The following is a 54,266-nucleotide window of genomic DNA, read 5'->3' on the forward strand; positions in this document are numbered from 1 at the left end:
TCGGAGCCCGGGTGGAGACTCTGCCGGACGACTACCGGGAGGCGTGGGACCAGATCGTCGCCCACCTCTTCCCCTACGGGGACTTCACCGGCCGCAACCTGACACCGATCCTCGACTCCGCGCTGGGGCTGCTCGAAGTGTCGGCAGCGGACGGGCAGAGCGTCCACGAGGTGCTCGGCGACGACATCCAGGGTTTCTGCACGGCGCTGGCCGGCGGAGCAGGGGCCCGGACTCATCGCGACCGGTGGCGCGAGCAGTTGAACAGGAACGTCGCACGGAAATTGAGCCGGCTGGGAGGCTGACATGAGCATCCAGGACATCATCGAAGGCAAGAAACAGTGGTGGGCACACGCTGCCCGGGTCAAGGCACTCCCGCCGGACTACCAGATCGTCTACAGGGAGATGCAGAAGTACCTGTTCAAGGTCGGACCGCTCAGTCTGTCCGACGGGCCCCTCCTCCCTGGAATCGTCGACTTCTTCGAGGAGGGAGTAGCCGAGGGTAAGGGAGTTGTGGAACTCATCGGCACCGACGTCGCCGCGTTCTGCGACGACCTGATCAAGGACTCTCCCACCTACGCGGATGCCTACCAGGAATCCATTGGCGGGGGACCTGGCGCGGCCAGGACGTGACAGTGGCCGACCGGTTCGCCGCGCAACCGAACGCGACGAGGGAGCCGCGGGCGGCGGCTGGGTCAAGGAGACCTGGCCCCAGGTGGAGGGCCGTGGCGGCGCTGGGGGCATGGCTGTGCTTCGAAAGACGAGGCAGGCTTCTAGATGACGCCGCCTGCCGCCCGCCGCGCGGACCTGGCCGGAGCGGACGCCCAACCGCACATCAACCCATGCTGATCAGCAAGTTCGGGGACCCGGGGTGCCACCTTCGCCGCGCGGCCCCATTGCATCGGCATCAGTACATGTCCATCTCTGGTACATCATCTGGGCGTCCATCACACCGGTGACCCTCCGGCTCACCCGCAACCGGCCGCGACGCCCGGTGCTGCCACCAGCCACACGGGCTCTGTCGGGCGCCACGTGATGATCGCCGTCAGTCACGCCATCGCCGCACACAGTCCGTGATCAGCACAGGGCGGCAACCACTCCTCAGCGGCGGGACATGTAGAGAGCAAGGGCCTTGTGCAGGACCTTGTTGAGCGGGTAATCCCATTCGCCGAGGTACTCGACGGCCTGACCACCGGTGCCGACCTTGAAGCGGAGCAGCCCGAGCAGATGGTTGTCCTCTTCCAGCGCGTCGGTGATGCCCCGGAAGTCGTAGACACCCGCTCCGAGTTCGTAGGCGTCGGACATCATCCGCCACTGGATGGCGTTGTTCGGCTGGACCTCCCGTTTACGGCTGGTGGATGCGCCGTAGGAGTACCAGACGTGCTCTCCGACGGTCAGCATCGTGGCAGCCGCGAGGACCTCCCCTTCGTGGTGGGCGAGGTAGAGACGCATACGGTCTGGGTCTTCGGCCCGCAGCGCGGTCCACATGCCCTGGAAGTAGGACAGCGGGCGCGGGATGAACCGGTCCCGCTCGGCGGTCTCGACGTAGATCTCGTGGAAGGCAGGCAAGTCCTCGTAACCGCCTCGGACCACCTTGACGCCTGCCTTCTCCGCCTTCTTGATGTTGCGACGCCACTGCTGGTTCAGGCCCTGCTGAATATCTTCCAGAGACCGGCCGGCGAACGGCACTTGGAATACATAGCGGGGCTGGCCCGCGGCGAAACCGCCTTCGTCGCGGGGCTCGGTCCGCTGCCAGCCCATGCGGCGCAGCCGATCGGCCACGTCGAAGGCACGCGGCTCGTCCACCGTGGCCTCGACGTCCCGCAGCTGACGGGCCCGCGGGTCGGCAATGGCGGCCTTGACCGCCTCGGCGCTCCACCGGCGAGCCACCACGGGCGGCCCCATCTTCACCGAGAACGCGCCCAACTCCTTCAGGTGGGCCAGCATCGGCTCAAGCCACTGCCCCAGATCCGGCGCGGCCCAGTCGATCACAGGGCCCTCGGGCAGGTAGGCGAGGTATCGCTTCAGCTTCGGCAACGGCCTCAGCAGCACCAGCCCTACTCCGACAAGGCGATCACCCTCGTCGAACCAGCCCACACTCTCCGGCCGCCAGTCCGGCTTCACATCCCCCCACGAGGGAACCTGCATGTGACTCACCGAGGGCTGAGACGCCACGAAAGCCAGATGTTGCCTGCGGGTGATCGCCTCCAGGCGATAGCTCATGCGCGGTACCCCTTTCCGATGCGCAAGCCTACTGAGGCGTAAAGCACCAGCGGTGGAACCTCGCCCCGGCGCGGGGTGCCGGTCAGCGGCCAAGGGCTGCAGCAAGTGACCTGCTGGATGGGGCGAGGCGGGGCGACAGGCGCAGCACGAACAACGTCTCGTTCGTCACTCGCGCGGCCGAGGTCAAGGGGTACGCGCTGCCGCTGTCACCACGGCGATGGCGTCCACGGCCGTACGCGCGGTCTTCCGGAAGCTTCAGGCCCAGGCGTGCCGCCGACGGATCGTCATGGCTCGACCGTCAGGCGCTCCATGGCCTCGCGTGCTCCATCACCTCCCGGGCGTCGCACTCGGCCTCAACACGACGCACTGCACGCCGCGCCGCCCGCCGACCTCGTTCCGCGCCGCGACGTCGCTTCCTACCCGACCGACGTCGCCGTCATGCCCCGCAGCGACCTCGAAGCCATCACCATCCGCGGCGAACAGCACTGTGTCCTCAGCCGATCCGGATGATCCCCCGCTCCAGAGCCGCGGTGACAGCGGACGTGCGGTCGGCGACGCCGAGTTTGGTGTAGATGTGCAGCAGGTGGGTCTTGACCGTGGCCTCCGACAGACGCAGGGCGCGGCCGATCTGTTTGTTGCTCTGTCCTCGGGAGACCGCGGAGAGGACTTCGACCTCACGGCCGGAGAGGCTGGCCCCTCTGTCGCCGCGCATGTGGGCGAGCACCTTGGCGGCCACGGAGGGGGACAAGGCTGCCTCTCCCCGCGCCACGGCGCGGACGGCCGTGCAGAGCTCTTCTCGTCCGGTGTCCTTGAGCAGGTAGCCGGCCGCGCCGGCGTCGACGGCGGCGGTGATGTCGGCGTTGGTGTCGTAGGTGGTCAGGACGAGGACCCGCACCTCGGGATGCGCGGTGCGGATGGCGGCGGTGGCGGCGGCGCCACCGATGCCGGGCATCTGCAGGTCCATGATGACGACGTCCGGCCTGAGTACGGCGGTCTGCCGCAGGGCTTCGGCGCCCGTGCCGGCCTCGCCGACCACGCTGAAGTCCGGCTGGGTCGCCAGGAGGGCGGTCAGCCCGTCGCGCACGACGGGGTGGTCGTCGACGACCAGGATGCGGATAGGGGGCGTGGTCATGGCACCGACACCGCTCGTGTGATGCGGCCGGCGTCATCCGGCAGGCCGTACGTCGGCGTGTCCGCCGGGAAGTCCACGGAGTCGCTTGACGGTGCGCCGGTTGGTGACACGGCCGGAAGCGGCAGGGTGACGGTGACGGTGGTCCCCTCTCCGGGCGCGCTCTCCACCGCGAGCGCCCCGCCCACGGAGGCGACACGTTCCCGCATCGTGGTCATCCCGACGCCCGGATGCCGGGTCGCCGGTGTGAAGCCGGTGCCGTCGTCCTGTATGTCGATGGCCAGTACGTCATCGAGGTAGGACAGCGTCACGGACACGCTCGCCGCCTGGGCGTGACGTCGTGCGTTGGTCAACGCTTCCTGCACCACCCGCAGCAGCTCGCCCTCGGTGCAGGCGGGCAGTGCGACCGGTTGGCCGGTGACCGTTGTGAACGCCTCGATGCCGGTCTCCTCGGCCAGCCGGCCGATGAGCTCGCGGACCGCGTCCGTCAGAGGCGTACCGTCCAGCGGTGCCGGGCGCAGCGCGTGCACGAGACGACGGCTCTCGGCGAGGTTGTCCCTGGCGGTGCGCATGGCCTGCTCGACGCGGCGGGCCGCGGGGGCGCCGGGCGCGAGTTCGTCGCGTACGGAGTCCAGCAGCATGGAGATCGACGCGAAGCCCTGCGTCAGCGTGTCGTGGACCTCGCGGGCCAGGCGCTGGCGTTCGGCCAGGACACCTGCCGAGTGCTCGGCGGCCGCTCGTTCGGCCTGGGTGGCGGTGAGTTCGTCCAGGAGCCGCTGGCGCTTGTGACCCTCTCGCTCGAGGGTGGCGATGTAACCGACGATGGTGACCGCGGCCGCCATGCCGAGAGCGCACCCCAGGAACTCCCGCACATCGACATAGCCGTCCGTGGCGAAGCGCTGCCCCAACCAGATGGCCCCCACCACCAGTACTCCTGCGGCCGACCATCCGGCGCGCCGCAGGCAGTACGGCGCCAGTACGGCCAGCCCCACCGGAAGCAGTGCGGGGTCCACCGCGGCCATGACCGCCCACCCGACCGCCGCCCCGATCAGATAGGGCATCGGCGGACGATCGGCTCCGCCGCGCAGCACGATCCAGTACGTGTACCAGGCGATGAACCCCACGGCCAGCCCGAGCTGCGGCAGTGCGGCCCTGGTTGTCATGTCCGTTCCGGCCAGAGTGCCCAGCACGGACAGGGCGAGCACGGTGAGGAAGAAGGCATGTTGCAAGGCGGCCTGCCACCGCTCCCGAGCTAACTGCTGTGCCATGTCCACCAGCGTAGGCGCACCACACGGTCGCCTGAATCGGGTGATCGGTGCGGCTGGGGTCAACCGGTTGGCTGGTGGGAGAGGCACCGGCCGGTTGATGTGCGGCCGGAGGCTGGGCGCGAGGATCGGCGGTGACCGACACGACGGAACCGTCCGCGTACAACCGCGTCACACGGCGACCGCGTCCCGCAGCGAGCCGGGCAACGTACCCGAGCCGTGCCGTCCCGCACACCACAACCCGTGAGGAACGACCAGTGAGTCTGGCCTTCATCCCCAGCCCGTCGACCAGCGAGCTTCAGCTGGGCCCGCTGCCGCTGCGCGGATATTCGTTGCTGATCATCCTCGGCATCGCGGCAGCGATCTGGCTGGGGACCCGTCGCTGGACAGCACGGGGAGGAGAGAAGTCCACCGTGGCGGACATCGCGCTGTGGGCTGTCCCGTTCGGCATCGTCGGAGCCCGCCTCTACCACGTGATCACCACCAGCGAGCCGTACTTCGGCGACGGCGGCGACCCGGTCAAGGTCCTGTACGTCTGGGAGGGGGGTATCAGTATCTGGGGAGCCGTTGCCGGTGGGGCGGTCGGTGCCTGGATCGGCTGCCGTCGCCACGGCGTTGCCCTGTCCGCGTTCGCCGATGCCGTCGCCCCCGGCATCGCGCTAGGCCAGGCCATCGGCCGGTGGGGCAACTGGTTCAACCAGGAGCTGTACGGCAGGGCGACGACTCTGCCCTGGGGACTGGAGATCGACGTCGAGCACCGTCCCGAGGGCATGCGGGACGTGGCCTCCTACCATCCGACGTTCCTGTACGAGTCCTTGTGGAACCTCGGCGTGGTCGCTCTGGTCATCTGGGCCGACCGTCGTTTCCGTCTCGACCGGGGCCGAGCGTTCGCGCTGTACGCCGCCGCCTACACCGCGGGCCGCTTCTGGATCGAGTACCTGCGGGTGGACGAGAGCCACGAAGTCCTCGGTCTGCGCCTGAACGACTGGACGTCACTGCTGGTCTTCGCGGCCGCCGTCACCTTTCTCGCGGTCACGAGGCGGCGTCCGGCCGGGGACCCTGCCGCCGGCGGCGACCCCGGCTCGCTGGCGGGGCAGCAGGCGGTCGGCAGCGGGCGAACCGGAAAGTGAGCGCCGGGTTGTGGGTGTCACAGGCCGGGTGCCTCCAGGTCAACACGGTGATTCCCGGGCGTCGCGGACAACGGGCACGAGATCTTCAAGAACCCCGAGTCCGGGAGCAGATGTCCCAGCTTTCGGCGTTCAAGCGTGTCGGCGAACCGGAAGAGGTTGCCAACGCGATCGCCTTCCTCGCACCGACGAAGCACGATGAATCACCGGCGCCCAGCTCGACGCCAGCGGTGGCAGTCTCCTCGGCTAGTGCGGTAACTGCGCGGGTGCGCCGGTTCGTTCAGGCCGAGGCACCAAGGGGGACGTCCGCCCCCGCTGACTCCGTTCTGCCCCGATGCCCCGATGCCCCGATGCCCCGATGCCCCGATGCCCCGATGCCCCGATGCCCCGATGCGGCGTGTGGACTGGCGCACCGCTCACCCTCCCGGCAGCACCCACCGTCCCCGTCTGCCTGTCTCGGAGTGTTCGGGGCTCCGGCGAGAGAACGACTCACGGCATGCGGAAAGCGCGCTTACCGCCATCATGTGCCAACGCTCCTTTGCCGAAGCGGCAGTACGCCCAGTACGCCACGTTCTCGGATCGCGCCAGGCGCGCGGAGTACTGGCGGTTCTCGGTCTTGTACGTGGGCGCCGCCGGCATGCTCGTCGGGAATCAGCCTCGCGATCGAGGTCCTGCTGCTGAGCGTCCTCTTGCTGCCGTTCATCGTGCCCATGCTGAGCGCCTCCGTCCGTCGGCTGCACGACACTGGCACGTCCCGCTGGAGAATGCTCATCGCCCTGGTACCGGGCGTCGGCCCGATCATCTACCTCGTCGGTATGGCGGTGGACAGTGCGCCGGGAGACAACCCAGTACGGTCCCTCCCCGAAAACCGCCGTCTCCTCCGCCGGCTGAGCGGTGACACCCTGCGGCGGCATGGCAACCGCCTCCGTTCACACAACACAAGGAGTCGCGGAAGCGGCCCGAACGCGGGAACTCACACGAGTCCAGCAGCTTGTCGAAGCCTCACCCGATCGTCTGGACGGGGCAGTTCCTCCGCCAACATCGCCACTACGCTCGCGTTCTCCGTGAACACAGTCCGGCACTGTTCACGCTCGGGGTGATCGCTGTCACTGCCGAACCAGCGCACGACCGCCTCATGACGTCCGTCGATCGGCTCGGAGAATCTAGCGATCGAGACGAGTAGATCCGGCAGGCCGGACCGCACAGGAACCAGCGGGTCGCTTGCAAGACGGAACAGGAACGGACAGGTCGTCCACGGCGGGTACCCAATAGACGGAACGCTTCGGTGAAGGCGCTGGGCCCGGCGATGGTCTCGGCGCGGCCGTCGCTGCGCAGGTCGGGGGAGGCGAAGTCCTGGTGGAGGCGCGGCGGCGTTGACGTTGCCGACCGCCGACAGCGGGTTGAGCGAGCCGGCGCCGGTGGTGGAGAGGAGGGTGCCCGTGCCGGCCTCGCGCATGGCGGGCAGGACCGCCTTGGTCGCGGCCATGGCCCCGTACAGCTGGACCTCGATCTCGTGCTGGATGTGGGACGGGTCGCTCTCGGCCGGGGTGGCCGGCACGGTGGATTCCATGGCGAGCGGGGAGTACTCCAGGACGTCGATGCCGCCGAACCGGGTGGCGGCTCCTTGAGCGCATGGGTGAGCGCGTCGTGGTCGAGGACGTCGGCGGGGAACGCGGCGGCGGTGATGCCTTCGGCGCTGAGCGTGCCGACGAGTCCGTCGAGCTTCTCGCGGTTGCGGGAGATCAGGGCGACGCCGAAGCCCTGGGAGCCGAAGGTGCGGGCGATGGCCAGGCCCCTACTGGGGCCGGCTCCGACGATGGCGATGCTGGTCACAGCGATCCTTTCGTAGGACTCATGGGGAAGGGCGGAAAGCAGTAATCAGAGTGGTCTATCCGATTCGGGAAGTGGATAGGCCACTCCGCCCTGCTGGGGTGAGGCTAGCGTCAAAAGTGGATAGGTCAATCCGATTGCTAGACTGGTGGGTATGACCCCTGGCTCCCAGCATCCCGACGACACCGCCGCCCAGCCGCTGCGCAGCGATGCCGAACGCAACCGGGCGCGGATCATCGCTGCCGCACGCAAGGTGTTCGCCCGCGACGGCCTGAACGCCTCCATGGCCTCCGTGGCCCGCGAGGCAAGTGTCGGCATCGCCACCATGTTCCGCCGCTTTCCCGCCAAGGAAGAGCTGGTCGCCGCCGTTTTCGCGGACCGCATGGACGCCTACGCCGACGCGGTCGCCGTCGCCCTTGAGGACCCCGACCCCTGGCACGGTTTCGTCGGCTACATCGAGACCGCCTGCGCGATGCAGGCCGCCGACTATGGTTTCGCCGACGTGCTGACCACGACCTTCCCCAACTCCAAGGCCATGGAAGGACGCCGCAACGAGGCATTCGAGGGCATGCTGCAGCTCATCAGTCGAGCCAAGGCCGCGGGCCGGCTGCGCGAGGACTTCGACTCCTCGGACGTCGTACTGCTCCACATGGCCAACGCCGGCGTCGTGAACGCCACGGGCGGCGCCGCCCCCGACGCCTGGCGGCGCGTCGTCGCCCTGTTCATCCAGTCGCTCGAAGCCCCGGCTCGCGGCCCCCTGCCCCCGTCGCCGCCGCACGACGACCTTCACAAGGCCATGCTCCGTGCCAGTCCGGCCGAACTCGCGACACGGGAACCGGACACCACCGGCTGACCCCGGGCAGCGCCGCCGTGCGTGGGGCAAGCGCGGCGGTGGCATGCCTGGGAGGGTGGCCGAGGCATGCTCTCGGTTCGGGGTGCTGATGGCCTTGTGCCGGTATGGGGCCCGAGAGAGTCGGGCGGGCAGGCCGGGGGGCATGGCGCATGGCTGGGCAGTCGGCTCGCGGGACTTGACGCGGCGCTCGGAGCCGACCGCGAGTTCACGTTGCCGGTTCGGTGGGGTGGTGCCCGTACGAGGATTCCCTCGCCCATATCGGCAGTGTGGGAACCCTGGGTTGGAATTCGCGGCCTGACTGCCAGGGGTGTCGGTCCGGTCGGCGAAGTGCGTGGTGGCGCCGGGGTGATGCCAGCCACTGCGGGTGTCCTATCGGCTGACGCCCACAGGCCTGGCGCTGGAACCGGCACTCAAGGAGCTTGCACAGTGGGCGAAGGCTCATGCGGATCCGCCCGCAGCACATGGAGTCCAGCAGTCGGCCCACTCCGTGTACGACATTGATGCTTGGGTCGAACAGGCCGGCGGTGCACACGGCGTCCCAGTCGGCGGCGGACTCACCACCGCTCACGTGCATCGAGGCCATGATGCACCAGAGCGGTGGTGAGCCCGGAAACCGGCCACCGTGACATCGGGCGTCGAATACGGCGGGCCCTGGATGGCCATCCCCCGGGTGAGCAATGCGTTTCCGCGGGCAGTGCCCTCCAGCAGGCGGTCGATCTCGGAGACGAAGTGGGAGTCGTTCTGCGGACGGTAGGGCGTGCCGTGCAGGAGGACGGCGCGTATCCCTGGCCGCAGCAGCCCTGACGCCGCCGCGTCGGCATGCGCGGGCGTCAGGTTGTTATGACACCGGTCGGGGCCGTAGTACTTGGCGGCGCCCGTCGACGCCCGTCGGCGCCCCACGCATCGCAGTCCGGTCTGCCAGGTGTGGAGGTGGGCAGGTGTGCGTTGCCAGGCCGAGCATCACGATGCGCCCGGAAAAGACTGCGGCCTCGCTGTCGGGGCTCTCCAGCCGATCGCCTATGTCGGCGATGCTGTCGTCGTCGGTGAGGATGTCGATGCGCTCCACGTCGGGTCGGTCGGGCGCCATGGTGATCGGGTCTTCGCGGACATGTGCAAGCTCCTTGTCAGTGGCGTCGTTGCCTGAGCGGCGGCGGACGGTGCCGGAGGCTGTCGGGCCAGTCGTGCTGGACCCCACCGAATACCGGGTGCGGCGCTGCCATTGCTGGGGGCGTAGGGGGGCGCCAAGAGAGTCCCGCTTGCCGTGCGTGCCGAGCCAACTCGCTCGCCCGCCCGGCCGGCCGTCCGCCCGGCGACCGGGCGGGGCATCAGCGGCTGGTGGCGGAGCGGCGCGGCTGATCAGCGGCTGGTGCCCGGGCGGTACACGCTGAGGTCGCCGTAGGCCGACAGAACGCCGGCCAGGTCACCAGGTTTGTGCCGCAGGGTGGTGTCCAGGAAGGCGAGAGTGGCCGCGGCGACGATGCGCACGCTCTCGGTGCGGCCGAGAGACCCCACCAGCGAGGGCACCGGCGGCAGGTACAGCGGGCCGTCCATGAAGGTGAGGTGCGCTGCGCCGGGGATGGTGAGCCGGTAGCTCGTCGCGGTGCTGAGCTTGAGGACCTTGGTGAGGCGAGGTAGGTAGCGCGCGTCGGTTTCCGGGCTGATGGCCTGGGTGAGCGCGAGTGCGGGTTGGCGGAAGAGGCGCAGGTCGGGGTCGCGGGGGTAGCCGTCCAGGTTGATGACGGCGTCGAACCGGGGATCCTGGCGGGCTGCTTGCAGGGCGGCACCGCCCCCCAGGGAGTGGCCGGTCACCGCGACTCGGCCGGTGTCCAGGCGTCCGGTCGGCGGGCCCGGAATCTCGCCTCGGTCCAGACGGCCCAGCTGACTGAGGACGAAGCTGAGGTCGGCAGCCCGAACCCGCGTTGTTTCGACAGCCCGTCTGTCGTCCTCGTCGTCGTCGCCGGTAGAGGCGATCTTGGTGTTGATCGTTCGACCGTCGGCGAGGACGACGGCGGCGGAGTCGTACGGGTGGTCGAGGGCGGCGACCACATAGCCGTGGCCGGCCAGCTCCTCCGCCCAAGCGGTGTTCTGGGTGCGCACTCCCCCCAGCCCCGGGGAGAACAGTACGACCGGGAATCGTCCGCCCCTGTCGGCCACCGGGGCGTCGAAGACCGCATGGGTGTGGGCGTGCGCGACGCCGTCGAGCAGGAAGCCGGGCAGGCCGGAATAGCGCGCGAGGGCGTCGGAGACGGTGCGCGCCTCGTGTTCCGTGCGTCCGAGGTACTGGGCTCGCTGCGCGCCTGCGGGGCTCCGCTGTGCCGGGTACCAGAGCTGGACCACGACCGTGCGCCGGTCGTGCGGGTCGGCGGTGGCGGTCTCGGGACGGTGCGGGTCGGTCCACTGCATCACGCGGGTGCCCACCGCGAAGTGGCCCGAGGGCTCGGGGAACACGGGTACGGGAAAGGCCCAGGCGGCCACCGGGCCCGAGGCGATCAGGCCGATACAGGCCACCGATCCCGGCAAGGCCAGCCACCATCGGGCCCGCCGCGTCGGCCGACCGGTACGTCGTCGCAGCAGCGGCACGACGGCGAATGCCAACGGGAAGGCAGCACCTGCCAGTACCGGCAGTATCTGCCAGCGGATCCCCGCCACGCCCAGCACGATCGCGGACAGTACGCATACGGATCCCGCCGTGATGGTGACGCGTGGGCGGGCGGCGGGGGGAAGCCAGCGCACCACCACCAGCGCGACGGCGCCCAGCAAGGCAAGGGTTTCCAGGGGGGACATGCGCAGTCCCGTGATGATCTCGTTCACCCGGCCATCCTCGGCGCGAGCGACGCACCGCCGCATCGGTCCCGGGTCGCCCTCGCATGCGACCGGAGTCGCAACCGAACACCGCAGGTGGACGGCCGCTTTGCGACCGAGGGAGGTAGGGGGACTCCTCCTGCGGTCGTATCTCTGCACGGTGCCATCAGACCGTGGACTCATGCGTTCCCTCCGGCCGCGGGCATACCGTGACGGGGCCCCGGTGCACGCTGGGCAGACCGGGACTTCGCTCCCCCCGTACGCGCCCCCGGCTCCGGCTGTACGCGGTGGTGGCCCGGCCGGGCAACCGTGATGCTGAATCGACAGGGACGTGTGATGACCGAGGCGGACACGAAGCCCGGCTGTTCCCACCCGGTGCGTCACCGGGAGCGGGTGCGGCCGGCGAGGTACAGCGGCCCGGGATCCGCACGTGCGGCGCGCCTGGTGGGTGACGCCCGGCACTGGGGCTCCCGGCTGCCGCCCGTGGTGCGGGACTCGCTGCTGCCGACGCTGCTCCTCGTCAACGTCATGACCACGCGGCTGCCCCAAGAACTGGCAGTGGCGGTGGCCCTGACCGCCGCCCTCGCGCTGCCCCTGGTGTGGCGGCGCCGGGCCCCGTTGACGGTGTTCGGCGTGGTCGCAGCCGTGGCCTTCGTCCAGTGGCTGATGGACGTTCAACTGCTGGCGGACATCGCCTTGTTGGTGGCGCTCCACACGGTGGCCGCGAACTCCGGTCGGCGCGGCACACTCGTCGCCGGTGCCATCGTGGAGGCAGGGGTCTTGCTTGCCTGTCTGCGCTGGGCTGCGGAAGGAGCGTTTCCGACCACGTTCGTCGCGGCGACCGCGATGGTCGTCGCCGCCGCCGTCCTGGGTGTGAACGTGCGGACCAAGGGCGTCCACCTCGCGGCCCTGGAGGAACGGGCGGCGCGCCTGGAGCATGAACAGGAGCAGCAGGCGCGGCTGGCCGTCGCCGAGGAAAGGGCACGTATCACCCGGGAACTGCACGACATCGTCACCCACAACCTGTCCGTCATGGTCGCCCTCACCGATGCCGCCGTCTACGCGCAGCACCGGTCGCCCGACAAGGCAACCACCGTGATGCTCCAGATCTCCGAGACGGGTCGGCAGGCCCTGACCGACATGCGGCGCTCCCTGGGTGTCCTACGGACCGACGAACCGGACGCGGAGCGCCACCCGCTGCCCGGCATCGCACAACTGCAGGCCCTCGCCGACCAGATGTGCGTCGCCGGGCTGCCGACCCGACTTGATGTCGAGGGCGGGTACACCCACATTCCGGCCACCGCACAACTGACGGCCTACCGCCTGGTGCAGGAAGCCTTGACCAACACGCTCAAGCACACACCCCCCGGCACACGTGCGGAGGTCAGGGTGCTGTGCTCAGCCACGACCGTGACAGTGGACGTCACCGACAGCGGCCCCTGTCCGGCCCTCCCCGGCGCCACACCGTTCGGCCACGGCATCCCCGGCATGCGCGAGCGCGCGGCTGCCTACGGCGGAAAGTTGCGGGCTGGACCGCTCCCGGGCGGCGGCTGGGGCGTCCATACCTGTCTCGACCTCAGCAGCAGCGGGGAGGTATCCGCATGACGATCCGCGTCCTGATCGCCGACGACGAAGCGCTGCTCCGTATGGCCTTCCACACGGTCCTGGAGGCCCAGCCCGACATGTCACCGGTCGGCGAGGCCGCGGACGGCATGGAGGCCGTACGCCTCGCCCGGGAACTGCGTCCCGACGTCGTCCTCATGGATGTCCGGATGCCCGGAACCGACGGGATCGAGGCGACCCGACAGGTCATCCGGATCTCCCCGCCCAGCAAAGTGCTGATCCTCACGACCTTCGACCTCGACGAATACGCCTTCGCCGGACTCAAGGCCGGAGCCTCGGGCTTCCTGCTGAAGAACGCCAGGCCCGAGGAACTCCTCACCGCCATACGCAGCGTGGCCGCGGGCGACGCGGTGGTCTCCCCGCGGATCACCCGCCGCCTGCTGGAGAAGCTCCGCCCGCACATCCCCGACGGCAGCAGCGCCGACCACGACGCCCGGCTGAGACGGCTCAGCGTCCGAGAGCGGGAGGTACTCGTCCAGGTGGGCCGCGGCCTGTCCAACACCGAGATCGCGGCCACCCTGTACCTCGCGGAGGCGACCGTGAAGTCCCATCTGGGGCGGATCCTGCACAAGCTCGAACTCCGCGACCGGGTGCAGGCTGTGGTCTTCGCTTACGAAAGCCGCCTCATCCACCTGGCTTGAGCCGCCGCGCGGAGCTGACGGTGATGGCACACGCCCCGACAAGAGCATGAAGCCGCAACCAACCAAGGGGCTCGGCCCGGTACACGCCCGATCAGATTGGGGAAGCCGCCCACAGCCGCGCCGGTCAGGCACGAGGGCGATGCCGGCTCGGCGACGGCAGCGCCGGTCAAGCAAGCGATCCCAGCGCACTGGCTCTGCTGACGAATACTGTCGTCTGCGACCTGCCTGCCTGCGCGGAATGTGCTGACCGGGGGGCCGCACACAGGCGAACGACCGCCAGGGTTTCGGTGAAGCCCCCACCGAGTGGAGATCCGGCACGTGCGGACACAACCCCTGCGCCTCCGGCCGACGTCGTACATATCCCGAGGCCAGGGGTGTGTGGGTCGGGCAGTGCCGTGTGCTCGCGCTGCCCGCAGCTCGATGATCATTCCAGCAGTGTCTCCCGAAGGACTGTCTTCGCCGGGGCCGCGACGACCGGCGTTGGGTGCTCGGGGCGGTGGCTGTCCCCGGGTCAGCGGGCGACGGGCCATCCGCTGCTCCAGTCCAGGAGGTTGATGCCGAGTTTGGGCCTGCCGTTGTCGTTGCCGTCGTAGTAGTGGTAGACGATCAGATCGCCGTCGACGTCCTTCATGATCGACTGACCGCCGGGGCCGATGTACCGGCCATGGGACTCCAGCACCGGTGTCCCGCCGTTGTTCAGGAGCGCGACGCCGTTCCTGTCGTGGTACGGCCCGGTCACGCTGGTGGCACGCCCCACCTTCACCTTGTAGGTGGAGCCGGTGCCGGCGCAGCAGGTGTCGTAGGACGCGAAGAGGTAGTAGAAACCGCTCCGTTTGACGATGAAGGGCGCTTCGACGGCCTTGGTGCCGTTGGGGCGGGAGGCGAGGGAGTACCGGGTGGTGTTGCCGGCGAGCTGCTTTCCGGTGGAGGGATCGACCTGGATCATCTTCAGGCCCGTCCACCAGCTCCCGAAGGACAGCCACCAGGTGCCGTTGTCGTCGACGAAGAGGTTGGGGTCGATGGCGTTGTAGTCGTTTGAGGCGGCGGAGGAGTAGACGATGCCGTGGTCCGTCCAGGAACCGGGGAGGCCGGTCGCCGAAACGGCCAGCCCGATGGCTGACTCGTTCGACCCGAAGGTCGAGACGGAGTAGTACATCAGGTATCTGTCACCCTGGCGCGAGATGTCCGGCGCCCAGGCCTCGGTCGCCCCGTACCGCGACCACCAGAGCGGCCTGGAGGGGAAGGCGTCGCCGCCCGCGCCGAAGGCGATCCGGTCGGTGGAGGTGCGGTAGGACAGACCGCCTCCGGTGGCGTAGAGGAGGTAACGCCCGGCAGACGTGCGGATCATCGTCGGGTCGTGGACGGCGGTGGCTCCCGTGACCGTGCCGGGGTTGGGGTACGCGGAAGCGGTGGTGGGGGCCAGGGCGAGCAGTACCGCGGCCGCGACGACCACGAGCGCGGACCTGCGGGAGGATGGAAACGGGCGGGATGTGCGGGGGGTTTGGGAGGAATGGGGGGTCTGGGAGGTACGGGGGCAGCGGCTCATGCGGACGCTCCTAGGTGGGGGGTGCCGTTCGTCACGTCGAACAGCCGTCGCGTCGTCGGCCGGGACCGTAGAACCGAACACGTTGCACGTCAATGACCTGCGCAGTCACCCGAAAGTCTTCGCAACTTTCGCCCCTCGAATCCTGCCCCTGCCCACCCTGTCCGATGTACGAGTCACTGGACACGACCGGCCGCCGCCGAGGCTCGAAGCGGGTCGGGCCAAGCCGGTGGCGGCCGGAGCTCCGGTAGCAGACAAGATCCGGCTCCGGGGCCCTTGTTGTGGCCTGGCCGCGACGTGAGAAGTTGTTGTTCTCCTCGGTGGAGGACGTGTTCGTGGAGTCGGTCGAGGTGAGCGGTCGTCGGCACCTCTGGCCAACCTGGGTGAAACCGCCGAGAAGTGCGTCTACCCTCGCCCCAGAGCGAGTTCGCGAGGACGACGGGCTCCTGATCGTGCGCTATTCCGCTCGGCTTCCTCTCTCGCCAAGGCCGGCCCACGTCAGCTGATCGGCTGCCGAAGCTCGTCCCGGATCCGGAGGGTCCGCTCGGCGAGGCGCGCCAGGTCCACGTCCCTGGCGTCCCCGGACGAGACCGCGGGATCGATCTCGCCGATCAGAGCGCCGGTGTTGCCGTCATTCCAGGCGCACATCGGCATGATGACCCGCATGTTCAGGTCCTCCTTGGCGACCACCTGGCAGGTGACCGGGACGTCCGAGCCGGAGGGGCGGAAGTCCCTGGGTGCCCGGGCGATCGACAGGCCCTCCGGGTCGGCGGCGTCCTGCAGCATGGTGTCCCGGGCGTCGTCGGCGTCCTTGAACCGGCCGTACACACCGCTGACGTTCAGTTGGCCCCCGCGGTCCGCGGGCGTGTAGATCGCGACGGCCGCCTGGACGTCAAGGCCGCCCAGGGCGCTCTCGGCGTGCTGCTCAAAACTGTCCTGCGGGGAGTCGGAGAAGTCCTGCTCCAGCTTGTACTCACCGCCGAGCAGGGTCTCGGGCAGGGTCAACCGGTACCGCGCCTCGGGAAAGTCCCCGTCGGTGCCGACGCCGATGACCATGACCGCGGCCCAGGCGACGATCAACAGAGCCATGACCCCGCCTACGACCCCCAGGAAGACACCGACCCGGCTCTTCTTCTGCGGGGGAGGCGGCAGGAGGTACGGCTGGGTCGCGGGAGACCGCTGCGGCGGGGGCGTGGACACGCCATGAAGCTACTGCACGCACCAGTCGTCCCACATGTGGTAGCCCCTCGACCACCGCCTCTTCATCGGTGGTCCCGGCACCGTTCACCCCAGCGTCGATCGCCGTCCGCATCTCCGCGAGGATGTCCTGGGCGTAGGCACCGGTGAAGTCCCTCGCCCCGCGTGAGCCGAGACAACAGCTCGACCTTGTTCTCCGTCGCCCGGCGGCGGCCTCGCAGGCCCGTCGGCATGTCCGCGACGCCCGGCGCACTGTTCGGTACCGGCGAAGTCTCATGTCGCGGACTGGGGGGTGGGTGTTCCCGGGACCGGCTCGACCAGCCACCTCTGTTCCGCCTCTCCGTTGCGGGGACTGGGTACCAGAACGGTGCCGGTCTCGGGCGAGGCGGGCGCGATCACGAGGTTTCTCTCGTCGCGTGTGAGGAGTTCCCCTTCGGGGCTCAGCTCGAAGCGGAGCCCGAACGAGACGTCGCCCGAGGCGTCGCAGAACTCCAGGTCCAGCACCTCGTCGTCCCCGCCGGCGTCCAGGCACAGATCCGGTTCGGCGACGTTACGCAGGAGCCCGTCCTCAACGTAGGTCCACCGCTGCGTGTCGGCGGCCGAGCAGGCGGACAGGGTGGCCTCCGCGCCACGCTCGGGCTGCGCTCCCCGGACGTCCATGCACAGGTCCGCGGCCGCATTGCGCAGTCGGCCGCTCCCCGGGGGGACAGGCAGTGCGGTCGAGGTCGTGGGGGAGGAGGGTGACGGCGTGGGCGTAGGCCGCTGTGTCTCCGGAGCCGGTGCGGTGGTGTCGGACGAAGTGCCGGCCACGACGAGTACTGCCGCGACAGCGGCCGAACTGGCGACGATCCCGGCGACGAGGATCTTCGTGCCCTTGCGGGTGGAGCCGGGCCTTCCCCTCCTTGCCGGCTTCTGTGGCGTCTGCGGGGTGTCCGAGGGCCGGGCGTGGGCTCCGTCCGCGGTCGCGGCAACGGGTGCTGTGCGCGAAGGGCGTGCCCGGCACGCGGCCAGATAGGGGTGAGCGCTCTCACCGAGCAGCGCTTCCGCCAGCAGTACGCCCGGTTTCGTGGCGCAGAGCCTGAGCTGTTCGGCGGTGTCCTGGCAGTAGGAGCACTGATCCAGATGCAGTTGCACCTCGGGCAGCGTGGAACCGGCACCGTGGGAGGGTGCGTCGAGGAGGCGGCTGTAGTCCCGGCACTCTCTTCCCGCCGCGTACTCGACATGCGTGCGCAGGAGCGCCGAACGCCATTGCTCCCTGGCCCGGTCCAACTCGAAGGCTGGTATCTCCCCTTCGATTCCGAGCAAGGCCGCGGGAACGGCCGATGGTTCGGCTTCCACGTCCAGATGCCACAGAACGTACTGCGTGGTCCTCGGAAGCCGCAGAAAAGCGACCTGGCTCAGGTGCCGGTTCTCGGCGATCGAATGTGGTGGGGGTCTGCCGCTGTCGGCGGCCCCGGCCTGGTCGTACGACAGCCCCGAAACGTTGCCGGTCTGTGAGCGCGCACGGGCGGTGTCCCGCACGGCGACGAGCAGGCGAGGGCGCAGGGCATCGGTGGACCCGGCTCTTTGGAGGCCCTGCACCACATGGCGGAACGCCGCAGCGGCGAGTGCTCGCGCAATGGCGGATGAACCGGAGGCGCAGATCTCCGCGTATTCGGAGACTGATGGCCCGTGTCGCGCGATCAACGCCGCGACTGGCGTTGTGCCCTCGATGGTCCGGGACATCCTCAGCGCGGCGACGAGGGCGTCGTCGGACATCCCTGGAGCGGTCTCGGGGTCGGGAGCCGGACTTGCGGGAAACGGGTGAGCGAAAGACACAGGGGCTTTCCTTCTCCCAGGGCGCACTGGGCAGCCTCATCCCGGGCCGATGCGGGAACAGCAGCAGCGCGGACCTGGTGTGGCCGTGCGGAGAGGGAGGTGTTGAGGTGGTGACCGCCCGGGCGATGCCGCGCGACCGCCTTGTGGGGGAGCGGGCAACGCCACGACCCGTGTGAGCCGGTAGGCCGGATACGGATGTTCCAAGCGTGAACCACCCTGTCATACAGGCCAGATGTCCAACAAGGGATGCCAGGACGAAAGAGAAAGGGATCGGTGGAAAGGGGTCGGCTCTCGCAGTCAGAACGTCGTTGACCGTTGGGCCCTGTGCGACCGGGACTTGTTCACCATTCGGATACGGGCAGCCAATGCACGACTTTCGCGTTCACCGCACACCCGAGGGAGACTGGGCATTGACGCTTCGGTCGGGTGTGCGGACGGGTCGGTTGGTTCAACGACCAGTGCCTCCACGGCGCGACCGGCGAGACCCGCCCACGAGCACGTGGCCAGCCACCATGCTCTGCAGTGACCCTGCCCATCGCTGGAGCCAATGGCATGGAGCCAATGGCATGGAGCGGAACGGCATGAGGCCGCACCGATCCCGGAGCGGGACACTCTCGGCATATTCAAGCTCTCCCGACCCGCAGATATTGACAATGACTCTCTCAGGGCGCCCCGTGCCGGATTAGCATGCGGGGATGGAGATTCCCGTGGGTCAGGTGGTGGTCCACTACGTGGAGCACGGGTCCGGTCGCCCTGTGCTGGTCCTCCACGGCGCCGGCGTCGACCACCGCGAGACTGAGGCTTGTTTCGAGCTGGTGCTCGAAGGCGTTGAGGGGCTGCGGCGGATTTATCCCGATCTCCCTGGAATGGGCCGGACCATCGCTCCCGAAACGCTGCGCAGCGCCGACGACGTCCTCGATGCGCTGCTCGACTTCGCCGACGAGGTCATCGGCGGGGCTGCGTACCTCCTCATCGGTCACTCGGCGGGCGCGTACTACGCGCAGGCGATGGCCGCGAGGCGCCCGGCGAAGGTCGCCGGTCTGGCGCTCGTCTGTCCGTTCTTGCCAGGACTGCGCGACGTCCCAGCGCACCGCGTCGTCGCCGGATCCGGTGAGATCGGTGATGACGTCTTCCGGAGCTACTTCGTGATCCAAACCCCGGAGATGCTCGAACGATACGAACGTCACGTCGCCCCGGCCGCCGCACTGGTGGACCAGGCAGCGCTCGAGCGAATCGGCGAGCGGTGGGAGCTCACCCCCGATCACACCCCGGCTTACGCGGGTCCGACAGTAGTGGTGGCGGGTCGGCTGGACTCGACGGTCGGGTATGCCGCCGCTACCGACCTCATCGACCACTACCCGCACGCCTCGCTCTCCGTGGTTGACGACGCGGGGCACGCCCTACCCCACGAGCAACCGGAACTTCTGCGCGCCCTCCTCACCGAGTGGCTCGCGCGCGTCGAGCGTTCGAGCTGACTGCAAGTGTGCGTGTTGCCGACCGGCGATGTGGGCCTGTTCCCGGGCCCGGCTGTGTATCGGAAGGCTCCGTTCGAGGTTGGCGGACGACCGGCGTGTACCCCTGGCGCCCCCGGGTGCGACCGGTGACCAGGTCAGAGCGTATGTCGGACGGGTGGGGCGGAGATCACCCAGCTGCCTTCACTCACGGCCCCGGCCCGAATCACCGCCCAGGGACAGGGCCGGTGATCCATTACGGCCTGCCGGATCGCCTGCTGCTCGCCTGCGTTGAGCCCCTGACGTTCACCGACCCGACATTCACGCGGCCGCGCAACGAGCGCTTCGTGTCGTCTGCCAGCCACTTCGCTCACCGGTTGACCACCGCCTTGAGCCTGACCAGTTCACCGACCTGTTCACCGACCACTTCACCCACGCACGGATCAACGACGCTCAAAACCGGCCACTTTGCAGGCCAGCTCAGCTTGCGAATGAAAAACGCTCACTAAGCCTTGCTTGATGCGGCCGACCTGGCGGCCTGCTCGATCTTCGCGCAGTAGGCCGCACGGGCTTCCTCGTCGATCTGCTTCTCGTGTTCGGCGCGCACTCCGGTCCGGCCGTCGAGGCCCTCGCGCAGGATGTCGGCGTGCCCGGCATGCCGGATGGACTCTCCGAGGACATGGACGATGACGGCGAAAAGGTTCGTGTTGGGATAAGACTCCGGCCACCACGGCACATGGCCGGGGGTATCGAGGGAAAGCTCGTCGATCGTCGCGTCCGAGTGTTCCCACGTGCGCCGGTAGAACCCGATGATCTGATCGCGGGTCTCGTCCTCGGTCGCCCACAGATCGCCGCCGTTGTAGTCCTGCCACCGGGGCAGCGGTTCCGGGGAACGGCGATCGAAGACTTCGCCGAAGTACCTGGCTTCGACGGTGGCCACGTGTTTGACCAGGCCGAGGAGATTGGTCCCGGTCGCTGTCAAAGGTCGGCGGGCGTCGTATTCGGACAAGCCGTCGAGTTTCCAGAGCAGCGCCTCGCGGTCCCGCCGCAGTCTCCCGTGCAGGTTGCCTTTCGCGAATTCATCGATCATGCGGTGTGAGCCTGCCATGGGCTGCTCGTGGCCTCAAGATCCCGTACGGCGTCCACCACGACAGGCAGAGCCGAGGCCTGGCCAAGGCCGCCGCCCCGACCTGTTACTGAACTTGAGTGGGTGATGTCGGGCCGGTTCGTCCGACGCGGGGTGGTCGGTGCCGGTAGCCCTTGGGACGTGAGGTACGCGCAGGGCGGCGGGTTGACCGGCGCCGGGAGGGCCGCAGTCGAGCAGGGGATCGGGGGAGCCGATCAAGCTGCAGGCCGTGGAACGCTTCGAGCGCAGCGGTCGGTGGAGCGGGTGGCGCCGGGCCTGGCGCGAGCGCGGCGAGACAGGCCTGCTGTTGCTTGGATCACCGGGCCCGACCGAAGGCCAGCGAGATGCAGTTTGCGCGGCTGGAGCGGGATTTGGAGCGCGGGCTGCTCGCGCACGGGTGGGCAGATCAGCGGTGGACGCCGGCGCGGGTGAAGACCCTGATCGGTCGGCTGTTCCACGTCTCCTCCACCGTGGAGGGCACCTGCGCGGTGGAGGGCATCCGGCGGCTGCTGAGACGGCACGGCTGTCCTGGTAGCCACCCCGCCCGGCGGGCGATCGAGCGCGACGATGCGGCGGTGGAGCTGCGCAAGCAGGGGGTCTGGCCGCTGGTCCTGGCACTCTGCGCCTGGATCGTCCGCCAGGACGAGGCCGGGCAGTCGATGGCGCCGCCGCCCACCAGGACCTGGTGACGCATCGGCCGCACACCGGTGGTAGGGGTGGGCGCCGGGAGTTCCGACCGGGTGTCGATGGTCGGGATGGTCTGCTACACGTCCGGCAAGCGCTCCAGGCTGCCCTACGCCGTGCGCGAGTACCACTGCCGCAAGCACGAGCCGAAGGGCTTCGGTTGGAAGGATCGCGCGGCCTGTTGGTGCGCGCACGCATCCAGCAAGGCGGGCCGAGGTGCTGCTGTGGGACGACGTACGCCTGCACCTGACTTGTGCCATGCGAAAGTTCATCGCCGTGAACGTACATGGCTCCCCGCCTTCCGACTGCCCGCCTACGCACCTGACCTCAATCCGCGCCGATGGCCTCCGGTCGTTGGCCGAACACGACATCGGCATCCTCCTCCCCACCGCCAACCTCACCCAGATCACCGGAGCCGCCACCGGACTGATGGCGGGTGGCTGACACCGCGGGGCACCCGGACGCTCCCAGCCGCGAGTATTCGATGGCAGGCCGCGGCTCCTGGCTGACAGGGTGTGCCATGAGTCCCTGGGCCAACGGCGTATCCGACGTTTCCTGGCTGGGTGACCCGATCGACGCGCGTGCGCTGTTCGGTCCGGAGCTCAGGTCGCTGCTCGATACCCTGCGTGATTTGGCACCCTCCGACTGGAGCAGGCCAGCAGCCGGGCGTTGGACGGTCCACGACGTTGCCGCCCACCTCCTCGGTGACTACTACGGCCGCCTCGGCCACAGCTACCGGAACGGCTTCGCCGAGGGTGAGACGATCGAGGCGTTCATCCACCGCACGAACCAGGAATGGGTCGAGCTGCACGCTGATGACAGCTCAGCTTCGCTGATCGACGCCTTGGCAGCGGCAGGCAACCAGCTCGCGCAGCGATTCGCCACAGCCGACCTTGACGCAGCCGCCCTGGGCGTGTCGTGGGCAGGTGTCGACCCCGCACCGGCATGGCTGGACATCGCCCGGGAATTCACTGAGCTCTGGACCCACCGGCAGCAGATCCGCCACGCCATCGGCCGCGACACCGACCCGGAGCCGCGTGCCCTCACCATGGTCCTCGATACCTTCCTACGGGCCCTGCCCCACACGCTCCGCCACACGTCAGCACCGCTCGGGGCGCAGGTCCAGGTGATCGCCGAGGGCCCCACGGGTGGCAGCTGGACGGCAACTGCCACGGCGGAGCGATGGTCCTTGGCCGAAGCGGCGAGCAGCCGACCAACCGCAGCCGTGCTGCTGGACACAGAGATCGTCTGGCGATTGTGTACCAGGAACATCGATCCTGCGGATGCCCTGGCCCGCGCCCACGTGCAAGGAGACCGTCGGCTCGCCGAAGCCGCTTGCCAGATCGTGTCCATCATCTACTGACGATGCCGACCGCACCGGCGTCGGCAGCGACGAGGACGCGGAGATCGGGCCGGTTCCCCTGCCCACCCAGATCCAACGACGCCCTGGTGTTCTCCATCAACCCCGCCGTGCCCTTCGGCGGTCGCGGCGACAGCGGCTACGGGCGCAAGCAGGGCGAGGAAGGACTCCGGGAGTTCGCCTACCCGCACTCCTTCACCGCCAAGACCGGCCCCGCCCAGATCTCGGCCACCACCTTCGGCAGGCCCCCGGGCGCGATGGCGGGAGCCCTCGCCGGTGTGCGCGACAGGATCCTGACCGAGGGCGACAAGAAGACCGCCTGACCAACCGGCGTGTGGGCCGAGCTGGAGCGCCTCGGTGTGACGTTGTATCTGCATCCGGCGGTCATCCCGGCCGACAACTGGCATGTCTTCGACGGGTATCCCGTGCTGGTCGGGCCGTCCTGGGGGTGGACCGCGACGGTGGGCGCCCATGCGCTCCGGCTGATCTACGGCGGTGTGTTCGACGAGTTCCCGGGCGCGTCGGTGATGTTGGGGCACATGGGTGAGCTGCTGCCGTTCCAGATGGCCCGGCTGGACAGCCGCTACCCGCAAGTGCCCGCCGGGCAGCGGGTGCAGCATCTGCCGTCGTACTACCTGCGGAACAACGTGTACGTCACCACCAGCGGAGTCATGTCGCATGCCGCGCTGCTGGGGGCCGTCCATGCCGTGGGTGTCGACCGGGTGCTGTTCTCCATCGACTACCCGTTCGAGTCCAGTGCCGAGGCGGTGGGATTCCTGCGCTCCGCACCGTACGCACCGGCCGACCTCGCGCGCATCGCACACGGCAACGCCGAGCGTGTTCTGCGACTGTGAGCCAAGCCCTCTCCACGCCACGGCGCGCGCCACCAGCAGCTTGACGGTGGCGTGCGCCGCTGCCGTTCACAGGCTTTGACCGATGTCCCGCGCGGTCGTGAGCAGGGCTTGGGACAGTTCGGTGAGCCTTGCGCGGGTGCAGCGGACGGACGGAGCCGCCACGACGACGGCGGCTACGGCGGTGCCCGCGCGGTCGCGTACACACGCGCCGACGGCGTGCACTCCGCGCTCGCTCTCCTGAAGATTGAGGGCGTAGCCGTGGCGGCGCACGGACACCAATTCGTTCATCAGGCTCTCGAAGTCCTTGGGAGTTCTGGCCTGGTCCTCGGGGAGTCCGTTGGGGTAGAGGGCCCGGAGCCGGTCGGTCGACAGTGCCGCGAGCATGGCCTTGCCGCCCGAGGTCACGTGGGCAGGCAGGAGTGTGCCGGTGCGGTAGCTGACACGCAGCGCCTGGGGGCCCTCCACGCCGTCGAGGAAGCGGCTGCCGTTGCCCTCGAGAACCATCAGGTGGGTCGTCTCCCGGACGGCGTCCGCCAGTCGTCGCAGGTGGGGATGGGCGATGGTGATCAGGTCCGGGGGAGGAGCCGCCTGGCTTCCCCTGATCGCCCGCAGAGCGGGACCCGGCCGGTAGACCTTGTGGCGGTCCTGCATGGCGAATCCCTCGAAGACGAGCATCGCGAGGATCCGGTGAGCGGTCGAGCGCGCGACGCCGAGCCGGTCGGCGACGTCCATCACGCGAAGCTCGTCGAGCTCGTGCAGCAGCCGGACGACGCGCAGGGCATTGCCGGCGGCGCTCACCGGATATGAGGGGCTGGGCGAGGGACCACCTGAATTCTCCATAGAGGAATCCTACCCTTCAAGGATTCCGGTGAGGGGAAACGGTACGTAGCGTCGGGGACAGCGCGGAACGATCCGCGCTTACGGCGGTCGCCGTAGACACGACGTGGAGGTTTCCGTGACCGACACCAGCGAGCAGACCGAGCGCAAGCTGCTCGACGAGTTGTACGCGGACTTCGAGGACGCGGGCCTGATCCCGCTGTGGACGCAGGTGGACGGCCTCATGCCGATGTCGCCGCAGCCTGCCGCGGTCCCGCATCTGTGGCGGTGGGCGGAGCTGCTGCCCATCGCGCAGCGCTCCGGAGAGCTCGTGCCGGTGGGGCGTGGCGGCGAGCGCCGTGCCATGGCCCTGTCCAACCCCGGCCTCCCGGGCCTGCCCTACGCCACTCCCACCCTCTGGACCGCGATCCAGTACCTGGGTCCGCGCGAGGTAGCCCCCTCGCACCGGCACAGCCAAGGGGCCTTCCGGTTCGTCGTCGAAGGCGAAGGCGTGTGGACCAACGTCGACGGGGACGCGGTGGCGATGCGGCGGGGCGACCTGCTGCTCACGCCGAGCTGGGCCTTCCACGAGCACCAGAACGTCACCGATGAGCCGATGGCCTGGCTCGACGGCCTCGACATCCCGCTGGTCTCGAAGCTGGACGCCGGCTTCTTCGAGTTCGGCCCCGACGCGCTCTCGACCCGCGAGACCCCCGCGCGCTCGCGCGGCGAACGGCTGTGGGGGCAGCCCGGCCTGCGTCCGATCAGTCGGCCCGACCAGCCCAACTCCCCGCTGAACGCATACCGCTGGGAGCACACGGACGCCGCCCTGACCGCCCAGCTGGAGTTGGAGCAGGAGGGCGTACCCGGCGTCATCGAACCCGGGCACGCCGGCGTCCGCTTCTCCAACCCCACCACCGGCAGGGACGCCCTGGTCACGATGCGCACCGAGATGCGCCGCCTGCGGGCCGGCACACAGACCGCCCCGGTACGCACGGTCGGCTCCGCGGTCTGGCAGGTGTTCGACGGCGAGGCGGTCGCCCACGTCGGCGACAAGGTCTTCGAGATCGCCAAGGGAGACCTGTTCGTCGTCCCGTCCTGGTGCGAGGTCTCGCTGTCCGCCCGCACTCAGGTCGACCTCTTCCGTTTCAGCGACGAGCCCGTCTACGAGGCCCTGGGCCTCGCCCGCACCTCCCGAGGAGAACACAAGTGAAGCTCGCCACCATCCGGGTCAACGGCACCACGCGCGCCGTCCGCGTCGACGAGGACAAGGCGGTGGACCTCGGCGAGAGCGACCTGGTGGCCTTCCTGCGCCACAGCGACTGGGCCACGCGTGCCGCGGCCGCCGACGGTGAGACGTACGAAGGCGCCCTGGACTACGCCCCGCTCGTCGTCGCGCCGGAGAAGGTGGTGTGCGTCGGCCTCAACTACCGCACCCACATTCTGGAGATGGGCCGCGAACTCCCCTCGCACCCCACGCTGTTCTCCAAGTACGCGCGAGCGCTGGTCGGCGCGTACGACGAGGTGACCCTGCCCGCGTCCGCCACGCAGATGGACTGGGAGGCCGAACTCGGCGTCGTCATCGGAGCCGAGGTCCGGCACGCCGACACGGAGCAGGCGCGGGCCGCGATCGCCGGGTACACCGTGCTCAACGATGTCACCGCCCGCGACTGGCAGTACCGCACGACCCAGTGGGACCAGGGCAAGACCTTCGAGGCGACGACTCCCATCGGGCCGTGGCTGGTGACCGCCGACGACCCCGCGGTCTCCGCCCAGGGCCTGAGCCTGACCTGTGAGGTCGACGGCGACACCGTCCAGAAGGCCGACACCGGTGACCTCGTCTTCGACCCGGCCGCGCTGGTCGCCTACCTGTCCGAGATCATCACCCTCGTGCCCGGCGACGTGATCGCCACCGGCACTCCGGGCGGCGTCGGCCACGCCCGCAAGCCCGCCCGCTATCTGCAGGACGGATCACTCCTCGTCACCCGGATCGAGGGGATCGGCGAGACCCGCAACACCTGCCGCCGGGAGACACGGTGAGCGCACGCCCGGCCGCGATGCTGGAGTGGGCGGCCAAGGGCACGGCGGTCTTCGAGGCCGCCGTGCACTGGCTGACCGACTTGGGACTCACCAGGCACTCGTACCTGCCGGGCTGGAGCAGGGCCCACGTCGTCGCCCATGTCGCCCGCAACGCCGACGCCCTCGTCAACCTGCTGAGCTGGGCGCGTACGGGTGTCACGACGCCCATGTACACAAGTGGCGACCAGCGTGCGCGCGAGATCGAGGAGACTGCCCGGTGGCCGGCCGAGAAGCTGCGGGCGGAGCTCCTCGCGGCCGACAGCCGTCTCGCCACGGAACTCGCCACACTTCCGGAAGAGTGCTGGGCGGCGACCGTCCGTACCGCGCGAGGCCGTGAGGTGCCCGCCTCCCAGGTGGCCTGGATGCGGGTGCGCGAGGTATGGATCCACTCCGTCGATCTGGACATCGACACCACCTTCGACCACATCCCGCACGGGGTGTGCGACGCGCTCCTCGACGATGTGACGGCCGCCTTCCGGGCCCGCCTCGACTGTCCCCCCGTCCAACTGCGGGCCGAGGACAGCGCCCGCACCTGGCTCCTGGGTGCGCCCGACGGCACGGAGCCGGTCGTGGTGAGCGGTGACCTGGCCAGCCTGGCCTCCTACGCGACCGGGCGCCCCGTGCCCGGTCCCCTGTACTCCGCCGGCGGGGGATCCCTGCCGAAGCTGCCCGCGTGGCTGTGAGCGCGAAGGAAAGACGATGAAAGTTGCCTGCATCGGCGCAGGTCCCGGCGGATTGTTCTTCGCCACCCTGCTGAAACGGAGCCGGCCCGGCACCGAGGTCGTGGTCTTCGAACGCAACCGCCCGGACGACACGTTCGGTTTCGGGGTGGTCTTCTCCGACGCCACCCTCGACGCCCTCGACGCCGCCGACCCCGTCCTCAGCGAGGCACTGGACAAGCACGGCCGGCACTGGGACGACATCGAGGTCCGCGTGCACGGCGCCCGGGAGCGCGTCGGCGGCATGGGCATGGCGGCCGTGGCCCGCAAGACGCTGCTGAGCCTGCTGCAGGAACGGGCCCGTGCCGAGGGCGTCGAGATGCGCTTCCAGCACGAGGTCCGCGATCCCGCCGAACTGGACGTCTTCGACCTCGTCGTGGTGTGCGACGGTGCCAACAGCCGCTTCCGTACCCTGTTCGCCGACGACTTCGCACCGACCGCCGAGGTGGCGAGCGCGAAGTTCATCTGGTTCGGCACCACTTACATGTTCGACGGGCTCACCTTCGTCCACCAGGACGGCCCCGACGGTGTCTTCGCCGCCCACGCCTATCCGATCAGCGACTCGTTGAGCACCTTCATCGTCGAGACCGACGCCGACTCCTGGGCCAGGGCCGGTCGGGACACCTTCGATCCGTCGACCCCGCCGGGCGCGAGCGACGAGAAGACCAAGAGCTACCTGGAAGACCTGTTCCGCGAGCAGATCGACGGGCACCCGCTGGTCGGCAACAACTCCCGCTGGGCCAACTTCGCCACCCGCAGGGCCAGTTCGTGGCGACGCGGGAAGTGGGTGCTGCTGGGCGACGCGGCGCACACCGCGCACTTCTCCGTCGGGTCCGGCACCAAGATGGCCATGGAGGACGCGGTCGCGCTGGCCGAGGCCATGGGGGAGGCGTCACGCAGCGTGCCGGAGGCGCTGGACCTGTACGAGGAGCGCCGCCGCCCCAAGGCCGAGAGGATCCAGAACTCGGCACGGCCCAGCCTGTCCTGGTGGGAACACTTCGGTCGCTACGTCCGCTCCTTCGACGATCCGACCCAGTTCGCCGTTTCTGCGGCGCCGAACGTGACGTGAGAAACCACCGCACCGGTCACGGGACCATTCCTACCTCGACCGTATGCTGCGCCAGCACGCCAAGTCTGTGGAGACGGTGCCCTCCGCCTACACCCGGGACGAACTCGTCGGGCGAGGAAGCCGTGTTCAAACGTTGACACCGGTATGTCCAACGTGTGGGCGGCGCCCTGTCCGACGCCCAACGGGCGGCTCCGGGTGATCGGTTCGTTCTGGCACTGCACCGCACCATGGCCAACGTGTTGCCGCACGCCATCGGCGCGCAGTTCGCCGACCCGGGACGCCAGGTGATTTCGATGTCCGGCGACGGGGGACTCGGCATGCTGATGGGAGAGCTGCTCACACTGAAGTCGCACGATCTGCCGGTGAAGACGACTGTCTTCGACAACTCCTCCCTCGGGATGGTGAAGCTGGAGATGCTGGTCGAGGGAGTGCCCGAGTACGACACGGACCACGGGCCGGTGGACCGTGCGGCGCTCGCCCGTGGCGCGGGCATCGAGGCGATCCGCATCGAACGGCCCGAGGACGTGGTCGGCGGCTTCGAGCGGGCGCTCGCCCACGAGGGCCCGTTCCTGGTCGATGTGGTGACCGACCCCGACGCGCTGTCGATCCCACCGCACCTCTCGGCCGCACAGGTGAAGGGATTTGCCTTCGCGGCGGGCCGCACCGTGCTCGACGGAGGCGTCGGCAAGATGCTCGACCTGGCCCGCGCCAACCTGCGGAACCTCCCTCGCCCCTGAAACCCGTCGGCCCCATCCTCCGTGAGGAACGTCATGACATCGACCAGCCCAGCCCATGCCCGAGGGACGGCCCTGCTCGCCGACCCGCTGCTCAACAAGGGCACCGCCTTCAGCCCCGAGGAGCGCGGCGAACTCGGCCTCGACGGACTGCTGCCACCGGCCACGGAGAGTTTGGAGGAGCAGGCGGATCGTGCGTACGAGGCGTTCCTCGGGTACGACAAGCCACTCAACCGGCACATCTACCTGCGCCAGCTCCAGGACACCAACGAGGTGCTGTTCTACGCCCTGCTCACCCGCCACCTGGAGGAGATGCTGCCCGTCGTCTACACCCCGACGGTCGGCGAGGCCTGCCGCCGCTTCAGCGAGATCTACCGCAGGCCGCGCGGCCTGTTCCTGACGTACGAGGACCGGCACCGCTTCCGGGAGATCCTGCGCAACCGCCCGGGCGGCGAAGTCGACGTCATCGTCGTCACCGACGGCCAGCGCATCCTGGGCCTCGGCGACCAGGGCGTCGGCGGCATGGGCATCCCCATCGGCAAGCTCAGCCTGTACACCGCCATCGGCGGCATCCACCCCGCACGCACCCTCCCGATCCTCCTCGACGTCGGCACCGACAACGAGCAACTACTGGCGGGCGAGCACTACCTCGGTCGCAGGCAGCACCGGGTCACCGGCGCCGCGTACGACGAGATGATCGAGGACTTCGTCTCCGCCGTCGAGGCCGAGCTCCCCGGCACCCTGCTCCAGTGGGAGGACTTCGCGACCGCCCACGCCCGTCCGATCCTCGGCCGCTACCAGGACCGGCTGCTCACCTTCAACGACGACATCCAGGGCACCGCGGCCGTGGCTTTGGGCGCACTGAGCACCGCCACGAAGGTCGCGGGGGCGAGCCTGACCGACCATCGCATCGTGGTCCTGGGTGCGGGTTCGGCGGCGGTCGGGGTGGCCGACATGATCCGTACCGCACTCGTGGAGCAGGGCCTGTCCGAGCAGGAGGCGGCCGATCGCTTCTGGTTCGTCGACATCGACGGCCTGCTGGTGCGCTCCCGCACCGAACTCACACCCGAGCAGCGGGTCTACGCGCGCGACGACGCGGAGGTACGACAGTGGGGTGCGGGCACGCTCGACCTGGCGCGGGTCGTCGGTCAGGTGAAGCCGACGGTGCTGATCGGGCTGTCCACGGCTCACGGTGCCTTCACCGAGGAGATCGTGCGGACGATGGCCGGCGCCTGCGACCGTCCGGTGATCCTGCCGCTGTCCAACCCGACTTCGAACGCCGAGGCCGATCCCGCCGACCTCGCCCGCTGGACCGACGGCCGGGCTCTGATCGCCGCCGGCTCGCCCTTCCCGCCGCTGAAGGTGGACGATCGCGAAGTGCCGGTCGCGCAGGCCAACAACGTCTACGTCTTCCCCGCCGTCGGCCTCGCGGTCACCGCCTGCCGGGCCACCCGGGTGACCGACCGCATGATGGTGGCGGCGGCCCGGGCCGTGGCGGAGTGCGCGGTGCGGGCGGGCTCCGACGGGGCGACCCCGCTGCTGCCTCCGCTGGCGAGCATGAGGGACGCGGCTCGCGAGATCGCCTTGGCCGTGGCGCAGTCCGCCGTCGAGGACGGCATCGCACCCGAGGCCACGGAAGCCGAGCTGCGCGAAGCGATCTCGAAGGCGCAATGGACTCCGCGGTACGCGTCCTGAACACCGTGTCGTGCCCCGCGCCGACTACTGAGAACGGTCAGGCGCCGGCGGAGACTCGTACTGGCCGACCCTCGGTTGCCGTCCGAGGGTAGTTCCCGCCCAGCTGCTCACCGCGTCGCGACGTCGTGGGCGGTGCCATCCGTGATGGCCTGGAGTTTGTCGGGGTTGGCGACGTTGTGGATGGCGGTGATACGACCGTCGGCGTCGAAGTCGAAGGTGACAGTGGCGATCACCCGGTCCGGGGCGCTGAACACGATGCCCGGGCCGCCGTTGATCTCGACGAGTTCGGCGCGCATGTCGGCGGGCTGGACGCCCTGGTAGGTGACCGTGCCGATGGCCGCGAACCACGAGGCCACCGTCTGGGCTCCCACGACCGGCTTGAGCGCCTGACGGACCTTGCCGCCGCCGTCGGTCCACAGGGTGACGTCCGGGGACAACAGTTCCATCAGGGTGTTGATGTCACCACCGGTCGCGGCGGAGAAGAACCGCTCGGTGACCTCGCGCTGCCGAGAGTGGTGGGCGGCGAACCGGGGCCTGCGGGCCCGTACGTGCTCACGCGCACGGTGCGCGATTTGTCGTACCGCCGCCTCGGACCGTTCCACCGCCTCCGCGATCTCGGCGTGGCTGAAGCCGAAGACCTCCCTCAGCACGAAGACCGCGCGCTCCAGCGGGCTCAGCGTCTCCAGCACCACCAGCATCGCCATCGACACCGACTCGGCGTCCGTGACGGCGTCGGCGGTGTCGCTGCTGGTGAGGATGGACTCGGGCAGCCAGGGGCCGACGTAGGTCTCGCGCTTGTGCCGGGTGGAACGCAGGTGCTCCAGCGCCAGGTTGGTCACGATCCTCGTCAAGTACGCCTTGGGATCGGCGACTTGCGATCGGTCGGCGGACGACCACTTGATCCAGGCGTCCTGCACCGCGTCCTCGGCGTCCGCCGCGGAGCCGAGGACGCGGTAGGCCACGGAGAACAGCAGCTTGCGGTATTGGTGAAAAACCTGCTGGTCGGCGCTCACTCGGCACCCTCGGCGACGCGGGTGAAGCGACCGCCGTGCGGCCAGAACGCGCCCGAGGCCGGCATCTTCTTCATGCGGCCGAAGGTCGGCCAGGGCGAGGCAGTCACCGTCTCCTTATACCGCGCCGCCATCCGGCCGGTCAGATGAATTCGTCGCGGCCTGTTGTCGGGGCGGGTGAACTGCACGACGGCGTCGTGCCGGCCCAGGCTCACCGGAGTGTGGTAGTAGCCGAAGCGGAACGGCTTGGGCCGCTTGCCCTTCAGCGTGCGGACGATCGACACCGCGGCGTGCACGCCGGTCGGCATTCCGCCCTGGCAGGTGCCGTGCATGACGCCGTAGCCCTGGCGGATCGCTGCGGCGTCACCGATGGCGTACACATCGGGGTGCGACACCGAACGCAGCGCGGTGTCGGTGACGATACGGCCGCGTTCGTCGACAGCCAGTCCGGCGGCGGCTGCCAGCGGCGACACCCGCGTACCGCTCGTCCACAGGACGACATCGGCGGCGACGCTCTCCCCGCCCGCCAGTTCCACCGACCCGGGCAGCACCTTCACCGCCTCGACGCCGCTGCGCACCCGGACGCCGAGGCGGTCGAGCGCCGACTGCAGGTACGTCCTGGCCTTCGGGTTCATGGCCGCACCGGGTTCGTCCCGGCCCAGCAGTACGACCTTCAGCTCCGGGTGCCGCTCGGCGATCTCCGCAGCCGACTCGACGCCGGTCAGCCCGCTGCCGGCGACCACCGCCGTGCCGCTGCCGAGCCGCGCCAGCCGGTCGGCCAGAACCTCGGCGTCCTGGGGGCTGTCGAGGGTGTACGCGTGGTCGTCCACACCCGGCACCGCGGTCATGTCGGCCACGCTGCCCAATCCGTACACCAGCGTGTCGTAGTGCAGGACTTGGTCGTCGTCGATCCGCACCGTCCGTGCGTCCGCGTCCACCGCTGTCACCCAGCCGCGCACGAACTGTGCACCCGTCCCCTCCAGCAGCTCCGGAATGCTCAGCTCGGCGAGCTGCTGCCCAGTCGCCGTCATGTGCAACCGCAGCCGCTCGGTGAACCGCTCCTGCGCGTTCACCAGGGTCACCTGCACGTCCACGCGCCGCCTGACCCGCATCGCGAGCTGGATCGCTGCGGACATGCCCGCATAACCCGCGCCCAGGATCAGAACGCGGTGGGTGGTGGTCGCCGTGCCGGTTTCGTGCTGTGCGCTCATCGCTTTGCCTTCCTCCGCTCGCTGTTGACGACCAGTGGATGGAAGCTGTGAGCCAGTCCGTGACATGAGGCCGATGTGATGCGCGCCACAGTTGGCTTGGGGGTGCGCCTCCTGGTTGAACACGCAAGCAACTGGAGCGAAGAGGAGCGGGCATGAACCGTCCGACAGGCCGGGCGTCAGCAGTGACGGCACGTGGATCTCGACACCATGGTGGGCACGGAGGTCGTCCTGCCCCCACAGCTTCCGCCCGGCTCGCCAGAGGCGAGCCGTGACAACAGCCCTGCTCAGGTCGACAAGGGCTCATGCGCTGTGGTGCGTCATGTGCGGCGATTGCGGGCGGCGTCGCGGGCGTAGGCGTAGGCGGCGGCTGGTGAGCATGGTGGGGTTTGGGGGCGGGTGCCCAGCTGGCCGTATTTCCTGCAGAGGTGAAGGGGTACCAAAGGTTGTCCTTGGCCGAGCCGGATCTGTACGCCGCGGGAGAGATCCGTGATTCGGTTGTCCGTGATGTCGAGGGTGGTGGTTGTGCAGCCGTGGTGGGCGGCGAAGAGACGGGTGGCTTCCTGGGTCTCCTGGGGGTCGGCCGGGCCGGGGTGGAGCGCGACGCGTACCCCGCTCTGGCCGCCGAAGGTGAAGGCCGCGCGCGGCCGTCGCGGTTCGGCCGTGCGCAGGCCGCCCCGGGTGGCTACGGCTCCTTGGTCTGCTGGTGGTGCAGCGGCAGCAAATCGCTGACCTGCGGATGTCAGTGCGGTGGAGATTCTGCCTGGACCGCTGGCCCCGGAACGGCCAGGATCTTGACTGATCCAGACCTTGGGGCGCTGCGGCTCCGTCGGGTCGGCGTGGTGCCGGTCAAGCACGGTCCCAGAGGACCCGAAGTCCCTCGTCGGCGGCGAATCGTTCGAGGTGTACGGCGATGACATGCCGGACCTGGGACAGGGCGTCCTCGTCCGGACCTGTGGCGGCGAGGTGCAGGGCCGTGTCGTCGTACGTCATGGCGCAGGAACCGCCTGCGAGGAGCAGGGTGATCGTGTCGCCGTCGTGCACCACCTCGCACTTGCGGCCCAGGTGGGAGGCGAGCTGCTTGCGCCACCGTTCGCCCCGCAGGGTCGGTACGTCGGCGTCGGACCGTAGAGTCGTCTTGTGCGAGGTCATGGTGTTCTTCCTGTCTGTTGGTGTCGCGGTGTGCCCGCCGCCATGTCGTGGCCCGGCCGTCGGGTGGGCCGGTGACCGGTTCGGGGCGGGACGGGACGGAGGTGCTGGGGCTGGTTCGGCAGCTGCCGCTGCTCGGCGCCGTGTCCCGGGTCGCCCGGCGGGCCGTGCGACGGCAGGTGTCGCAGGAGCGGCTGCCCGATGCGCAGATCGAGGTGCTGCGCACGGTCGAGGCGCATCCGGGTATCGGGACGCGGGCGGTGGCCGAGTGGCTGCAGTTGGTGCCGAACACGGTGTCGACCCTCGTCGGCGATCTGGTGCGCGCCGGGCTGCTCAGGCGTGCCCGTGACCGTTCGGACCGGCGGGCCGCGCGGCTGTACCTGACCGAGGAGGCGGTGGCCCGCTTGCAGGACTGGGTGGCGGCCGGGGACGAGGTGCTGTCGACGGCGCTGCTGCGCCTGGACGAGGCCGACCGCCAGGTGCTCGAGACGGCGATGCCCGCGCTGCGCCGGCTGTTGGAGGTCCTCGACGACGCCGACGAGGGTGACGTGGAGGGGGCGGGTGACCGAGGAGGTGACCCCGCTCATGGGGCGAGCCCCCGGGGCACGACCAGCGGGCGGTCGGAGTCGGGGTCGCGCAGTACGTCGGCCTCCACGCCGTAGAGGCGGCGGATCAGCTCGGGCGTGACGATCTCTCGCGGGGCGCCTTCCGCGACCGTGCGTCCGGCTTTCATGGCGACGAGATGGTCCGCGTACCGGCAGGCCAGCATGAGATCGTGCACGACGATCACGACCGTCCGGCCGGCGGCGGCCAGTTCCCGGAGCAGTTCGAGGACTTCGAGTTGGTGGCCGAGATCCAGTGCGGACGTGGGCTCGTCGAGAAGCACGACGGCCGTCTCCTGGGCGACCGTCATGGCGATCCAGGCGCGTTGCCGCTGGCCTCCGGACAGGGTCTCCAAGGTGCGGCCGGCCAGGGCCGTCATGCCGGTGGCGGCGAGCGCCCGGTCGACAGCCTGCTGGTCCTGCGGTGACCACTGCCGCAGCAGACCCTGGTGCGGTTGCCGGCCGAAGCGGACCAGGTCGGCGACGGTCAGTCCGTCCGGGGCCAGGGCCGACTGGGGGAGCAGGCCGATACGGCGGGCGGCCTCCCGGGCGGGCAGCCGCGCCAGGTCCCGACCGTCGAGCAGTACCGTGCCGCCCGCGGGCCGGTGCAGTCGGCTCAACCCGGCCAAGAGCGTGCTCTTGCCGCAGCCGTTCGGGCCGACGACGGCGGTCAGGCGGCCGGGTGGGAGAGCGAGCCGCATGGTGTGCACGGCGGTCGTCTGTCCGTGGGCGAGGGACAGGTCGTCGGCGCGTAGTACGGCCGACGGGGTGGCCGCGGTCGCCGAGGTCTCCGTCACGAGGGAAGCGGTGCCGTTCCTTGAGGGCGTCGTGGGTTTCACGTCGGGCGGAGTGGCGGCCGCCTGTGCAGGGGTCGTATGTGCGGGGGTGGTGGGCAGGGGCATGGCCGTCGCGGCATCCGGGGACGGAGTCGTGGCGGGGCGGGTCATGGCAGCCTCCGGGGGCGCGATGCGAGCAGGAGCCAGAGCAGGTAGGGGCCGCCGATGACGGCCGTGACGAGCCCGGCCGGGACTTCGACGGGTGCGGCGAACGTGCGTCCGGCGGTGTCGGCGAGGAGGACGAGCGCCGCTCCGGCCAGTGCGCTGCCGAGGACGGGAACGCCGTGCGGACCGCAGACGCGGCGGGCGGCTTCGGGGGCGAGCAGGGCGGCCATTCCCAGTGGTCCGCCGACGGCGACCGCGAGCCCGGCGCACACGACCGCGACCGCGAGCGCGGCGAGCCGTACCGCCCGCACCCGCACTCCGAGTCCTGCCGCCACCGAGTCGCTCAGGCGCAGCACGGTGAGCCGCCGTCCTGCCAGCAGGGCGAGCGGCAGGCACCCGGCGAGGCCGTAACCGAGCAGGGTCACGGGCGTGGCGGGGCGTGCGCTGAGACTGCCGACCGCCCACGGGAACGCGGCGTTCGCGGCATCGATCGGCGCACGGACCAGCAACAGGCTGGTGATCGAGCCGAGCACCGCGCCCACCCCGAGCCCCACCACGACAAAGCGGTAGCCGGAGGTGCCCGCCCCGCCCGCGAGACCGAGAGTCAGCGCCGCGGCGGTGGCCGCTCCGGTGAGGGCCATCGCGGAGGGGGCGAGGGAGGTGGACGCGCCCACCACGGAGGCGACGGCGAAGGCGGTGGCGCCGTCGTCGATGCCCACGGTGCCGGGGGTGGCGAGCCGGTTGCGCGCGAGGGTCTGCATCAGGCACCCGGAGACGCCGAGGGCTGCGCCGACGAGTAGCCCGGCGACCAGTCGCGGCGCCCGCAGCCGCTGCACGACGAGCACGTCGGCCGGGTCACCGACGCCGACAAGCGCGGGCAGGGAGCGCAGCGGGCTCATGGGTACGGTGCCGACGGCGAGGGCGGCCGTGACGCCGAGCAGGGCCGCCCCGGCGAGCACGGCGCAGCCGATGGCCGCCCGCAGGTGGACCAGTACGGACACGCAGCCTATGCGCAGCAGCAGGGTGCCCGCGGGCGCCTGCAGTGCTGAGGCGGTGGTCGTGGTCGTGGTCGTGGTCACAGCGTCGGCACCCGTCGGGAGCGCACCACGGCGACGAGCACGGGAGCGCCGATCAGGGCGGTGACCACGCCGAGAGGCATCTCGTACGGGCGTACCAGCAGCCGTGAGGCGACATCGGCGGCCAGGACGACGACCGGCCCCAGCAGCAGAGAGGGGATCAGTATCCGGCGCAGGTCCGGTCCGACCAGCGCCCTTGCGGCGAAGGGCACCACAAGGCCCACGAAGCCGATCGGCCCGGCGACCGCGGTGGCGCCACCCACCAGCAGGGCCACTGCCACGACGGCGGTCAGGCGGGTGCGGCGCGGCCGGTGGCCGAGCCCGGCGGCCACCCGCTCACCGAGGGCCATCGCGGAGAGCGGGCGGGCCACCAGCAGCAGGAGCAGACCGCCGAGCAACAGCGCGGGGGCCACATCGGCCAACACGCCGAGGTCCCGCCCGGCGACCCCTCCCACTGTCCAGAACCGCACCTCGTCGGCGGTGCGACTGTCCATCAGCAGCAACACGGAAGTCAGCGACCCCAGCAGGCCGCTGAGCGCGGCACCGGCCAGGACGAGCCGCAGCGGGTCGTCGCCGACGCCCCGCAGCCGCGCCGCTCCGACGGCGGCGAGACAGCCGAGCAGGGCACCGAGCACGGCGGCGTACGGGCCGAGCGTGGCCACGCTGCCGCCCAGCGCGATGACGAGAACGACGCCGGTGGAGGCACCGGCGCTGACACCGAGCAGCCCCGGCTCGGCGAGTGGATTGCGCGCGGCCGCCTGCAGCACCGCTCCGGCCGTGCCCAGCGCCGCGCCGACGGTCACGGCCACGAGTGTGCGAGGCCGGCGCAGTTGCCACACGGCGAAGGCCGCCTCAGGGTCCCCGGAACCGCCGATCACCTCCCGCCAGGAGCGGACGGGGTCCACCTCGCCGCTGCCGATCGACAAGGACGCGAAGGCGCTGAGTGCGAGGAGGACGAGTGGTACGACGACGCCCGCGGTGATGCGGCGGCCGGGAGTGCGGCCCCCAGCCGCGGCAGCGCTGCTGGGGGACCGCTCGTGGTTTCCGACGAGCACGTGGACCTCCGACGGCTCTCGCGCCGGACGAGGCGCATGTGCTTAGGTTAGCCGAACCATACCTCTGAGGCAGAGGTTTATCCATGCGCCTCTGCTTCAGAGGTTTTCATCCGCTTCGTCACTCACCCGGGAGTCAACGTGCGTCGTCCCCTGCCTTCGATGCCGCGCCGCGGAATCGTCACCGCCCTCGCCGCCGCCGTCCCTCTCGCCCTGCTGACCGGGTGCGTCACCGGATCGCCGACCTCGACCTCGGCGGACCGGGAAGGCGCGTCGTCGGCCGCCGTACGCACCGCATACGGCGACGTTCAGGTACCGACCACTCCGAGAAGGGTCGTCGCGCTGGGAGACACCGCGCTGGACAGCGCCCTCGCCTTGGGTGTCGAACCGGTCGGCACGCTGTCCAGCCGCGGCGGTGACTCCGTGTCCGCCTACCTGGCCGCTGAGGTTCCGGACATCACCCTGGTCGGCACGGTCGCGGAGATCAACTTCGAGGCCGTCGCCGAGGCCCGGCCCGACCTCATCCTCGCCGCGTCCGGCACGCCCCGGGAGCGGTACGACGCGCTCAAGGCCATCGCGCCGACGGTCGTGCCCGAACCCGCGCGCTTCGGCGACTGGGAGAGCGAGACGCGTACCGTCGCCGCCGCGCTCGGCAAGGAGGCCGAGGGGGAGCGACTCCTCACCGGCATCGAGCGGCGCGCCGAGGGCATCGCCGGCCGCCGCTCTGCCGACGGCGGCGAAACGGCGGTCGTCATCCGCTGGATGCCCGACGGCCCGGTGATCCTGTCGTCCGCGCTGATGCCGAGCCGCCTGCTGAAGGCGACCGGCGACCGGTCCTGTCCCGCCGCCGATTTCACCGGCAAGCCGCACACCGACCCGCTGAGCCTGGAGAACCTCGGCAAGATCGACGCCGACCGTATCTACCTGACCTCTCTCAACGCCGACGGCGAGAAGGCCCTGGCCGCGGCCGAGGCGCAGCCGGCCTTCGCCCGCCTGGAGGCGGTGAAGGCCGGGAACGTCGACGTGGTTGACGGAGACGTGTGGAGCAGCGCCGCCGGCCCCCTCGCCGCGGGCAAGGTCCTCGACGATGTCGAGCGGCTCCGCGCCGCCGCATGACCGGCACGGGCGGCCTGCTGTCAGGCCGCCGAAACGTGCGGTGGGCCGGCTGACGCCGGCCCGGGGCGGGGGGCCGGTCTCCGACGCCTGGCTCGCAAGGAGTCAGGCGCGCGGCCGCTTCACCTTCTTTTGAAGGACCAGTTCCAGCAGGTTCAGGGCATCGACCACCCGGTCGCGGTCGTCGCCGAGGCCCTCGAGCAACTCGACCTCCGCCGCCAGCTGGCGAGGGAACATCTCGTCGATCGCCTCGCACCCCGCCGGCGTGACGGTCACGAGGGCGGCGCGGCGGTCCGCGGGGCTCGGGCGGCGCTCGACGAAGCCGCGCTTCTCCAGCTTGGCCAGCGTCTTGCTGACGGCCGCGCGGGAGCAGCCGAGGGTCTCGGCGAGTCGACGAGCGATCACCGGGCCTTCCGCATGCCGCAGCTGCACCAGGGCGTCGAGCTCCGGTGCGGTCAGCGGGGCGCCCTCGTACAGAGGCTCGACGGCGGTGGTCAGCAGTGCCTCGATGCGCTTGATCGGGCGCACGACGTCCATGGGGGACGTGTCGAGATCGGGGCGTGCTGCTGTCCACATGGCGCGGAAGTCCTCGGGGGTCGGCGGCGAAGTCATTGTTGATCCCAATTGTTAACCAGTAGACAAATGGTTTACCGTGCAGTTCATGGTACCCACCACGACTTCCGAACCGGTGACCCGGACACCCGCAATCACCGCCCCGCCCGGACGGGTTGGTGTGCTGGTCCTGCTGCTCGGCGCGCTGACCTCGGTCGCGCCGCTCGCCACCGACATGTATGTCCCCGGTTTCCCGGGGATGGGCCGCGCACTGAACGCGAGCGACTCTGCCGTACAGCTGTCCATGACGTCCTTCCTGGCCGGGCTGGTCATCGGCCAGCTGCTCATCGGGCCGCTGAGCGACGGCCTCGGACGCCGTAAACTCATGGTCCTCGGTACGGCCTTGTTCGCGGTGCTCTCCCTGGTCTGCGCCCTCGCCCCGAGCGTCGAGGTACTGGTAGCCGCCCGCTTTCTGCAGGGCGCAGCGGGGGCCGCGGGCACGGTGCTGGCCCGCGCCGTCCTCGCCGACCGCTTTCACGGTCCCGAACTGCCGCGCTACTTCTCGCTGTTGACCATGGTGCTGAGTGTGGCGCCGGTCGTGGCGCCGGTGATCGGCGGCGGCCTGCTGACCGTCGGAGGCTGGCGGGCCACCTTCGTGGCGCTCGCGATCTTCGGGGCCCTGCTCTTCCTGGCGGTCCTGCTCAAAGTCCCCGAATCCCTCCCGCCGGAGCGGCGCCAGCAGGGCGGGGTCGCCGGCACTTTCCACGCCATGGGACGGCTGCTCGGGCACCGCGCCTTCCTGGGCAGCACGCTGACCCTGGCGTTCGCGGCAGCCGCACTTTTCGCCTGCATCACCGGCTCCAGCTTCGTCTTCCAGGAGGTCTACGAGACCTCCGCAGGGCTCTACAGCCTGATTTTCGCGGTGAACGCGTGCGGCATGCTGCTCGCCGGTGCGGTGTTCGGCGTGCTCTCGCGACGACTGACGTTGGGAACGCTGCTGAGCGCGTCGGTGGTGGTCGCGCTGGTCGCCGTACTGGTCCAGGTGCTCCTGCTGGTCACGGTCGGCGGAAGCCTCGCCGGCACCTGGGTCACCCTATTGTTCGCCGCCTTCGGTATCGGCGGCGTCTTCCCGGCCAGCATGAGCCTGGGGCAGTCCCTCGGACGGGAGGCGTCCGGAGCCGCGTCCGCACTGCTCGGCGGGACGCAGTTCCTGTTCGGCGCCTTCGCGTCATTGCTGGTCGGCGCGTTCGGCACCGCCGGCGCCATGCCGATGGCGGCTACCATGCTCGGTTCGCTGATCAGCGCCGCTCTGTGCCTGGTGTTCCTGGTGCGCCCGTGGCGGGGGCAGGGCACGGAGGGGGGAGTCCCCGCATGAGTACGGTCACGCGGGCGGGCGGATCCGCCTCGATGTCGTCAAGGTCAACGGCCGGTTCGCCCAGGGTGAGATCCAGCCGGGCCAGGGCGGCCTCGGTGGAGCGCAGGACAGAGTCCAGGGCGGCGGCGCCGATTTCGAGGTCAACCGCTACACCGTCAGCGGCACCGACGTCACCCACCTCGTCACCGGCCCGCTGACCTCTTCAAAGATCAGCAGGCGTCGTACGTTCAGGAACGCAGAGACCGACGCCAAGGTCGCGGTCGTCGACGAGGCGTATGCCAAGGAGAAGGAGCTCGCCCTCGATGACACCGTCACGATCTCCGGCACCAAGCCCGAGATCATCGCACCGCGGCAGAACATCTCCCGTACGACCGTGACCACTTCGGCCGATCTGGCGGACACGATGTCCGGCTCCGTGTCCCCGGCCTCGCCTCGAATGTCGGCAGGTGGCTGTCCGTCGCGGTGCTCATGACCGCGTCCCCCGGCAGGTCGTCGGCGAGGCGGTCGTGACCGGACTGGAGGGTCGCCCTTCCGTCCAAGGCCCCGAGCGCGCCCGCGGGGACTGTACGGCGGCCGGGCCGACCGGGATGTCCTCAGGTGTGCGGCGAGGGGACATCCCGTCGTGGCGCCGGCCCGGCCGCCTGTCCGCGGGAGGTAGGGGTAGGAACCTCCCGCGGGGCTACAGAGGGCGGGTGTTCCCGCCCGTCACCGCCACCCGGACGTGCGATCGCCGAGCGCCGCCAGCATGCGCGGGCTGCCCTGCACCGCGGTGCGCTGCATGTGGTGGAGGACGCCGCGGATGCCGCCCATCTCCTCGCCGCCGCCGGCCCGTCCGGGGCCACCGTGGATCAGGGCGGGCAGCGGGGAGCCGTGGCCCGTGGACGCCTTGGCGGACTCGGTGTCGAGGACCAGGAGCCTGCCGTGCCAGGGCGCCGCCCCCAGCACCACTTCTCGCGCGAAGGCCGCGTCGCCGGTGACGACGGACCCCGCGAGACTGCCCCGGCCCAGGGAGGCCAGGAAGGCCACGTGCTCCGCCGACGTGTAGGGGATGAGTGTGCTGACCGGGCCGAACGCCTCCACCTCGTGCGGTGCGGGGGCGCCCGGGTCGTCGCAGCGCAGCAGCAACGGGGAGAGGAAAGCGCCCCGTTGGGCGTCGGCATTCTTCACGTCCACCCGGTCGGGGTGCCCGAAGACGAGGCGCGCGGAGTCGAGGAGCGTTTTCACACAGCGGCGTACCTCCTCGCGCTGCGCGAGCCCGGCCAGGGCACCCATCCGCACGGCCGGGTCGGCCGGGTCACCCACGACGACCGCCGCCAGCCGTGCTGCGGCGGCCTCACCGACCGCGTCCATCAGGTCGACCGGCACGAAGGCGCGGCGGATGGCGGTGCACTTCTGCCCCGCCTTCACGGTCATCTCGGTGACCAACTGGTCGACGTACAGGTCGAATTCGGGGGTGCCGGGGGTGGCGTCCGGGCCGAGGACCGAGCAGTTGACGGAGTCCGCCTCGGCGTTGAAGCGCACCGCCTGCCGGACGACCGCCGGGTGGGTGCGCAGCCGTTCGGCGGTAGCCGCCGAGCCGGTGAAGGACACCAGGTCCTGTTCGGTGAGGTGGTCGAGCAGATCGCCGGCGCCGCCGCAGACGTACTGCAGGCTGCCGGGCGGCAGCAGACCCGACTCCACGATCAGCTCGATCAGCCGGCTGGTCAGCACGCAGGTCGGGGTGGCGGGCTTGATCAGGCTGGGTACGCCGGCCAGCAGGGCCGGGGCCAGCTTCTCCAGGGGTGCCCAGACGGGGAAGTTGTAGGCGTTGATCTGCACCGCCGCACCCCGCAAAGGAGTGAGGATGTGCCCGCCGAGAAAACTGCCGTCCCGGCTCAGGGACTCCTGCGGGCCCTCAGCGTAGACCAACCCGTCGTCACCGCCCGGCAGTTCGCGCAGCCCCAGGTCGGCGTAGTGACGCAACACCCTGATGCCGCCGTCGATGTCGAACTTCGAGTCGTACAGCGTCGCACCCGTCCGGGCGGAGAGGGCGTACAACTCCTCGCGGTGTCCGCGCAGGTGGGCGGCGAGGTCCGCGAGCAGCCCCGCGCGCTGGTGGAAGGAGAGCGCGCGCAGCGCCGGTCCGCCCACGGCGCGGGCGTGGTGCAGCGCGGCCGCCATGTCGACGCCCGCGGAGGAGGCTTGGGCGATCTCCTCGCCCGTGACCGCGTCGTACACCGGCGTTCCGTCCCCTGCCGGGGTGTACCACCGGTCCTGTACGTAGCTGTGCAGCAGGTTCATCGTGCCGTCCCTTCGGTTCCCGCGTACGCGTCGTCGCCTTCGTTGACCGGGTGGTGGCCCCAGATGTCGGAGTGGTAGACGCGGCTCACCCAGGTGGCGTCGTCCACCCGCCGTCCCTCGGCGCCCACTTCGATGCCGAAGCCCGCGGGGGAGCGCATGTAGAAGGAGAACATCCGGTCGTTGGAGTGCCGGCCCAGCGTCGCCATGAGCGGGACCTTGTGGGTGCGGGCACGGTCGTGTGCGCGCCCCACCTCGTCCATGTCCAGCACCTCGCACAGGATGTGGTGCGTGCCCTCGCGCTTGCGGGACTCGACGAACGCGATGCTGTGATGGCGTGGGTTGCAGCCCATGAAGTAGAAGGTGCCGCCCAGGGGCAGATGGGTCACGTCGCTGAGACGGAAGCCCATGACGTCCCGGTAGAAGTCGACCGCCTCCAGCGCACGGGGCGACTTCAGGACGACGTGCCCCATCCCCTGGTCGCCGGTCACGAACGTCACGCCGAGCGGCGAGACGAAGGGGGCGGTCGACAGGTGTCGGCCGGTGAACAGTTCGGTGCGTACCGCGCACGGTCCGTCGAACCACACCATGCGGTCGACCTGACGGTCGGCGCACTCCTCGGAAGAGCCGTCGTGGACCTCCACCCCGTGGGCGCGCAGACGCAGAGCCAGCTGCTCCAGGCCGCGCGGGTCGCCGACCTCCCAGCCGATACGGGTGACACCTCCGGATTCGGCGCTCTCGACACTGAACCGGTACGGATGCTCGTCCAGCCGCAGCAGCCGCGCCCGCGGCGAGCCCGGCGGCCCGACGGGCATCGTGCCGATGATGTCGTTGGCGTAGGCGACCCAGCCGTCGGGGTCAGGGGTGCCGATGCCGAGGTAACCCAGGCTGCGAATGCTCACCGAGACCTCCCATGGTCGATGTGTGGCCTGCTCGGGGCGCCGTGAGGACTGCCCGGGCCGGCCCGCGGGATCCGATCGTTCGAACCCTGATCGTCAAAATTCATACAGACAGATCCAGGAAATGTAAACCTGTTGACTATCGGTGTTCTATCTATCTATGGTCCTGCCGTGCACCAACGCCGGTCACCCGTGAAGGGCCAATGACATGCCTGTAACTGAGCCGCGCCTGCATCCGGTGGACGAGAAGGACATCCCGGAGAAGGCGCTCGACGCCCTGCGGCCGTACCGCAACGGCGAGGGCGACATCTATGCCATCTGGGCCACCCTGGCCGCCCACCCGGACGCGCTGCGCCGCTTCCTGGTCTTCGGCAACCATGTCCTGGGCAAGAACACCCTGCCCGTGCGATCCCGCGAGCTGGTGATCCTGCGGATCGCCTGGCTCGCCCAGGCCGAGTACGAGTGGTTGCAGCACGTCCTCATCGCCCGTCGGGCCGGAGTGTCCGACGACGAGATCCGCGCCCTCGGCCGACCCGGCGATCCCGGCTTCGGCGGTACTGAGCGCACCCTGCTCGCCGCGACCGACCAGCTGTTCGGGGGAGCCGATCTCGACGACGCCGTGTGGCGGGAGCTGCGCGAGCACCTCACCACCGAGCAGCTCATCGACCTCGTGTACACGGTCGGCCAGTACCAGACCGTGGCCATGGCGATCAACGTCTTCCGCATCCAGCCCGAACCGGACATCGCCGCGCTGCGCGAGGAGCTCCCGCTGCCCGCGCCGACGGTGTCCTGACCACCCCTATCGTCTCAGGAGGAACCTCCATGAAGCTCGCCAACCTTGCCGGCCGGGCCACCATCGTCGTCGGCGACAGCGCCCTCGACGTGGAGAAGGCCAGCAACGGCGCGCTCGGCCCCGACCCCGCCGTGCTGTACGACCTCGCCAACCACGCCGAACTGCTGCGCCTCGCACAGGCGGCGACCGACGCCGACCTGGTCGCCTACGACGAGAAGCAGCTCGGCCCGGTCTCCCCGCGAGCCGGCAAGATCCTTGGAGTGGCGCTCAACTACCGCGGCCACGCCGAGGAGTCGAACATGCCGATCCCCGAACAGCCCGGCATCTTCGCCAAGTTCCCCAGCTCGCTGGCCGGCCCGTACGAGCCGGTGTCCGTGCCCGTGGGCGTCGACAAGGTCGACTTCGAGGCCGAGGTCGTCGTGGTGATCGGACGGACCATGCGCTCCGTGGAGCCGGCGGACGTATGGGCGGGTGTCGCGGGCGTGACCGCCGGCCAGGACGTCACCGACCGCAAGGAGCAGTGGCGCAAGCCGCTGAACCAGTTCAGCCTCGCGAAGTCCTACGACACCTTCAGCCCCTGCGGGCCGCTGATGGCGACCGTCGACGAGTACGACGACCCGAACGACATCGAGGTCGTGGGCTGGGTCGACGACCTGGAGGTGCAGCGCGGCCGGACCTCGGACCTGATCTTCAGCGTTCCCGAGCTGGTCTCCTGGCTGTCCCGGTACGTCACCCTGGAGCCGGGCGACCTGGTCTTCACCGGAACCCCGGCCGGCTGCGGGGTCCGGCGCACGCCGAGGCTGTACCTGGAGCCGGGGATGACCCTGACGACCGAGGTCTCGGGCGTCGGTACGATGCGCAATCCGATCAGCCGCTGACGTCCGCCGGCGTTCGTCGTCCGAAGGGAACCCTGTCCTTGTCCGAGATCCGCGGTGACGCCGTCCACCATCCGCGCTCCCGTGAGTTCGCCGCCAAGGTACGGGCGCACCACGAGGAACTGGGGCACAGCGAGCGCCAGATCCAGGGAGTCGAACTGGTCACCCACCTCACCCGGCTGGTGGCCCGGCTGGTCCAGGACTTCGAAGGCACCGTGCACCGGCCCCTCGGGATGACCTGGGCCGGGTTCCGGATCATGAACACGCTGTGGATCTTCGGTGATCTGGAGCAGCGGGAGATCGCCCGTATCTCGGGCACCTCGCGGGCGAGTGTCTCCAGCGCCCTCAACACCCTTGAGGACCGCCAACTCGTCGAACGGCGCCGGGAGAGCGACGACCGCCGGGTCGTCCGTGTCTCGCTGACGCCGTCCGGTCTGGCCCTGCTGCACAAGGCGATCGCAGGGCAGACCACCCGGGAGACGGCCTGGACCACCGTCCTCGACGACGACGAGATCTCCCAACTCGTCTCCCTGCTCGGCCGACTGGTCAACCAGGAGCACCCGGCGTAGACCGCGCGTCGGCCGGCTCCAGCCGGCGAAAACACCCACCACCACACCCCGGTGGTCCACAGCGCCGTACCGCTGCCACTCCCCGAGGCGGCGAGCCGCCACCCCACCGGCAGTCCGGCGATGCGTCAGTCGTCCCGCATCTCCAGCAGTTGGAGCGGTACGGCGTGTCCGGACCGCCTCTCCGCGTCGTCGTCCAGCCCGGACGACCATGAGCCGCGTGTCGCGCAGCCGCACAACGATCTGCCGCGTCGCGACCGCCGCATCGCGATCCGATCCGCTTCGTGATCTGCGATCTCCCACCCCCGCACCTCCCCTTCCGAGGAGCCGCACCATGCCCCGGAGAATCGTCACAGGCCGGGCGGCGGACGGCAGAGCCGTCGTCGTCCAGGACGGTCAACCGCCCCGCACCACCGCACTGAAGCACACCCCGGGTTTCGTCTCGTCCCTCGTCTGGGCCACCCCGGCCCAGCCCGCCGTGCCCTTCGCCGGCACCGACCCGACGCCCGCCGTCACCTCCTACGTTCCCGAGCCCGGCGCCACCCGCGTGCTCCATCTGGTCATCCCGCCGGACACGGTCTACCGGAGCGAGGACTTCGACCCGGTCGCCGCGCTCGCCGAACGCCTGCGCACCAGCCCCGGCCTGGCCGAGCTGTTCGAGCCGGACGCCCCCGGCATGCACACCACCGACACCGTCGACTACGGCGTTCTGCTGGAGGGCGAGATCGTCCTCGAACTCGACGCCGGCAACGAGGTCACCCTCGCCCCGGGAGACGTCGTCGTGCAGAACGGCACCCGTCACGCCTGGCGCAACCGCTCCACCTCACCCGCAACCATGCTCTTCGTTCTCATCGGTGCCCGGAGGAACTCCTGATGCCCCACCTCAACCCGGTCGACGCCCTCGACCTCGACAGTCAACTCGACGACGACGAACGACTCATCCGCGACACGGTCGCCGCCTTCGTCCGCGACCGTGTGACCGACCACGTGGCCGGCTGGTTCGAGTCGGGCACCTTCCCGACCGACGAACTCGGCCCTGAAATAGGCAAGTTGGGTCTTCTCGGCATGCACCTGGAGGGCTACGGCTGCGCCGGCGCGAGCGCCGCCGCCTACGGTGTGGCCTGCCGCGAACTGGAGGCCGCCGACTCGGGACTGCGCAGCTTCGTCTCCGTGCAGGGCTCCCTGGTGATGTTCCCGATCCACCGCTACGGCTCGGAGGAGCAGAAGCAGCAGTGGCTGCCCAGGCTCGCCTCCGGCGAGGCGATCGGCTGCTTCGGGCTCACCGAGCCGGACCAGGGCTCCGACCCGGGCGGCATGCGGACGGTCGCCAAGCGCGACGGCGAGGACTGGGTCCTCAACGGCACCAAGATGTGGATCACCAACGGCTCCATCGCCGACATCGCCGTCGTCTGGGCCCGCACCGAGGACGGCATCCGCGGCTTCCTCGTGCCCAAGGGCACCCCCGGCTTCACCACCAGCGAGATCCACAGCAAGCTGTCCCTGCGGGCGTCCGTCACCGCGGAACTCCACCTGGAGGACGTACGGTTGCCCGCCGACGCGGTGCTCCCGGGCGTCACCGGGCTGCGCGGCCCGCTGTCCTGCCTGTCCGAGGCGCGCTTCGGCATCCTGTGCGGTGTCGTCGGCGCGGCCCGCACCTGCTACCTGTCGGCCCTGGACTACTCGACCACCCGTGAGCAGTTCGGCCGGCCCATCGGCGGCTTCCAGTTCACCCAGGGCAAGCTCGCCGCCATGCAGGTCGGCCTCGTACACGCCCAACTGCTGGCCCTGCGCCTGAGCAAGCTCAAGGACGCCGGACAGCTCCGCCCGGAGCACGTCAGTCTCGGCAAGCTCGCCAACGTCCGCGCCGCGCTCGACATCGCCCGGTCCGCCCGCACGGTGCTCGGAGCCAACGGCATCACCACCGAGTACCCGGTGCTGCGGCACGCCAACAACCTGGAGACGGTGCTCACCTACGAGGGCACCGAGGAGATCCACGCCCTGGTCGTCGGCGAGTCCGTCACGGGACTCGCCGCATACCGCTGACCGGGCGGCCGTGAGACCGGCCCCGCGCGGCGCGGAACCACCGTCACCGGGGCCGGCGGGACGATCCCGAGGACACGGAGGCCGACGCACCTTCGCCGGGGCCGCTCACCAGCCCGTACGAGCAAGAACCCACCCGTGGGCCTGACGTCCGGTGAGACACCGACACGCTCGCTCACCGGACCCGTGGAGCCACCGGAAGACCGCGGCGGCAGCGGCCTGCGACACCCATCACCCGGTGCCGAGCCCTGCCGTACCCGGAGACAACTCCGCCCCATGTGAGGAGAGGCCATGACCTCGACCATGCGCGCAGCGCGAATGCACCACGTCGGCGAGCCGATGAAGATCGAACGGATTCCCGTTCCGGTACCGGGCCCCGGCGACGTCCGGGTGGCCGTGCACGCCGTGAACATCGTACCGAACCTCGCCAACATCCTGAGCAACTGGACCACTTGGTTCCCGCTCAACCCCCTGCCGCCCCTGCCGTCCGTGTTCGGACTCGACCCCGCCGGCGTCGTCGAAGAAGTCGGCGACGGCGTCGAGGGCGTCGAGGTGGGGGACCGGGTCTACGTCAACCCGGGCCGCACCTGCGGCGCGTGCCGGGCCTGCCGCAACGGCCGGATCGTGCACTGCGCGAGCTACGCCTTCGCCGGCTACTTCGGCTTCTCGGCCACCTCGGTCCGCCTGCTCGACCGCTACCAGGGCGGCCTCGCGGAGAAGATGATCGCGCCCGCGTCCGCTCTCGTCCACCTCCCCGACTCCCTGCCCTTCGAGGCCGCAGCGCGCTTCGGCTACCTGGGGACCATGTACTCGGCGCTCCGCAAGGCCGCCGCCGGACCCGGCCGCAGCGTCCTGGTCAACGGCATCACCGGCACCCTCGGCATCGGCGCCGCCCTGCTGGCCCCGGCGCTCGGCATCACGACCCTGTACGGCACCGGCCGCGACCGCGAACTGCTCGCGGAGATCGACAAACTCGCTCCGGGACGGCTGCGCCTGCACTCCCTGCACGACGGTCCCGTGGACGAGTGGATCGCGGCGGAGACCGGCGGGGCCGGAGTGGACGCCTACATCGACGCCCTCGGACCCGGCGCACCGCACGAGACCCTCCAGCAGGGCGTGCGCGCGCTGGCCAGGGGAGGCATCGCCGTCAACGTCGGCGCCGTAGCGGGAGAAGTGCCCCTGGATCTGCACCGAATGATGGACATGGACCAGACGGTCCGCGGTTCGGTGTGGTTCACACCCGGCGAGGGACAGGACATGGCCGACATGGCCGAGGCGGGCTCGCTCGACCTGTCCCCCCTGCGCCACCACGTCTTCCCGCTCGAAGAGGTGAACACCGCGATCAACAACGTGGGTTCGCGGCACGGCGGGTTCAGCAACTTCATCATCTCGCCCGCCTCAGGGCGCTGACCGGCACCACCCGAAACTCCTCCCCACCCCCCACACCGGCAGGTCACCTCACGCGTTCATCCCCGGAAGGAACCACCTATGGCCAGATCCGACACCGGCGTCGGAAACGGCGCCGGCTCCCGGCCGCCCGCCCGCACCGCGATGGCGAAGCAGTCGAGCGACCAGGCCCACGCCAGCGACACCCTGGCGCGGGGCACCCTCATCGCGGCGGCGCTCTGCGTCTTCATGGCCCAGTTCGCCCTGACCGTGCCGGCGGGCCTGAACGGCCTGTTCCAGCAGGACTTCCACACCTCGGCATCGGAACTGACCTGGATCACCGATGCCTTTCTGGTCCCCGTCACCGTCCTGGAACTGACCTTCGGGCTGCTCGGCGACCTGTTCGGACGGCGGCGGTTGCTCGTCGGCGGTTCGGTGCTGGTGGCGGTCGGGTTCGTGGTCTGTGTGCTGACACCGGGCCCCGAGACCGACCACATGACCCGGCTGATCGTGCTGTGGACCGGCCAGATCCTCGCCGGCATCGGCGCGGCGGCCGTGATCCCGACGACCCTGGCCATGATCGCCGCCGGCACGCGCACACCGCGCGCCCGAGCGCGTTCCATCTCCGTCTGGGCGGCGGCGCTGTCGATGGGCAGTGTGCTGTCTCCGCTGGCCTGCGGCCTGCTCGCACAGTCGCAGTTCAACTCGTGGCCCCACTCCGGGTGGCGGTGGGCGTTCCTCCTCGTCGTCGCACTCGCCGCGGTGTCGGCCGTACTCGCCTACGTCCTGGCCGAGGACTCGAAGTCGCCCGAGGGGCGTTCCCTCGACTGGCCGGGGCAGATCACGATCGCCGTCGCCGCCGTCGCCCTGCTCTTCGCCGTGATCCAGGGGCCCACGAGCGGCTGGGGCAGCATCGAGGTCATCGGCGGGTTCACCGTCGCCGCCGTCTTCATGGTCGCCTTCGTCCTCGCCGAGCGCCGCTCGGCGTCCCCGCTCCTGGACCTCGGCCTGTTCGCCAACCGCAACTTCACCATCGCCGCGATCGTGACCGTCGTCGGCATGTTCTGCTACCTCGGCACCGGCTACGTGACCAGCATCCGCCTCACCGCCATCCAGGGCTTCACCCCCCTCAAGGCGTCCCTGGCGTTCATCGTCTTCAACGGCGTCTCGGCCCTGATCCAGGTGCCCATCGCCTCCCGCCTCATCGAGCGCTACGACCCGAAGTGGATCCTCGGCGGCGGCCTGCTGCTCATCGGGGCGGGCGACTTCTGGATGGCGTCGATACCCATCGGCCACCAGTCCGTCACACCGCTCATCGCTCCCCTCGTGGTGGCCGGAGCGGGCGTGGCGTTCGTCCTGTCCGCGGTCACCGCCGTGGTCATCAACACCGTGCCCCACAACCTGTCCGGCATGGCCGCCGGCTGGACCAGCCTGCTGCGCGACTTCGGGTTCACCCTGGGCCCGGCCGTCGTGGGCGCCATCGCCCTCAGCCGGGCATCGCGCGAGATCAGCGAGAAGGTCGCCGCCGACCAGCAGCTCAGCCAGGCGCTGGACACCTTCAACGCCTCGGCGGCGACCGCGCCCGAGGGACAACAGGCAGCCGTGGAGGGCGCCGTCGCGGCCGTCAACTCCGGCCCGCTCGGTGCCAACGCCGTCCCGTCGACCGTCACCCTGCCCGACGGTTCCACCGTTCCGTTCAACCCGCTCAAGGACACCGCCTTCCAGGCCCTGGGCAGCGCCTACTCGCTCGGCTACCTGATCGTCGGACTGTGCGCGGTCGCGGCGGCGGTGGTCACCGTGGTCCTGATCAGCGGACGCCGAACGGACCTGTCAGACACGCCGGACGCGCCGGCCACTCCGATGACGACCGACGCCTGACGGACCGCAGGAAGAAAGGAGCGCTCACATGACCGGCCCCACCCGCCCACGACCCATGTTCCGCCTGGGCCATCTGCTGGAACGCCGCGCCGAGTCGCACCCCGACCGCACGGCACTGGTCTTCGGGGACCGTGCGTGGACCTACGGGCAACTGCGGGACTGGATCGTGACCACGGCGAGGCAGCTGCGCCTGCACGGGGTCGGATCCGACAGTGTCGTCGCCTACGCGGGTGCCTCGCGCCCCGAGGTCTTCGTCCTGATGTACGCCACGGCCCGCCTCGGAGGCGTGTTCGTCCCGGTCAACGGGGCCGCCACGCCTCCCGAGATCGCCTACCTCCTCGCGGACTCGGGAGCGGACGTCCTGGTCACGGACGCCGCCTGCGCCGCCAGACTGACCGGCGACGGCACCGTACCGGCGGGCATCGCCCGCGTGTGCCTGGACGAGGAACCACCCGACGGATACGCCCCACTGAACCGGACGTCGGACGCCCCTTTCGGCGACGACACCCCGGCACCCGTGGCGGAGGACGATCTCGCCCTCATCGCCTACACCTCCGGCACGTCCGGCCGACCGAAGGGCGTGCTCCTCACCCACGGCAACATCTTCTGGAGCTGCGTCAACGGACTCCTCGGCCTCGACCTCGCCCGCGACGACGTCACGCTGATCACCACACCCGTCTTCCACATCGCGGTACTGAGCGGGGTCGGCTCCTACACCTGGGCCAAGGGCGGAACCGTCGTCCTGGAGCCCGCCTTCACCGTCGACGGCTTCCTGAAGACCGTACGGCAGCACCGGGTCACCGTGACCTTCGCCGTTCCGGCGATGCTCGCCCTGATCGCACAGCACCCGGGCTTCGCCGCCGCGGACATGTCCTCGCTGCGCTGGATCCTCAGCGGGGGAGCGGCGGCACCGGCATCGGTCGCCGAGGTGTTCCACCGCCGCGGCATCCCGGTCCTCAGCTCGTACGGGCTGACCGAGACCGCCGCAGGCGTCACCTACCGCGACCCCCGCGACGGCCCGGGCTGCTCCGGCGAGGCAGGACTCGCCGCACCGCTGACCGAGCTCCGGATCGTCGACGTCGAGAACCGCCCCGTGCCGCGCGGGGCGACGGGAGAAATCGTCGTCCGCGGGCCCAGCGTCACCTCCGGATACCTGGGCCTGCCGGAGGAGACGGCAGCGGCCCGCGACGCCGAGGGCTGGTTCCACGGTGGCGACCGGGGCTACCTCGACCCCGAAGGCCGCCTGGTGGTCGCCGGCAGGATCAAGGACACCATCATCACCGGCGGGGAGAACGTCGACCCGACCGAGGTGGAAGAGGCACTGGAGGCATGCCCCTCCGTGTACGAGGTCGCGGTCGTCGGAACACCCGATCCCGTCTGGGGGGAGGTCGTCACCGCCATCGTCGTACCGGCCGACGGCGCGGACTGCTCCCTGGAGGACCTCCAGAGGTTCCTGTCCACCTCCCTCACCCGGCACAAGATCCCCCGCCGCCTCGAACTCCGGGACCACCTGCCCCGCACCGTCACCGGCAAGCTGCAGCGCAACCTGCTGCGGGGCTGAGCTCGGCCGCACCAGAAACGTTGGAGAGGTACCTCATGCCCACACAACCGTCCGGCACCCTGTCCGGGGCCCCGCCGAACAACACGACTCCCCAGCCTTTCCACCGCGTGGGCGTCGTCGGATCGGGCCTCATGGGCAGCGGCATAGCCGAGGTCTGCGCCCGCGCCGGCCTCGACGTACTCGTCGCGGAAACCGGCCCCGAGGCGGTGGCGGCAGGCCGCGACAGAATCACCAAGTCCCTGGCGCGCGCGGTACGCAGCGGCAAGCTCGCCCCACAGGACAGCGCCACGTCCCTCCGCCGGATCGGTTTCACCACCGACCTGGCCGACCTCGCCGACCGCGACATCGTGATCGAAGCGGCGGCCGAGGACGAGCAGGTGAAGACGGAGATCTTCGCGGCACTCGACAAGGTGGTCGTCCGACCGGACGCCATCCTCGCCTCCAACACCTCCTCCATACCCGTCATGAGACTCGGCACTGCCACCGGACGCGCCCAGCAGGTGATAGGCGTGCACTTCTTCAACCCGGTGCCGGTCCTGGGCCTCGTCGAACTGGTCCCCTCCCTGCTGACCAGCGACCAGACCCTCGACCGCGCGGCCGAGTTCGTCGGCCGAGCCCTGGGCAAGCAGGTCATCCACGCCAAGGACCGGGCGGGCTTCGTCGTCAACTCCCTGCTGGTGCCCTACCTGTTGTCCGCCATTCGCATGCTGGAGTCGGGCATCGCGTCGGCGGACGACATCGACGACGGCATGGTGCTGGGCTGTGCCCACCCCTTGGGCCCCCTGCGGCTGGCCGACCTGATCGGCCTGGACACCCTCAAGGCGATCGCGGACTCCATGTACGAGGAGTACAAGGAACCGCTGCACGCCGCGCCGCCGCTGCTGCTGCGCATGGTGGACGCCGGGCTGCTCGGCAGGAAGTCGGGCCGGGGCTTCCACGACTACTCCGATGACAGGGCTGAGAGGAAAGCCGGATGAGCTTGAGGATCGTTGTCACTGTGAAGTACGTGCCCGACGCCACTGGCGACCGGCATTTCGCCGATGACCTGACCGTCGACCGTGACGACGTGGACGGTCTGCTCTCCGAGCTGGACGAGTACGCGGTCGAGCAGGCGTTGCGGATCTCGGAGAACTCAGGCGACGACGTCGAGGTCACCGTGCTGACCGTGGGTCCGGAGGACGCCAAGGACGCGCTGCGCAAGGCGCTGTCGATGGGTGCGGACAAGGCGATCCACGTCGAGGACGACGACGTGCACGGCACCGACGCGATCGGTACCTC

At 70.1% G+C, this 54,266-nt stretch carries 51 protein-coding genes and 4 pseudogenes (1 of these 55 cut by a window edge); 34 read left to right on the forward strand and 21 right to left on the reverse strand.

Going from position 1 to position 54,266, the window contains the following annotated elements:
* On the forward strand, positions 1 to 302 hold the 3' portion of the coding sequence (locus tag RM704_RS02220) for a DUF1048 domain-containing protein (RefSeq protein ID WP_033527630.1). It extends 55 nt beyond the left edge of the window; 302 of the gene's 357 nt are visible here — the last part of the coding sequence; its start codon lies beyond the left edge, outside the window; the stop codon is at positions 300 to 302.
* Between the two features lies 1 nt (position 303).
* On the forward strand, positions 304 to 630 hold the full coding sequence (locus RM704_RS02225; protein WP_033527629.1) for a DUF1048 domain-containing protein: 327 nt from the start codon (positions 304 to 306) through the stop codon (positions 628 to 630).
* A 468-nt stretch (positions 631 to 1,098) separates the two neighbouring features.
* Here the strand turns inward: RM704_RS02225 and RM704_RS02230 are convergent, their stop codons facing one another.
* From RM704_RS02230 to RM704_RS02240, 3 genes are all read right to left on the reverse strand, one after another.
* Positions 1,099 to 2,220, reverse strand: coding sequence for a lipid II:glycine glycyltransferase FemX (locus tag RM704_RS02230; protein ID WP_033527628.1), 1,122 nt, complete (start codon positions 2,218 to 2,220; stop codon positions 1,099 to 1,101).
* Between the two features lie 493 nt (positions 2,221 to 2,713).
* Positions 2,714 to 3,352, reverse strand: a complete 639-nt coding sequence (locus RM704_RS02235) for a response regulator (RefSeq protein ID WP_033527627.1) — start codon at positions 3,350 to 3,352, stop codon at positions 2,714 to 2,716.
* Positions 3,349 to 4,617 carry a sensor histidine kinase gene (locus tag RM704_RS02240; protein WP_157856702.1) on the reverse strand — a complete coding sequence of 423 codons (1,269 nt, stop codon included), beginning with the start codon at positions 4,615 to 4,617 and terminating at the stop codon, positions 3,349 to 3,351. The genes RM704_RS02235 and RM704_RS02240 overlap by 4 nt, the downstream gene beginning before the upstream one ends.
* Positions 4,618 to 4,871: 254 nt before the next feature.
* Between RM704_RS02240 and lgt the strand changes: the two genes are divergently transcribed.
* Together lgt and RM704_RS02250 are read left to right on the forward strand one after the other, a co-directional pair.
* On the forward strand, positions 4,872 to 5,744 hold the full coding sequence (gene lgt / locus RM704_RS02245) for a prolipoprotein diacylglyceryl transferase (RefSeq protein ID WP_052146052.1): 873 nt from the start codon (positions 4,872 to 4,874) through the stop codon (positions 5,742 to 5,744).
* Between the two features lie 707 nt (positions 5,745 to 6,451).
* A pseudogene (locus tag RM704_RS02250) lies at positions 6,452 to 6,526 on the forward strand (DUF805 domain-containing protein); the annotation flags it as partial.
* A gap of 188 nt (positions 6,527 to 6,714) precedes the next feature.
* Here the strand turns inward: RM704_RS02250 and RM704_RS02255 are convergent.
* A complete protein-coding gene (locus RM704_RS02255) occupies positions 6,715 to 7,311 on the reverse strand; it encodes a Rossmann-fold NAD(P)-binding domain-containing protein (protein WP_311589046.1) in 597 nt (198 codons plus the stop codon).
* Positions 7,312 to 7,373: 62 nt separating this feature from the next.
* Between RM704_RS02255 and RM704_RS02260 the strand changes: the two genes are divergently transcribed.
* From RM704_RS02260 to RM704_RS02270, 3 genes and pseudogenes are all read left to right on the forward strand, one after another.
* Entirely contained in the window at positions 7,374 to 7,619 is a 246-nt protein-coding gene (locus RM704_RS02260) for a hypothetical protein (protein ID WP_311588982.1), read from the forward strand.
* A 106-nt stretch (positions 7,620 to 7,725) separates the two neighbouring features.
* Entirely contained in the window at positions 7,726 to 8,424 is a 699-nt protein-coding gene (locus RM704_RS02265) for a TetR/AcrR family transcriptional regulator (protein WP_033527624.1), read from the forward strand.
* 355 nt (positions 8,425 to 8,779) lie between these two features.
* Positions 8,780 to 8,875: pseudogene (locus tag RM704_RS02270) on the forward strand (winged helix-turn-helix transcriptional regulator); the annotation flags it as partial.
* A gap of 387 nt (positions 8,876 to 9,262) precedes the next feature.
* Here RM704_RS02270 and RM704_RS02275 read toward each other — a convergent pair.
* Both RM704_RS02275 and RM704_RS02280 read right to left on the reverse strand, forming a co-directional pair.
* Positions 9,263 to 9,619, reverse strand: a complete 357-nt coding sequence (locus tag RM704_RS02275; protein WP_157856701.1) for a hypothetical protein — start codon at positions 9,617 to 9,619, stop codon at positions 9,263 to 9,265.
* A gap of 161 nt (positions 9,620 to 9,780) precedes the next feature.
* Complete coding sequence (locus RM704_RS02280; RefSeq protein WP_033527623.1) at positions 9,781 to 11,271, reverse strand: alpha/beta hydrolase family protein; 1,491 nt, start codon at positions 11,269 to 11,271, stop codon at positions 9,781 to 9,783.
* 291 nt (positions 11,272 to 11,562) lie between these two features.
* Between RM704_RS02280 and RM704_RS02285 the strand changes: the two genes are divergently transcribed.
* Entirely contained in the window at positions 11,563 to 12,831 is a 1,269-nt protein-coding gene (locus tag RM704_RS02285) for a sensor histidine kinase (protein ID WP_078937130.1), read from the forward strand.
* Positions 12,828 to 13,490, forward strand: a complete 663-nt coding sequence (locus RM704_RS02290; RefSeq protein WP_033527622.1) for a response regulator — start codon at positions 12,828 to 12,830, stop codon at positions 13,488 to 13,490. Before RM704_RS02285 ends, RM704_RS02290 begins: the two co-directional genes overlap by 4 nt.
* Before the next feature lie 511 nt (positions 13,491 to 14,001).
* On the opposite strand, the gene RM704_RS02295 is transcribed toward RM704_RS02290, so the two are convergent.
* From RM704_RS02295 to RM704_RS02305, 3 genes are all read right to left on the reverse strand, one after another.
* The gene (locus RM704_RS02295; RefSeq protein ID WP_033527621.1) at positions 14,002 to 14,943 is read right to left on the reverse strand and encodes an arabinan endo-1,5-alpha-L-arabinosidase; all 942 of its coding nucleotides are present in this window, start codon (positions 14,941 to 14,943) and stop codon (positions 14,002 to 14,004) included.
* A 588-nt stretch (positions 14,944 to 15,531) separates the two neighbouring features.
* Positions 15,532 to 16,233, reverse strand: a complete 702-nt coding sequence (locus RM704_RS02300; protein WP_052146050.1) for a hypothetical protein — start codon at positions 16,231 to 16,233, stop codon at positions 15,532 to 15,534.
* A 270-nt stretch (positions 16,234 to 16,503) separates the two neighbouring features.
* Positions 16,504 to 17,988, reverse strand: a complete 1,485-nt coding sequence (locus tag RM704_RS02305) for an RICIN domain-containing protein (protein ID WP_063774483.1) — start codon at positions 17,986 to 17,988, stop codon at positions 16,504 to 16,506.
* Positions 17,989 to 18,743: 755 nt separating this feature from the next.
* On the opposite strand from RM704_RS02305, the gene RM704_RS02310 reads away from it, so the two are divergent.
* Positions 18,744 to 19,523, forward strand: coding sequence for an alpha/beta fold hydrolase (locus tag RM704_RS02310; RefSeq protein WP_033527620.1), 780 nt, complete (start codon positions 18,744 to 18,746; stop codon positions 19,521 to 19,523).
* A gap of 224 nt (positions 19,524 to 19,747) precedes the next feature.
* Entirely contained in the window at positions 19,748 to 20,008 is a 261-nt protein-coding gene (locus tag RM704_RS02315) for a hypothetical protein (RefSeq protein WP_157856700.1), read from the forward strand.
* Here RM704_RS02315 and RM704_RS02320 read toward each other — a convergent pair.
* Complete coding sequence (locus RM704_RS02320) at positions 20,005 to 20,589, reverse strand: DinB family protein (RefSeq protein WP_033527619.1); 585 nt, start codon at positions 20,587 to 20,589, stop codon at positions 20,005 to 20,007. The two genes, RM704_RS02315 and RM704_RS02320, sit on opposite strands and share 4 nt — an antisense overlap.
* A gap of 177 nt (positions 20,590 to 20,766) precedes the next feature.
* Between RM704_RS02320 and RM704_RS45430 the strand changes: the two are divergent.
* The 4 genes and pseudogenes from RM704_RS45430 to RM704_RS02340 form a co-directional block, all read left to right on the forward strand.
* A pseudogene (locus tag RM704_RS45430) lies at positions 20,767 to 21,726 on the forward strand (transposase); the annotation flags it as partial.
* Positions 21,727 to 21,829: 103 nt separating this feature from the next.
* Positions 21,830 to 22,672, forward strand: a complete 843-nt coding sequence (locus tag RM704_RS02330) for a maleylpyruvate isomerase family mycothiol-dependent enzyme (protein ID WP_033527756.1) — start codon at positions 21,830 to 21,832, stop codon at positions 22,670 to 22,672.
* Between the two features lie 86 nt (positions 22,673 to 22,758).
* Positions 22,759 to 22,992 (forward strand): hypothetical protein, encoded by a 234-nt coding sequence (locus tag RM704_RS02335; RefSeq protein ID WP_033527618.1) that lies wholly within the window; start codon positions 22,759 to 22,761, stop codon positions 22,990 to 22,992.
* A 9-nt stretch (positions 22,993 to 23,001) separates the two neighbouring features.
* Entirely contained in the window at positions 23,002 to 23,523 is a 522-nt protein-coding gene (locus RM704_RS02340; RefSeq protein ID WP_311588995.1) for an amidohydrolase family protein, read from the forward strand.
* Positions 23,524 to 23,589: 66 nt separating this feature from the next.
* On the opposite strand, the gene RM704_RS02345 is transcribed toward RM704_RS02340, so the two are convergent.
* Entirely contained in the window at positions 23,590 to 24,363 is a 774-nt protein-coding gene (locus tag RM704_RS02345) for an IclR family transcriptional regulator (RefSeq protein ID WP_033527617.1), read from the reverse strand.
* A gap of 115 nt (positions 24,364 to 24,478) precedes the next feature.
* Here RM704_RS02345 and RM704_RS02350 point away from each other — a divergent pair, with 115 nt between their 5' ends.
* The 6 genes and pseudogenes from RM704_RS02350 (at position 24,479) to RM704_RS02375 (ending at position 30,635) form a co-directional block, all read left to right on the forward strand.
* Positions 24,479 to 25,552 (forward strand): cupin domain-containing protein, encoded by a 1,074-nt coding sequence (locus RM704_RS02350; protein WP_052146047.1) that lies wholly within the window; start codon positions 24,479 to 24,481, stop codon positions 25,550 to 25,552.
* On the forward strand, positions 25,549 to 26,379 hold the full coding sequence (locus RM704_RS02355) for a fumarylacetoacetate hydrolase family protein (RefSeq protein WP_033527616.1): 831 nt from the start codon (positions 25,549 to 25,551) through the stop codon (positions 26,377 to 26,379). The genes RM704_RS02350 and RM704_RS02355 overlap by 4 nt, the downstream gene beginning before the upstream one ends.
* Entirely contained in the window at positions 26,376 to 27,101 is a 726-nt protein-coding gene (locus tag RM704_RS02360) for a maleylpyruvate isomerase family mycothiol-dependent enzyme (protein ID WP_052146046.1), read from the forward strand. The genes RM704_RS02355 and RM704_RS02360 overlap by 4 nt, the downstream gene beginning before the upstream one ends.
* A gap of 16 nt (positions 27,102 to 27,117) precedes the next feature.
* Positions 27,118 to 28,206 carry an FAD-dependent monooxygenase gene (locus tag RM704_RS02365; protein ID WP_033527752.1) on the forward strand — a complete coding sequence of 363 codons (1,089 nt, stop codon included), beginning with the start codon at positions 27,118 to 27,120 and terminating at the stop codon, positions 28,204 to 28,206.
* 22 nt (positions 28,207 to 28,228) lie between these two features.
* Positions 28,229 to 28,943 (forward strand): annotated as a pseudogene (locus tag RM704_RS02370) (thiamine pyrophosphate-dependent enzyme); the annotation flags it as partial.
* Positions 28,944 to 28,976: 33 nt separating this feature from the next.
* On the forward strand, positions 28,977 to 30,635 hold the full coding sequence (locus tag RM704_RS02375) for an NAD-dependent malic enzyme (protein ID WP_033527615.1): 1,659 nt from the start codon (positions 28,977 to 28,979) through the stop codon (positions 30,633 to 30,635).
* A 107-nt stretch (positions 30,636 to 30,742) separates the two neighbouring features.
* On the opposite strand, the gene RM704_RS02380 is transcribed toward RM704_RS02375, so the two are convergent.
* The 3 genes from RM704_RS02380 to RM704_RS02390 form a co-directional block, all read right to left on the reverse strand.
* Positions 30,743 to 31,648: an RNA polymerase sigma-70 factor gene (locus tag RM704_RS02380; RefSeq protein WP_033527614.1), complete on the reverse strand. Its 906-nt coding sequence runs from the start codon at positions 31,646 to 31,648 to the stop codon at positions 30,743 to 30,745.
* Positions 31,645 to 32,856, reverse strand: a complete 1,212-nt coding sequence (locus RM704_RS02385) for an NAD(P)/FAD-dependent oxidoreductase (protein WP_033527613.1) — start codon at positions 32,854 to 32,856, stop codon at positions 31,645 to 31,647. The genes RM704_RS02380 and RM704_RS02385 overlap by 4 nt, the downstream gene beginning before the upstream one ends.
* An 846-nt stretch (positions 32,857 to 33,702) precedes the next feature.
* Positions 33,703 to 34,005 carry a DUF2218 domain-containing protein gene (locus RM704_RS02390; RefSeq protein WP_033527612.1) on the reverse strand — a complete coding sequence of 101 codons (303 nt, stop codon included), beginning with the start codon at positions 34,003 to 34,005 and terminating at the stop codon, positions 33,703 to 33,705.
* A gap of 71 nt (positions 34,006 to 34,076) precedes the next feature.
* Here RM704_RS02390 and RM704_RS02395 point away from each other — a divergent pair, with 71 nt between their 5' ends.
* Entirely contained in the window at positions 34,077 to 34,664 is a 588-nt protein-coding gene (locus RM704_RS02395; RefSeq protein WP_063774482.1) for a MarR family transcriptional regulator, read from the forward strand.
* Here RM704_RS02395 and RM704_RS02400 read toward each other — a convergent pair.
* From RM704_RS02400 to RM704_RS02410, 3 genes are read right to left on the reverse strand one after another with little or no spacing between them, the layout of a single operon-like run.
* On the reverse strand, positions 34,586 to 35,551 hold the full coding sequence (locus RM704_RS02400; protein ID WP_438828879.1) for an ABC transporter ATP-binding protein: 966 nt from the start codon (positions 35,549 to 35,551) through the stop codon (positions 34,586 to 34,588). The two genes, RM704_RS02395 and RM704_RS02400, sit on opposite strands and share 79 nt — an antisense overlap.
* A complete protein-coding gene (locus RM704_RS02405) occupies positions 35,548 to 36,624 on the reverse strand; it encodes a FecCD family ABC transporter permease (RefSeq protein WP_192829667.1) in 1,077 nt (358 codons plus the stop codon). Before RM704_RS02405 ends, RM704_RS02400 begins: the two co-directional genes overlap by 4 nt.
* Complete coding sequence (locus RM704_RS02410) at positions 36,621 to 37,676, reverse strand: FecCD family ABC transporter permease (RefSeq protein WP_202808134.1); 1,056 nt, start codon at positions 37,674 to 37,676, stop codon at positions 36,621 to 36,623. The genes RM704_RS02405 and RM704_RS02410 overlap by 4 nt, the downstream gene beginning before the upstream one ends.
* 159 nt (positions 37,677 to 37,835) lie before the next feature.
* Here RM704_RS02410 and RM704_RS02415 point away from each other — a divergent pair, with 159 nt between their 5' ends.
* The gene (locus RM704_RS02415; RefSeq protein WP_033527610.1) at positions 37,836 to 38,789 is read left to right on the forward strand and encodes an ABC transporter substrate-binding protein; all 954 of its coding nucleotides are present in this window, start codon (positions 37,836 to 37,838) and stop codon (positions 38,787 to 38,789) included.
* A gap of 102 nt (positions 38,790 to 38,891) precedes the next feature.
* On the opposite strand, the gene RM704_RS02420 is transcribed toward RM704_RS02415, so the two are convergent.
* Positions 38,892 to 39,398 carry a MarR family winged helix-turn-helix transcriptional regulator gene (locus RM704_RS02420; RefSeq protein ID WP_078937128.1) on the reverse strand — a complete coding sequence of 169 codons (507 nt, stop codon included), beginning with the start codon at positions 39,396 to 39,398 and terminating at the stop codon, positions 38,892 to 38,894.
* A 49-nt stretch (positions 39,399 to 39,447) separates the two neighbouring features.
* Here RM704_RS02420 and RM704_RS02425 point away from each other — a divergent pair, with 49 nt between their 5' ends.
* The gene (locus tag RM704_RS02425; protein ID WP_033527748.1) at positions 39,448 to 40,713 is read left to right on the forward strand and encodes a multidrug effflux MFS transporter; all 1,266 of its coding nucleotides are present in this window, start codon (positions 39,448 to 39,450) and stop codon (positions 40,711 to 40,713) included.
* Between the two features lie 147 nt (positions 40,714 to 40,860).
* Here the strand turns inward: RM704_RS02425 and RM704_RS02430 are convergent, their stop codons facing one another.
* The 3 genes from RM704_RS02430 to RM704_RS02440 form a co-directional block, all read right to left on the reverse strand.
* Complete coding sequence (locus tag RM704_RS02430) at positions 40,861 to 41,115, reverse strand: hypothetical protein (protein ID WP_157856699.1); 255 nt, start codon at positions 41,113 to 41,115, stop codon at positions 40,861 to 40,863.
* A gap of 303 nt (positions 41,116 to 41,418) precedes the next feature.
* Complete coding sequence (gene paaZ, locus RM704_RS02435; RefSeq protein ID WP_033527607.1) at positions 41,419 to 42,993, reverse strand: phenylacetic acid degradation bifunctional protein PaaZ; 1,575 nt, start codon at positions 42,991 to 42,993, stop codon at positions 41,419 to 41,421.
* The gene (locus tag RM704_RS02440) at positions 42,990 to 43,892 is read right to left on the reverse strand and encodes a VOC family protein (RefSeq protein WP_052146043.1); all 903 of its coding nucleotides are present in this window, start codon (positions 43,890 to 43,892) and stop codon (positions 42,990 to 42,992) included. Before RM704_RS02440 ends, paaZ begins: the two co-directional genes overlap by 4 nt.
* A 205-nt stretch (positions 43,893 to 44,097) precedes the next feature.
* Between RM704_RS02440 and RM704_RS02445 the strand changes: the two genes are divergently transcribed.
* The 10 genes from RM704_RS02445 to RM704_RS02490 form a co-directional block, all read left to right on the forward strand.
* On the forward strand, positions 44,098 to 44,682 hold the full coding sequence (locus RM704_RS02445; protein WP_063774481.1) for a carboxymuconolactone decarboxylase family protein: 585 nt from the start codon (positions 44,098 to 44,100) through the stop codon (positions 44,680 to 44,682).
* Between the two features lie 29 nt (positions 44,683 to 44,711).
* Positions 44,712 to 45,560 (forward strand): fumarylacetoacetate hydrolase family protein, encoded by an 849-nt coding sequence (locus tag RM704_RS02450; protein ID WP_033527606.1) that lies wholly within the window; start codon positions 44,712 to 44,714, stop codon positions 45,558 to 45,560.
* A gap of 38 nt (positions 45,561 to 45,598) precedes the next feature.
* Positions 45,599 to 46,126 carry a MarR family winged helix-turn-helix transcriptional regulator gene (locus RM704_RS02455; protein ID WP_033527605.1) on the forward strand — a complete coding sequence of 176 codons (528 nt, stop codon included), beginning with the start codon at positions 45,599 to 45,601 and terminating at the stop codon, positions 46,124 to 46,126.
* Positions 46,127 to 46,457: 331 nt separating this feature from the next.
* Positions 46,458 to 46,997, forward strand: a complete 540-nt coding sequence (locus RM704_RS02460; protein WP_033527604.1) for a cupin domain-containing protein — start codon at positions 46,458 to 46,460, stop codon at positions 46,995 to 46,997.
* Positions 46,997 to 48,166: an acyl-CoA dehydrogenase family protein gene (locus RM704_RS02465; RefSeq protein ID WP_033527603.1), complete on the forward strand. Its 1,170-nt coding sequence runs from the start codon at positions 46,997 to 46,999 to the stop codon at positions 48,164 to 48,166. The genes RM704_RS02460 and RM704_RS02465 overlap by 1 nt, the downstream gene beginning before the upstream one ends.
* Before the next feature lie 288 nt (positions 48,167 to 48,454).
* Positions 48,455 to 49,573 carry an alcohol dehydrogenase catalytic domain-containing protein gene (locus tag RM704_RS02470; RefSeq protein ID WP_107072298.1) on the forward strand — a complete coding sequence of 373 codons (1,119 nt, stop codon included), beginning with the start codon at positions 48,455 to 48,457 and terminating at the stop codon, positions 49,571 to 49,573.
* Positions 49,574 to 49,651: 78 nt separating this feature from the next.
* The gene (locus RM704_RS02475; RefSeq protein WP_311589021.1) at positions 49,652 to 51,427 is read left to right on the forward strand and encodes an MFS transporter; all 1,776 of its coding nucleotides are present in this window, start codon (positions 49,652 to 49,654) and stop codon (positions 51,425 to 51,427) included.
* 28 nt (positions 51,428 to 51,455) lie between these two features.
* Positions 51,456 to 52,988 carry a class I adenylate-forming enzyme family protein gene (locus RM704_RS02480; RefSeq protein WP_033527601.1) on the forward strand — a complete coding sequence of 511 codons (1,533 nt, stop codon included), beginning with the start codon at positions 51,456 to 51,458 and terminating at the stop codon, positions 52,986 to 52,988.
* A 131-nt stretch (positions 52,989 to 53,119) separates the two neighbouring features.
* Entirely contained in the window at positions 53,120 to 53,965 is an 846-nt protein-coding gene (locus tag RM704_RS02485; protein WP_438828882.1) for a 3-hydroxybutyryl-CoA dehydrogenase, read from the forward strand.
* A partial coding sequence (locus RM704_RS02490) for an electron transfer flavoprotein subunit beta/FixA family protein (protein WP_438828880.1) occupies positions 53,962 to 54,266 on the forward strand: 305 nt, incomplete at its 3' end. The genes RM704_RS02485 and RM704_RS02490, both read left to right, overlap by 4 nt.

This window comes from Streptomyces gottesmaniae (genome assembly GCF_031845845.1).
Lineage (GTDB): Bacteria > Actinomycetota > Actinomycetes > Streptomycetales > Streptomycetaceae > Streptomyces > Streptomyces akebiae.

Excerpts from the sequence above, each read along its gene's own strand:
- RM704_RS02225 (WP_033527629.1), top strand. The coding sequence starts at position 304 with ATGAGCATCCAGGACATCATCGAAGGCAAGAAACAGTGGTGGGCACAC.
- RM704_RS02230 (WP_033527628.1), bottom strand. The coding sequence starts at position 2,220 with ATGAGCTATCGCCTGGAGGCGATCACCCGCAGGCAACATCTGGCTTTC.
- RM704_RS02235 (WP_033527627.1), bottom strand. The coding sequence starts at position 3,352 with ATGACCACGCCCCCTATCCGCATCCTGGTCGTCGACGACCACCCCGTC.
- RM704_RS02240 (WP_157856702.1), bottom strand. The coding sequence starts at position 4,617 with ATGGCACAGCAGTTAGCTCGGGAGCGGTGGCAGGCCGCCTTGCAACAT.
- RM704_RS02255 (WP_311589046.1), bottom strand. The coding sequence starts at position 7,311 with ATGGAATCCACCGTGCCGGCCACCCCGGCCGAGAGCGACCCGTCCCAC.
- RM704_RS02260 (WP_311588982.1), top strand. The coding sequence starts at position 7,374 with ATGGGTGAGCGCGTCGTGGTCGAGGACGTCGGCGGGGAACGCGGCGGC.
- RM704_RS02265 (WP_033527624.1), top strand. The coding sequence starts at position 7,726 with ATGACCCCTGGCTCCCAGCATCCCGACGACACCGCCGCCCAGCCGCTG.
- RM704_RS02280 (WP_033527623.1), bottom strand. The coding sequence starts at position 11,271 with ATGCGGCGGTGCGTCGCTCGCGCCGAGGATGGCCGGGTGAACGAGATC.
- RM704_RS02285 (WP_078937130.1), top strand. The coding sequence starts at position 11,563 with ATGACCGAGGCGGACACGAAGCCCGGCTGTTCCCACCCGGTGCGTCAC.
- RM704_RS02290 (WP_033527622.1), top strand. The coding sequence starts at position 12,828 with ATGACGATCCGCGTCCTGATCGCCGACGACGAAGCGCTGCTCCGTATG.
- RM704_RS02305 (WP_063774483.1), bottom strand. The coding sequence starts at position 17,988 with ATGTCCGACGACGCCCTCGTCGCCGCGCTGAGGATGTCCCGGACCATC.
- RM704_RS02310 (WP_033527620.1), top strand. The coding sequence starts at position 18,744 with ATGGAGATTCCCGTGGGTCAGGTGGTGGTCCACTACGTGGAGCACGGG.
- RM704_RS02320 (WP_033527619.1), bottom strand. The coding sequence starts at position 20,589 with ATGATCGATGAATTCGCGAAAGGCAACCTGCACGGGAGACTGCGGCGG.
- RM704_RS02330 (WP_033527756.1), top strand. The coding sequence starts at position 21,830 with ATGAGTCCCTGGGCCAACGGCGTATCCGACGTTTCCTGGCTGGGTGAC.
- RM704_RS02345 (WP_033527617.1), bottom strand. The coding sequence starts at position 24,363 with ATGGAGAATTCAGGTGGTCCCTCGCCCAGCCCCTCATATCCGGTGAGC.
- RM704_RS02365 (WP_033527752.1), top strand. The coding sequence starts at position 27,118 with ATGAAAGTTGCCTGCATCGGCGCAGGTCCCGGCGGATTGTTCTTCGCC.
- RM704_RS02375 (WP_033527615.1), top strand. The coding sequence starts at position 28,977 with ATGACATCGACCAGCCCAGCCCATGCCCGAGGGACGGCCCTGCTCGCC.
- RM704_RS02385 (WP_033527613.1), bottom strand. The coding sequence starts at position 32,856 with ATGAGCGCACAGCACGAAACCGGCACGGCGACCACCACCCACCGCGTT.
- RM704_RS02390 (WP_033527612.1), bottom strand. The coding sequence starts at position 34,005 with ATGACCTCGCACAAGACGACTCTACGGTCCGACGCCGACGTACCGACC.
- RM704_RS02400 (WP_438828879.1), bottom strand. The coding sequence starts at position 35,551 with ATGACCCGCCCCGCCACGACTCCGTCCCCGGATGCCGCGACGGCCATG.
- RM704_RS02415 (WP_033527610.1), top strand. The coding sequence starts at position 37,836 with ATGCCGCGCCGCGGAATCGTCACCGCCCTCGCCGCCGCCGTCCCTCTC.
- RM704_RS02420 (WP_078937128.1), bottom strand. The coding sequence starts at position 39,398 with ATGACTTCGCCGCCGACCCCCGAGGACTTCCGCGCCATGTGGACAGCA.
- RM704_RS02425 (WP_033527748.1), top strand. The coding sequence starts at position 39,448 with ATGGTACCCACCACGACTTCCGAACCGGTGACCCGGACACCCGCAATC.
- paaZ (WP_033527607.1), bottom strand. The coding sequence starts at position 42,993 with ATGAACCTGCTGCACAGCTACGTACAGGACCGGTGGTACACCCCGGCA.
- RM704_RS02445 (WP_063774481.1), top strand. The coding sequence starts at position 44,098 with ATGCCTGTAACTGAGCCGCGCCTGCATCCGGTGGACGAGAAGGACATC.
- RM704_RS02450 (WP_033527606.1), top strand. The coding sequence starts at position 44,712 with ATGAAGCTCGCCAACCTTGCCGGCCGGGCCACCATCGTCGTCGGCGAC.
- RM704_RS02460 (WP_033527604.1), top strand. The coding sequence starts at position 46,458 with ATGCCCCGGAGAATCGTCACAGGCCGGGCGGCGGACGGCAGAGCCGTC.
- RM704_RS02465 (WP_033527603.1), top strand. The coding sequence starts at position 46,997 with ATGCCCCACCTCAACCCGGTCGACGCCCTCGACCTCGACAGTCAACTC.
- RM704_RS02470 (WP_107072298.1), top strand. The coding sequence starts at position 48,455 with ATGACCTCGACCATGCGCGCAGCGCGAATGCACCACGTCGGCGAGCCG.
- RM704_RS02475 (WP_311589021.1), top strand. The coding sequence starts at position 49,652 with ATGGCCAGATCCGACACCGGCGTCGGAAACGGCGCCGGCTCCCGGCCG.
- RM704_RS02480 (WP_033527601.1), top strand. The coding sequence starts at position 51,456 with ATGACCGGCCCCACCCGCCCACGACCCATGTTCCGCCTGGGCCATCTG.
- RM704_RS02485 (WP_438828882.1), top strand. The coding sequence starts at position 53,120 with ATGGGCAGCGGCATAGCCGAGGTCTGCGCCCGCGCCGGCCTCGACGTA.